The organism is Marinobacter nauticus, from assembly GCF_003634635.1.
Lineage (GTDB): Bacteria > Pseudomonadota > Gammaproteobacteria > Pseudomonadales > Oleiphilaceae > Marinobacter > Marinobacter nauticus.
The window spans coordinates 173,015-230,685 of record NZ_RBJB01000005.1 but is presented as its reverse complement, the minus strand read 5'-3'; the positions used below and the strand labels follow the sequence as shown (position 1 = coordinate 230,685).

Sequence of the window (57,671 nt, the reverse complement as noted above, 5' to 3'; positions counted from 1 at the left end):
CTCGTCCTCAACCGCATCCAGGTCTCCGGTACCGGCCTCGGCCATTTGCCAGGCTTCCTTCAGCTCATCGATCTCTTCGTGAAGTTTGTCGAACACCGGGCCGATATCCGGCCAGTCGAAGCCATGCCGGGCCGCACGCCGTTGCAGTTTTTCCGCCCGGGCCATGGCCGGCAGGGTGCGGGCAATACCGTCCAGACGGCTGGCCGGAGTATTCGCCACCGGTTTCTCAGCACGCTCCTCGGCCTTGATGCGCTCCCAGCTTTCCTTGATCCAGGCTTCGTCGGGTCGATTATCCGGATCGATACGGCTCTCCAGCGTGCCCCCCGGAAACACGTGGGGATGGCGCCGAACCAGCTTGCGAACCAAATGGTCAACAATGCCATCAAACTCAAAGTGGCCGGCTTCTTCTCCCATGCGGGCATAGAAGATGACCTGGAAAAGAAGATCTCCCAGTTCGTCTTTCAGATGTGGGAAATCCTCCTGCTCGATGGCATCAGCGACTTCGTAAGCTTCTTCAATCGTGTGGGGCACGATGCTGGCAAAGGTCTGTTTGGTGTCCCAGGGGCAACCGGTGTCCGGATCCCGGAGCCGGGCCATCAGGTGTTTCAGATCTTCGATGCTGTAACTCATCCGCGTTTCCGCCTTACGTCGATGATGTTCGGCAGGTTCCGAATCTGGGCCAGCAGCCGCGCCAACTGCTCCAGACTGGAGATTTCCACCGTCACCCGCATAGTGGCCGTGTTTTCGTCTTTGTTGGTCACGGTGTTGAGAGACAACACATCACTGCGGGACGAAGACAGCACCTGGGTGATGTCTCGCAGCAGACCGGATCGATCATAGGCCTCGATTTCGATATCCACTGGATAGACCGCCGCCGGCTGCCCGCCCCAGTTCACTTCAATGATGCGGTTCGGTTCAAATTCCCGCAGATTCAGGAACGTGAGGCAGTCCTGGCGATGCACGGTCACGCCGCGGCCCACGGTGATATAGCCTCCGATCGGGTCTCCGGGCAGCGGCTTGCAGCACTTGGCCACCTGAGTTTTCAGCTTGCCAACACCAAGTATCTGGATATCGGATTCAGTGTCGTAGGGCTTTTTCCGGTTCGGGGTCAGCTTAAGATCCAGCTGTTCAGATCGGGGCTCCAACAGTTGCTGAGCCACATTGGCCACATGAGTAGGCCGCAGATCTCCCGCCCCGATGGCGGCAAACATATCATCAATGCTGTGGTAGTTGACCTTGGCCGCCAGTTGTTCCAGCTCCACATCAAACAGCGACAGGCGCTTGAACTCGTCTTCCAGAATAGCGCGGCCGTCAATGACATTGCGGTCACGGTTCTGCTGTTTGAACCAGTGTGTAACCTTCGCCCGGGCCCTGGACGTCTGAATATAGCCCAGGCTCGGGTTGAGCCAGTCCCTGCTGGGAGCCGGATTGTTGGAAGTCAGAATAAATACCTGATCCCCGGTCTTGAGCGGGTAAGTCAGCGGAACGATGCGGCTGTTCACCCTGGCACCCCGGCAGGCATGACCAATTTCGGTATGCACCCGGTAGGCAAAATCCACCGGCGTGGCGCCCTGGGGCAGGTCTACCACATGGCCTTCCGGCGTAAACACATACACCCGGTCTGAGGCCACGTCTGATTTCAGATGATCCGCCAGTCCGGAAATGTCGCCCAGCTCCTCCTGCCACTCCAGAACCTGGCGCAACCAGTTGATCTTGGCGTCGTAGCCGGTGGATTTGTTCCTCGTATCGGTGCCCTTATACAGCCAGTGGGCACATACGCCCAGTTCCGCTTCTTCATGCATGGCATGGGTGCGAATCTGCACCTCCATGACCTTGCCTTCCGGGCCGATCACCGCCGTGTGCAGCGACTGATAACCGTTCTCCTTGGGGTTGGCAATGTAGTCATCGAACTCGTTGGGAATGTGGCGCCACAGGGTGTGAACAATCCCCAGCGCGCCATAGCAATCACGCACTTCCGGCACCAGAATGCGCACGGCACGGACATCGTATACCTGGGAAAAATCGATTCCCTTACGACGCATCTTCCGCCAGATACTGTAGATGTGCTTGGCCCGCCCGCTGAGCTCGGCCTTGATACCGGAAGCCTTGAGCTCGGTTTGCAGGGTATCAATCACCCGGCGGATGTAGCTTTCACGGTCCAGCCGTTTCTCATCCAGCAACTTGGCGATTTTCTTGTACGCGGAGCCATGCAAGTAGCGGAACGAGAGATCTTCCAGCTCCCATTTGATGTGGCCGATACCGAGCCTGTGCGCCAACGGAGCATAGATGTCGAAGACTTCCCGGGCCACGCGCATGCGTTTTTCTTCCGGCGCATCTTTCACTGCGCGGATAGCGCAGGTGCGCTCTGCCAGTTTGATGAGCGCCACCCGAACGTCATCAATCATGGTGACCAGCATCTTGCGGACATTGTCCAACTGGCCTTCGCTCTGCCCCAGGACATTGCCCTTGAGCGGATGATGGATGGACGAAATCGCAGCCATCTGCTGCACGCCGTTAATCAGCCCCGCCACTTCATCGCCGAATTCCTTGCGAACCTCTTCAAGCGGCACCCGTTCTTCACGCACCGCCCGATAGAGCACGGCGGCAACCAGGCTGGCCTGATCAAGATGCAGCTCTGCCAAAACCTGCGCCATTTCCAGACCGGTCCGGAAACTGCTGGCTCCGGGCGCCCACAAACGGTCTTCCCGGAACGCCTGAACGGCGATCTGGGCGGCTTTCTCACAAGCCCGCCGAAGCTGATCCGGATCCTCGAGATGAGTCTGTTCAGCGATGTGCTGCACGCAGCGGTCTATATCGACCTCGCCGTCACCGCTGATCGAATAGTCTTCCCGAACTTTTACCATGGCAGAGCTTTACCCATTTGTTTTTCGGTTATTCTCACGGCCATCCTGGCCGTTCCGTTGCATACCCCCGAAACCCGGTCAGTCTGCGCTACGCTCAAACAACGCAATGGACTCAACGTGGGTGGTATGGGGGAACATATCCATCACACCGGCCTGTACCAGCCGATAACCATTGCGCACCATCACCCCGGCATCCCGCGCCAGGGTAGCGGGGTTGCAGGACACGTAAACAATGCGGTTGGCACCGAAAGCAGTCAGATACTTACAAATCTCCTCCGCGCCTGAACGAGGTGGATCGATCAGAATCTTGTCAAAACCCTCTTTTGCCCAGGATTGCCCGGTGAAATCCCCGTGCAGATCTGCCCCGTGGAATTCCACATTGGAGAGATCGTTCAGGCGGGCGTTTTCACGGCCGCGAACCACCATGGCATCGTCGCCTTCCACACCCACAACCTGCCCGCCCTTGCGGGCCAGTGGCAGTGTAAAGTTGCCCAGGCCGCAGAACAGATCCAGCACCCGCTCTCCGGGCTGGACGTCCAGCCACTCGACCGCACGGTGTACCATATTGCGGTTGATGCCGGCGTTCACCTGGGTAAAGTCCATGGGATGGAAGGCCATGGTGAGGTCAAACTCATCCATACGATAGGTCAGGCGTTCATCGTCCCGCCCGCCGGATTCCGGCCAGATCCGGTGCACGGTGTCCGGGCCCTTGGGCTGCAGATAGATATGCAAGTCATGGGCCTGACCAAAGGCGATCAGCTTTTCCCGGTCGTCCGGCACCAGGTCATCCATGTTCCGGAACACCATGGCAGCCGTATCATCGCCACAGGCCACTTCTACCTGGGCAATCCGGTCAAATGCCGCCATGCCATGTAGCAACTCCCGAAGAGGCTCGATTCGCTCACCGATCCGGGGATCCAGTACCACGCAGCGGTCAATGTCGGTCAGAAAGCTATTGCGCTTCTCCCGGAAACCAACCAGCACCGACTCCCGGGCCTTCACATAACGTACGCCCAGCCGCGCCTTGCGACGATAGCCGAGGCTATCCGGAGAACGCATCGGAGCCACCCACTGCTCCGGTTCAATGCCCCCAAAGTGGGCAAAATGCTCGCGCAGGGTATTTTCCTTGAACCGTATCTGGGCATCGGCGCTCATGTGCTGAAGACTGCAACCACCGCAAAGATCGGCAAACTCACAGGGTGGCTGCTGGCGGTCAGGGGCTGCTTCCAGCACTTCGGTTGTGCGCAGCTCATCAAACCGGCTGCGGGTGCTGACCATTTTGGCCATCACGGTTTCGCCCGGCAGGGCTCCGTCAACAAACTGGGTTTTGCCATCAGCGCGGGCAATGCCCCGGCCATCGTGGCTCAGGGTCTCGATTTCACAACGCACGGGCTCCTTGGGCAGAACCTTGCGGCGACGCTTACTCATATAGAATTCTCTTGATTGGGGGCCACTCAGGCGCCGGGAAACACACCGGTGGAGAGGTAACGGTCTCCGCGGTCACAGATAATGGCCACGATCACGGCGTTTTCAACCTCACGGGACAATTTCAGGGCCGCTGCAATGGCGCCGCCGGAGGACACACCACAGAAAATGCCCTCTCGCTCGGCCAGTGCCCGCATGGTGTCCTCGGCTTCCTGCTGGCCAATATCCAGAACCAGGTCTACCCGGCTGGCATCGTAGATTTTCGGCAGGTAAGCCTCCGGCCAGCGGCGGATACCCGGAATCGAAGCCCCATCCTCTGGCTGCAGGCCGATAATTCGGATATCGGGATTGCGCTCTTTCAGGTAACGGGACACACCCATGATGGTACCGGTAGTACCCATGGAGCTGACAAAGTGCGTAACCCGCCCGGCGGTCTGCTCCCAGATTTCCGGGCCCGTGGTGTGATAGTGGGCCGAAGGGTTATCGGCATTGCTGAACTGGTCCAGAACCTTGCCCTTACCCTCGGCCTCCATTCGAATGGCCAGATCCCGGGCGCCTTCCATGCCCTGCTCACGGGAAACGTTCACCACCTGGGCGCCGTATGCACGCATGGAGGCCCGGCGCTCCTCACTCAGGTTATCAGGCATGATCAGCACCATCCGGTAGCCCTTGATGGCCGCGGCCATGGCCAGCGCGATACCGGTATTGCCGGAGGTGGCTTCAATCAGGGTGTCCCCGGGCTTGATCTCGCCCCGGCGTTCAGCCTCCTGGATCATGCTCAAAGCCGGCCGGTCTTTCACCGAACCTGCCGGGTTGTTCCCCTCCAGTTTTGCCAGGATGACGTTACTGGTGTCTCCCGGCAGACGCTGCAGACGCACCAGGGGAGTATGGCCGACATAATCTTCAATGGTGGGGAAAATCATATTGATACCCTGTGATACACTTTCGGATTCGAATCATACGCGTTATGGCCGCCTTGTCCCAATACAGCTTGTCGCTATATCCATGACCTGCGGCTATAACTGTCTGTTTCCGGGATAACGGCCACGGTTATATCATCGCCGTTCAGCTATGCTGACAAGGAAGTATCCACCAGCAGGCGTTCTCCGCCGGTGGACAAGGTAATTTTACAGGAACACGGTATGCGACGTTGGGGCATTCGCAAGAAAGTACTGGTGGTAACTCTGGTTCCCACCCTGCTCACCACGCTGTTGTTAGGGCTATTCTTTACCTACAGCTGGGTGAACAACATTGAGAACCTGCTGAAGGATCGCGGTGAGTCCCTGTCCCGACAGCTTGCCGCAGGCTCTGAATACGGCCTGTTCACGGCCAATCGCAGCCTGCTGAGCAGCCTCTCCAACGCCCTTCTTGAAGAACAGGATGTTCGCTCCATCACCTTCTATGGCAGCGATGGCCAGCGCATGCTTCATACTGGCCCAGGCAGCGCTGAAACCGTGGCGATGGCACCGCTGGAACCCAACCAGCCGATCCGGTTGACCCACGACAGCAGCACTCGTTTTGTCACGCCGGTTCACCTTCAGGATCTGATGATCGAGACCATGCTGGACCCGGACGCCCGCCAGTCTGCGGCGGAACGCCAGGCCCCGCTGGGCTGGGTTGCCGTAGAGATGTCCCACGTGCGCACGGAAAAGGAAACCTACAAGGCGCTGCTGATCTCGCTGCTGCTGGTGATCGGTGGTGTCCTGCTCAGTCTTGCCATCGCGCTGCGGCTGAGCCGTGCCTTCACCGACCCGGTATTCCAGCTCAACGAAGCCGTAGCCAAACTCAAGGAAGGCAAGCTCGACACCCGGGTTTACACCAGTGCCGGCCCGGAGTTCGAACAGCTGGAGTCGGGGCTCAATGATATGGCCTCGGAATTGAGCAAGGCCCAGGCCGAAATGCAACAGAACATTGACCAGGCCACCGAGGACCTGCGGGAGACCCTGGAGACCATTGAAATCCAGAATATCGAACTGGACTTTGCCCGCAAGGAAGCACTGGAAGCGAGCCGGATCAAATCCGAGTTCCTGGCCAACATGTCCCATGAAATCCGGACGCCGCTGAACGGCATCATCGGCTTCACCGAGCTGTTGCTGAAAAGCCCACTGCCCCGCCAGCAGCGCGACCACCTGAACACCATCCGCAAATCCTCGGAAATCCTGCTGACCATCATTAACGACATTCTGGATTTCTCCAAGATCGAAGCCGGCAAACTGATCCTGGACCGCGTGCCTTTCCAGCTCCGGGATATCGTTGAGGAGGTGATGGTCATGCTGGCACCGGCGGCCCACGCTAAAAACCTGGACCTTGTGCCACTGGTCTACAACGATGTACCGGACAACATCATGGGGGATCCGCTGCGAGTCAAGCAGGTGATCACCAACCTGGTAAACAATGCCATCAAGTTCACCCAGACCGGCGAAGTGGTATTACGGGCGAGTCTGGAAGACGAAGATACCGAGCATAACCGGGTCACACTGCGCCTGAGCATCACCGATTCCGGCGTTGGTCTGTCACGTGCCCAGCAGCAGTCACTGTTTAACGCCTTCAGCCAGGCCGATGCCTCCACTGCCCGCCAGTATGGCGGTACCGGTCTGGGGCTGGCCATCTCCAAACGGCTGGTGGAAGAAATGGGCGGCAAGATCGGCCTGGAAAGTGAGCTGGGCAAAGGTTCCACGTTCTGGTTTACCCTGACGCCGGAACTGTCCTCAACCGGTGACAGCTCCAGCCCCAAAGAGGCGCTCCGGGGCGAAAAGATCATCTATCTCGAACACCAGAAGACCACCGGGCTGGCGGTGGAGCACCTGTTAAGGGACTGGGGCGTGGCCGTTGAACGGGTTGCCTCACCCGGAGCACTGCAGGAACAGATAGAAGAGGCGCAACGGAGGCAGGAAGGCTACGCCGGCGCCATCATCGGCATTACCCGCCACCTGCTCAACTCCAGCCAGTACTGCAACCTAGTGCGTTCCCTGGAAGTGGAACGCGACTGCCGCACCCTGTTGCTGACGCCCACTCTGGAAACCCACGACACGCCGCTGTCGGGCCTGGCCAGCGGCCACCTGACCAAACCGGTCTGCCGGGACGCCCTCTACGATGAACTGCTGCTGCTGATCCATGGCATTCAGTCGGGCAACCGAAGCGCGCAGGAAGCCGCGCTACCATTGAGGCAGAACAGCGGCTCAGGCACGCCCCGCATTCTGGCGGTGGACGATAACGAAGCCAACCTGAAACTGGTAATGACCTTGCTCAATGACTGCCGCCTGGAAGCCGAAGGCGCCTCCAGCGGATTCGAGGCATTGACCAAGGTGCGTCAGAAGGCGTTTGACCTGGTGTTCATGGACCTGCAGATGCCGGGGATGGACGGCGTGGAAACCACGGCCCGCATCCGTGATCTGGACAGCGGCTCACACCACACCCCCATCATTGCCCTGACCGCCCACGCTCTGGCGGACGAACAGGAACGGCTGGCGCAACAAGGCTTCGACGGCTATATGCCCAAGCCGATCAGCAGCAGCCAACTGGTGGAACTGATTCGCGAATACACCGGCTACGACTGCACCAATAGCGCCGACCGCTTCCGGATTTCCGAAATACGGGATACCCGCCGGACACTGCGGCCGTCAAATCGCCGGATGCAGCAGGACTGCGTCAGTGTAGAGGAGAGCATTCAACTGGCGGCGGGCAAGGCCGATCTGGCGGAGGAGCTGTTCAGTATGTTGCTGGAGCAGTTACACACCGATATCGACCGGATTCAGGCGCTTTGGCAGACCGGTGGCAACGAGCCCCTGCTTGAGTGCGTGCATAAGCTTCACGGGGCCACCCGCTATTGCGGCGTTCCCGAACTGCGCACAGCCGCCAACCGGTTCGAGACCGCCCTGAAGTGCGAGGCTCCGGATCGAGAGCTGTTAAAAGATCAACTGATTTCGGCCATGGAGCGGCTGCAGATCTGGAGTGAGCAGACCGACTGGCAGCAACTGTTCCGGGAACAGCAGCGCCAGCCGGAAACCACCTGACTGTTGATCAGGCCCTGGCCCGGTCAAGAATCGCCTTCATGTCCCGGACCGCATCTTTCAGGCCGGTAAAGACGGCACGGGCGATGATCGCATGGCCGATGTTCAGTTCATTGATACCCGGGATAGCGGCCACCCGCTCGGTGTTGTGGTAATGCAGACCATGGCCGGCATTCACAATCAGCCCCTTCTTGCGGGCATAGGCCACGGCATCGGCAAGCACTTTGAATGAGGCTTCCACCGCTTCGGGTTCCCCGGCCTCGGCATATTCACCGGTATGCAACTCAACCACCGGCGCACCGCAGCGCACCGCCGCGTCGATCTGTACCGGGTCCGGATCGATAAACAACGAAACCTCGACGCCGATTTTTGCCAGACGATCACAGGCCTTGGCCACCCGCTCTTCCTGGCCATCCACATCCAGTCCGCCTTCAGTGGTGAGCTCCTCGCGTTTTTCCGGCACCAGGCAAACACATTCCGGGCGCACCTGCTCGGCGAACGCCAGCATGGCGTCGGTCACCGCCATTTCCAGATTCATTTTGGTCTGCAGTACTTCCCGCAACAGCAGCACATCCCGATCCTGGATATGCCGGCGATCCTCACGGGGGTGAATGGTGATGCCATCAGCACCGGCTTCTTCCGCCACCAACGCCGCCTGCACGGGGTCCGGGTAACGGGTGCCCCGGGCCTGACGCAGGGTGGCCACATGATCAATATTCACTCCAAGCAGGACTCGGGTATTCATGATTCTCTCCCAGATGACGGATTCGAATGACTGAACAGGGAACGGCTGTGCAGCGGCCGGCCCTGCAAAAGGTAATCCACCAGCACCCGCATGACGCGCTTGGCGGTTTTACGGGGTGCTTCACTCATGAAATCGCCGGCCGCCAGTGCCAGCAATGCCTCACCCGGCAATTGGCGCAATGGCAACTCCGGCGCGAGATTGGAAACGATGCCCTGGCCCGGATCGTAGCCATAGAGCTCGCCTGCCTGTACAGGCATACCTGTATCCGTGGTTTCGTCCCAGGCAAAATCGTAGCCCAGCGAGGCGGCAAATGCGCGCTCAAAATGCCTCAGCAACGGCTCCACATCATCCTGTGAAGACAGATCCGCCAGGGCCTGCAGCGTTTCAATGTAGCTGGCAAACAACGCGGGGGAGGGATCGGCCACCGGTAACACCCGCTGAACCAGTTCATTAATGTAGAAACCACTGTACAACGCGCGGGGTTGGCTGACCGCTGGCGCACTGCGCACTTCCAGCTGCACCAGGGTTTTCAGCTCACTTTTGCCGGTCCAGTCCACTAATAACGGCTGGAATGGCTGAAGCTGGGCCTTGAGCGGGCTCTTGGTGCTGTTGGCGCCTCGGGCAACCACACTCATGCGGCCGTGATTCAGAGTAAACAGATCCACCAGCAAGGCGGTTTCGCGCCAGGGTCGCCGATGGACCACATAAGCGGGCTCTTGCTGCACCGCGCCCTTCATGGCGGCCTCAGAAATCGCTCATGCCCAGGCTTTTCAGAGCCCTGTCGCTGTCAGCCCAGCCTCGCTTGACCTTGACCCAGAGCCGGAGCATCACCTTGGATTCGAACATCCGCTCCATATCAACCCGGGCTTCCTGACCGATACTACGCAGGCGCTCACCCTTATCGCCAATGATGATTTTCTTCTGGCCTTCCCGTTCGACCAGAATCAGTGCCGAAACATGCAGGGTATTGCCCTGGTGCTTGAACTCTTCAATCTCCACTGCCACGGAATACGGCAGTTCAGCGCCCAGTTGACGAGTGATTTTCTCCCGGACCATTTCGGCCGCCATAAAGCGTTCACTGCGGTCTGTGATCTGATCATCGGGGTAGAAGTGGACACTTTCGGGCAGGAAGCGGCCAACAGCCGATTCCAGCGGCTCCAGATTGGTCTCTTTCAGTGCCGAAAGAGGAATGATCTCGGCAAAGTCCCGCTTTTTGGACAGAGCCTCCAGATGGGGCAACAACAGCTCCCGCTTCTCCAGCTTGTCGACTTTGTTGACCGCCAGGATAACCGGGCACTTTACCCGCTTGAGCTTCTCCAGCACCATCTCATCGGCACTGGTCCACGCCAGCTGATCCACCACGAAGACCACCACATCCACGTCGATCAGGGCGGACGCCGCCGCCTTGTTCATATAGCGGTTCAGGGCCCGGGGCTCATCCTCATGCATGCCCGGTGTATCGACATAAATGGCCTGTACCGGGCCCTCGGTCTTGATGCCCAGAACCTGATGCCTGGTGGTCTGAGGCTTCCGTGAGGTGATGCTCAGCTTCTGGCCAAGGATGTGATTGAGCAGTGTGGACTTGCCCACATTCGGCCGGCCGACAATGGCGACGAAACCACAGCGGCTTTCCGGGTTTTCCGGGCGGGTAATATCAGTCATCAGGAATTCTCCACACCCAGTTGCTTGAGTGCATTTCGGGCGGCCTGCTGTTCAGCAACACGTCGACTACTGCCAGTGCCGGTGGTTTTACGGTCCAGCGAGGGCAAGGCGCAGGAGACATGGAAAGTCTGGTTGTGGGCCTCGCCGTCAACAGAAATCACTTCATAGCGCGGCAACGGAAATTGCCTGGACTGCAGGTACTCCTGCAACCGGGTTTTCGGATCTTTCTGGGTGTCCTGAATATCCAGGTTTGCCAAGCGCTGTTCAAACCAGCGTAACACCTGAGCCCGACAGGTATGAAAGTCGCTGTCCAGATAAATGGCCCCGATAATGGATTCCACGGCATCGGCGAGTATGGACTCACGGCGGAAACCACCACTTTTCAGCTCTCCCGAACCGAGCCTCAGATACTGGCCCAACTGAAATTCACGACCGATCTCGGCGAGGGTAACCCCCTTGACCATACGGGCCCGAAGCCGGCTCAACTGCCCTTCCCGGGCCTTCTCGAAATGAAGATACAGATACTCGGCGATCACCATGTTCACGATAGAATCGCCCAGAAACTCAAGACGTTCGTTATTCTGGTTGCCAAAACTGCGATGGGTCAGCGCCAGCAGAAGCCGCTCCGGTTCCTTGAACTGGTAGCCAATGCGGCGCTGAAGTTGGTCTAGGTCTGGTTGTGAACTCACTGGCCCTGAAACTCATACTCGTGCTGGAAGTGCACAACGGTGTCCACGTTCCGGAAGATGTTATTGCGAACCTCGTAATCCACCTTGATCACGACCAGTTCGCCATTTTTTTCAACGGAGATGTTCTTTGGATCAAAACCGTCAACGTTATTCACACTCAGGCGCTTGTTAATCAGGCTGCGCACCTGTGCCGGACCCATCTGTGACAGGCCGTCGGTACCATCCAGGCTTTCCAGAGCCTCCTGGATGGTAAAGTCATCCAGGTAGGCCGGCCCGATCTTGATCGCCAGAGTCAGCAGGCCACCAAAGAACAGAGCCATGATCATCATCGTCAAAGCGCCGCCCTGCTGCGTGTTCAGGCCTGCGGGATAGTGTCTTCTCATCGTCTTATACTCCGGAACCATCAGAATTATTGGATGCCACCCACCCGATCAAAAGATGGCAGACTTGTCAGTGATTTCCAGTGCATCCAGATGGCAAAGGCCTTGCCCACCACCATCTCATCCGGCACCGTGCCCCAGAAACGGCTGTCGTTACTGTTGTCGCGGTTATCGCCCATGACAAAGTAATGGCCTTCAGGAACAACCCATTCTCCCTCACCGGAACCGCTCACCCGCCCCATGGTCAGGTACAGATCATGTTCAACCTCACCCAACTGTTCCCGCCAGCGTTCCATGGGGGGCAAGCGCGCAACGAAATCCCGGGGAACCGGCTCATCATTGATGAACAGTTGCTTGTTGCGGTAACGAATATGATCGCCCGGCAGGCCGACAACCCGCTTGATGTAATTGGTGGTGCCATCCTCAGGATAGCGGAACACCATGACATCACCCCGCTCCGGATCGCCGATCTCAACAATCTTGGTACCGGCCACCGGCAGGCGCAGGCCATAGGCGTACTTGTTGACCAGGATAAAATCCCCCACTTCGAGGGTCGGCAACATGGAGCCTGAGGGGATCTGGAACGGCTCGATCAGGAACGACCGAAGCACCAGGACTACCGCCAGCACGGGGAAAAATGAGCGGCTGATATCCACCAGCCAGGGTTCCCGGTCCTCGAACTCATCGGCTGATTCGTCTACCTGGCCACCCTGCTCTGCGCCGGCAAGCCGACGCTTTCTCAGGAACGCGATGTCCGCCAGCCAGACCGCTCCGGTCACGAAAGTCAGAACCACCAGTACCAGTGGAAAATCAATGTCCATCCAGGTGCCTTTTTAGTTATCCACTTTCAATACAGCAAGAAACGCTTCCTGAGGCACCTCGACATTACCCAGCTGCTTCATGCGTTTTTTACCTTCCTTCTGCTTCTGAAGCAGTTTCTTTTTACGGCTGACGTCGCCACCGTAACACTTCGCCGTTACGTTCTTGCGCAGGGCCTTGACCGTTACCCGGGAGACCACCTGGGTACCAATGGCAGCCTGAATGGCAATATCAAACATCTGACGCGGGATAAGCTCTTTCATCTTCTCAATCAACTGGCGCCCTTTGCGGTGGGACAGATCCCGGTGCACAATCAGCGCCAGGGCGTCGACACGATCCCCGTTGATCAGCACATCCAGGCGAACCAGGTTGGCACTCTGGAAACGGACAAAGTGGTAATCCAGTGATGCAAAGCCACGGCTGGCCGATTTGATCCGGTCAAAGAAGTCCATCACCACTTCCGCCATCGGCAGCTCGTAGGTGAGCTGTACCTGTGTGGACATGAAGTGCATGTTCTTCTGCACACCGCGCTTTTCTTCACACAGGGCAATGACATTACCGAGGTGCTCCTGGGGTACCAGGATGTTGGCCTCGACAATGGGCTCACGCATTTCTTCGATGGAACCAATATCCGGAAGCCTTGAGGGGTTGTCCACCGACAGAGTCTCACCCTGCTTGGTGACCACTTCATAGATTACCGTCGGCGCCGTGGTAATCAGATCCAGGTCGTACTCTCGCTCCAGCCGCTCCTGGATAATCTCCATGTGCAGCATGCCCAGGAAACCACAGCGGAAACCGAAGCCCAGAGCATCCGAGTTCTCGGGCTCAAAGAACAGCGAGGCGTCGTTGAGGGTGAGCTTTTCCAGGGCATCCCGGAAATCGTCATAATCGTCGGCGCTGACCGGGAACAGACCGGCGTAAACCTGGGGTTTCACCTTCTTGAACCCCGGCAGCATCGGGGTTTCTTCCGCAAACTTCTGGTGCACGATGGTGTCACCCACCGGCGCACCGTGGATGTCTTTGATCCCCGCAACAACAAAACCGACGTCACCCGCTTCAAGCACATCGGTGTCGGTCGGCTTGGGATTGAAGACACCAACCTTGTCGGCGTTCCAGGCTTTCTTGGTGGACTTGATAACGATCTTGTCGCCTTTACGCAGTACACCTTCGGTCACCCGAACCAGTGACACCACGCCCAGGTAGTTATCAAACCAGGAATCAATAATCAGTGCCTGCAACGGCGCGCTGCGATCACCCTTGGGGGGCGGAATCTTTTTGATCAGATCCTCGAGTACATCCTCAACACCCAGTCCGCTTTTGGCACTGCAGCGCACGGCATCGGAAGCGTCAATGCCGATAATGTCTTCAATCTCCGCCGCAACCCGCTCGGGCTCGGCCTGGGGCAAATCCATCTTGTTCAGGACCGGCACCACCTCAAGGCCCTGTTCGATAGCGGTGTAGCAGTTGGCCACCGACTGGGCTTCCACACCCTGACCGGCATCCACCACCAGCAGCGCCCCTTCACAGGCGTACAGTGAGCGGGACACCTCGTAGGAGAAATCCACGTGGCCCGGGGTATCGATGAAATTCAGTTTGTAGGTTTCCCCATCCTTTGCCTTGTAGTTGAGCGTAACGCTCTGGGCCTTGATGGTGATCCCGCGTTCCCGCTCCAGATCCATGGAGTCCAGGACCTGTTCGGCCATTTCACGGTCTGTCAGGCCACCGCAGATCTGGATAAAACGATCCGCCAGCGTGGATTTGCCGTGGTCGATGTGGGCAATAATGGAAAAGTTACGGATTCGGCTCAGTTCAGTCACAGACAATGATTACTCATATAAGACGTAGGATTGAGCCCGGAGGGGCCGCTACCGGGATCCGGGAACGGCGTGATTTTACCGGTTACAGGCCGCCATTGCCATGATCAGGAAATAAGCGGCTTCTCGTACTGCCGGATCAGGAATCCGATCAGGGCATCTTCGTCCAGCGGATAGCTGAACAGATTGCCCTGGCACTGGGCGCAACCGGCGGATTTCAGGAACGTCAGCTGCTGTAGCGTTTCCACCCCTTCCGCCACCACCGTCAGGTGCAGCTTGTGAGCCAGGGCGATCACCGCCGACGCCACATCGGTGGCACTGACGTTGTAGGGAATGTCGCGAATGAAGCGATGATCAATCTTGATCACATCCAGCGGCAACTGCTGCAGCGCCACCAGTGAGCAGGAGCCGGTACCGAAATCATCCAGAATCAGGCACACGCCCAGGTCGTTCAGCGACACCAGCAGTTCCCGCAGCATTCTCGGGTCTTCATTGAGCAACTCCGCCGGCATTTCCAGCTCCAGCCGCTCGGGAGATACTCCCGTCTCGGTAATCACCCGCCGGATCATGTCCAGGAAGCCGGAGTCCGTCAGCTGCCGCACCGAGAAGTTCACCGCCATCTTCAGCGACTCGAAACCGGCCCGTTCCAGCGCCTGGACCTGGATACAGGCTTGCCGCAGCGCCAGCTCGCCCAGGCGGATGATCAACCCGGTTTCTTCCGCCAGAGTGATGAACTGCTGGGCCGAGACCAGGCCTTTTTCCGGATGATGCCAGCGCAGGAAAGCCTCCACACCGATCACCCGCTGAGTGGCCAGATCCACTTTTGGCTGGTAGTGCAGGACAAACCGGTCGCCATCGAGTGCCGTGGCCAGCTCTTCCTGTTGTAGCAGACGGCGAGCGGCCTGGATGTTCATGGCCGGCGTGAAGAACTGATAGGTATTGCGCCCCAGTTCCTTGGCGCGGTACATAGCCAGGTCGGCATACTTCATCAGCGCGCCTGCATCCTCACTGTCGTGAGGGATCATGGTGATACCGATGCTGACGGTCACACCTACCTCATGGTCGTTCAGTCGAATGCGCTGGCACAGGCGCCGCAAAATGTTTTCCGCCACTTTGCCGGCGGCTTCGGAGCCACTGATCCGGGACAACAACACCACAAATTCGTCGCCACCGAGCCGGGCCACAGAATCTTCCTCACGGACACAGCCTTCCAGCCATTGCGCGACCTGACGCAGAAGTTCGTCACCGGCATCGTGCCCCAGGGTATCGTTGATCCGCTTGAAACCGTCCAGATCAAGGAACATCAGGGCTGCCGCCTCGCCACTTCGGCGACTGCGACGAACCACGTGATTCAACCGATCCCGGAACAGCTGCCGGTTGGCGAGCCCGGTCAGTGGATCGTAGAACGCCAGCCGGTGCAGTTCGGACTGAGCCGCCTTGAGCTGGGTAAGATCGCGAAGGCTCAGAACCACACCGTTGACGCCAGGCACCGAGAGCATCGCGGTGAAGGTGCCTTCCATATCCCGCCACTGGCCATCTGCATCGCGCACCCGGGCACGCACCACTGGCATCTGTTTGCCCGGGGAGGCCATGGACTCTTCAAAGCCTCTTTGCAGGTGCGACCAGTCATCCATATGCACCAGCTTCTCGAATTCCAGGGCTTCCACCTTGTCCGGATCGAATCCCAGGATGTCACGACTGGAAGGGCTGGCATAGAGCGGGCGCCCACGACGATCCATGACCAGGGTGACGTTGGCTGCGCCCTCAGTGATGGCGCGATAACGGCCAGCGCTGACCTGGGCAATCAGCCGGGAACGAATCAGAGCCAGCACGAACAGCCAGAGCAGCAAACTGATGGCCAGGCCAGAGCCGAGAACAATAGGGGGGCGTGGGTCGGCGGCGAGATAATCAAACGCCGGCGTGGAACGGGTCTGCAGCAGCCATTCCCGGCCACCGTGTCTGATGGTCTGGCTCATTTCAAAGCTGAATTCGTTGTCCAGCGAACCGAGATTGGAGCCATACATCAGGGTATCTCGTGCCACCACCCCGCTGTCGTAGATGCGCACATCCAGAAATGGCGATATCAGGCCAACAATACCGTCGATCAGGTTGTTCATCCGGAAGGCACTGAACACGTAGCCGGCCAGCATCATGCGGCGCTCGGCCCGGATCTCCGGAATCTCGCCGCCCTGGAACACCGGGTAGTACATCAGAAAACCGGCCTGATCCTCGGCGACAGACTCCTGCACCAGCACAACCTTGCCGGTGACCGTCGGGATAGCGTCATCCCTGGCCTGTTCCATGGCAGTACGGTGGATGGGGTCACTGAAAGCGTCATAACCCAGCGCCTTGCGATTACGCTCGGTGCCCGGCTCCAGATAAACCATGGGATAGTAGTAGGGCCCGGTACCCAGGGGCTTGACCAGATAATTGTAAAGCCCCTCCGCCCGAACCGAGGCAATGTGATCGGCCATTTCGCGGACACCAATACGCTCCACGTAGCCGATACCCTCAATGCCAGGGTAATAACGATTGATATCGACGTTGTCGACGTACTCTTTCCACTGATCGCGTGTGACTTTACCGGTGACAGCAAACAGACCGGCACTGCCGGCAAGAACCTGTTCGTAATTGAGCAAGCGTTCTTCAATCGCGGTCTTAAGCTGCAGGGACTGAGTGCGGAATCGGGCCTCGGTGCGATCTTCAACCAGCCGGATGGAGACCTGCCAAAGCAATACCGTCGCAACCACAGACACCAGGAATACCACCCAGGCGATCCAGGAATTGCGCAGCTTCAGCAACTGACGGAGGGGAAGATCCTTTTTGGTCATCATCGTGTTCGGCCCATTCCATGACCCGGTTTATTGTCGAATCCGGCGAGTATAACAAAAGTGTTCTTGAACCCACAGTTTGGCCGGCCGTTGGCGCTGAGGTGTGGCCGACAGCTTGGTCGGTGCTGCTGACACCCTTGGCAATTCAGGCTGGCTTGAGGAGGTACAGACGGGAGCTACGGTCGCAAAGCGCCGTTCTTTGAATACACAATCCCATCGGTTCATTGCTTAATAATCCGCGTTTGCTGCGTCCGGCGGAGAACCGCCAGGTTTCAGGGATTCCGAAAGAAAATCCAGCAGCAGCCTTATCTTCGGCGACAGATGACGGTTATGGGGATACACCGCCCAGATACCGTCATCGTCTTCCTGATAACGGGTCAGCACCGGAATCAACAGCCTGGAATCCAGTGCGCTCTGAACGTAGTAATCCGGAAGCTGAACAATGCCAATCCCCTTGAGGGCGGCGTCAAGCAGGGCCCTGCCACTGTCGCAGCGGATGTTCCCCGTTACCCGCACGTTGCGCGGCTGGCCCAATTCCTGGAAGCGCCAGTAATCCAGGTTTCCCAGCAGGCAGTTGTGGTTCGCCAGTTCGGACAACGAGTGAGGCGTGCCGTGCGTGGCGAGATAATCGGGCGAGGCACACACGTATAGGGTTCGGGATGCGAGACGCCGGGCCATCAAGGTCGAATCCTGCAGCTTTCCCATGCGCACGGCAAGATCGTACCCCTCAGCGACCAGATCCAGTGTCTGGTTGGTAAGCTTCATGTCCACGTCGAGTTCGGGGTATCGCAAAACGAAGTCATTGACCAGCGGCGCAATTGATTTCTCTCCATAGGTCACCGGCGCAGTCAGCCTCAGCCTGCCTCGCGGGACCAGCTGCATGTTGGTAATAGAGCGTTCCGCCTGCTCCAGGGCATCAAGTACCTGCCGGCAGTGCTGGTAAAAGATCTGTCCGGCCTCGGTTACCGACACCCGGCGTGTGGTGCGGTAGAACAACCGCGTCGATAAGCGGGCCTCCAGGGCACTGACCTGACGGCTGACCTGTGCTGTCGACACGTCCAGTCGCTTCGCGGCACGCGTGAAACTCTCGGTTTCGGCAACCGCCACAAACTCGTTTACCCCTTCCCAGCGATACATGATTATCCCTTTTTGCTTTGCGTCAGCCGATTATTACACATACGTAAAGGTGATTTGATAAAAACAGCGATTATCAATCAGAGAACCATAAATACAATATGGCCTTCGTTTGGGCGCGGCGCCCTTCCTGAATGACCAATGGAGAACGTTATGGCTGAGATGATCAAATCAAAAGCAGCAATTGCCTGGGGCCCGGGTCAGCCACTGTCGGTTGAAGAGGTGGACGTGATGCCCCCGAAAGCAGGGGAAGTACGGGTAAAAGTGATCGCAACCGGTGTATGCCACACCGATGCATTCACCCTCTCGGGTGAGGATCCCGAGGGCAACTTTCCAGCCATCCTTGGCCATGAAGGCGGCGGCATTGTAGAGGCGATTGGTGAAGGCGTTACCAGTGTTGCCGTCGGCGATCACGTTATTCCCCTGTATACCCCCGAATGTGGCGAGTGCAAATTCTGCCTGTCCGGCAAAACCAACCTGTGCGGGAAAATCCGCGAAACCCAGGGCAAGGGGCTGATGCCCGATGGCACCAGCCGCTTCTACAAGGACGGCCAGCCCATCTATCACTACATGGGCTGCTCGACCTTCTCCGAGTACACCGTTCTGCCGGAGATTTCGCTGGCAAAGGTCAACAAGGAAGCCCCGCTGGAAGAAGTGTGCCTGCTGGGCTGCGGCGTAACCACCGGCATGGGCGCGGTCATGAACACCGCCAAAGTGGAAGAAGGCGCTACAGTGGCCATCTTCGGGCTCGGCGGCATCGGCCTCTCCGCGATTATTGGCGCGACCATGGCCAAGGCGAGCCGAATCATTGGCATCGATATCAATGACAGCAAATTCGACCTGGCACGACAGCTTGGCGCAACCGACTGCATCAATCCCAAAGACTATGACAAGCCGATTCAGGAAGTGATCGTTGAACTGACTGACGGTGGCGTGGACTATTCCTTCGAATGCATCGGCAACGTGGATGTCATGCGGTCCGCACTGGAATGTTGCCACAAGGGATGGGGCGAGTCGGTCATTATTGGCGTTGCCGGGGCAGGCCAGGAAATTTCCACCCGCCCGTTCCAGCTCGTTACCGGTCGCGTCTGGAGAGGATCCGCCTTCGGCGGGGTCAAAGGCCGTTCCGAGCTACCCGGCATTGTTGAACGCTACATGCAAGGGGAGTTCAAGCTGAATGATTTCATCACCCACACCATGGGCCTCGATGACATCAACGAAGCCTTTGAGTTGATGCACGAAGGCAAGAGCATTCGCAGCGTTATCCATTTCGACAAGTGATGGTGAGGGCGGCCCGCCGCTTCGGCGGGCCGCCCCGCAACGGAGTGTCCAATGACCCTTGAAAACCTGAGCAGTAACAAAAGTTTTGGTGGCTGGCACAAACAGTACAGCCATCCGTCCGAAAGCCTTGGCTGCGCCATGCGCTTCGCCATCTACCTGCCACCGCAGGTTGCCAACGGACAGAAAGTGCCGGTGCTTTACTGGCTTTCCGGCCTCACCTGCACAGACGAAAACTTCATGCAGAAAGCCGGCGCCCATCGCGCGGCTGCAGAACTGGGCATGGCCATCGTGGCACCGGATACCAGCCCCCGGGGCGATCACGTTGCCGACGATGAAAGCTACGATCTTGGCCAGGGGGCGGGCTTCTATGTAAACGCGACCGAAAGCCCATGGCATCCCCACTACCGCATGTACGACTATGCTCTCAATGAGCTGCCTGCACTGATCGAATCTGTTTTCCCGGTAACGAATCAACGCTCGATTGCGGGCCATTCAATGGGTGGTCATGGCGCCCTGGTTCTGGCTATGCGCAACCCGGCGCGGTACCAGTCCGTGTCGGCCTTCAGCCCGATCAGCAACCCGGTAAACTGCCCATGGGGCAAAAAGGCCTTTACTGCCTACCTGGGCAAAGACAGCTCGCGTTGGGCCGAATACGACGCCAGCCTGCTGATGCGGGATGCAACACAGTTCGTACCGGCACTGGTCGACCAGGGGGACGCGGATAACTTTCTGACTGATCAACTTCGGCCAGAGGCGCTTGCGGCCGCAGCCAGCACCAGCAATTACCCGCTGGAGCTCAATTTCCGGGAGGGCTACGACCACAGCTACTTCTTTATCTCGAGCTTTATCGAGCAGCATCTGCGATTTCATGGCCGGCATCTGGGGTGTGGCTCAAATTATTGATATCGAGACAGACTGGGCGTAGGTTTTTCAGAGCAGTGGGAAATTGGCTCATATTGCAGCGGGGGCTTGCCAGTGTTCGCTTTTGTTGAGTCTTGCCGGGGATGTGGACGTTCGCGAAGCGAATATTCAGACTAGGGGTGACGCCCGGCTCACGCGCCGGTTTGGAGCCGTGTAGCGGCGGAAAATCGGTCGCTGTGCAGCCGATTGTTATGTTTTCCTCAAAGTGCTAGATTGTGTATAGAGCTAGACATTTATACACATAGGTGCCATATGAGAACGAACATCGTCATTGACGACCAACTGATGGCCGAAGCCCTCAAAGCTTCCGGCTACGAAACCAAAAAAGAGGCCGTTGAGCAAGGCCTGAAACTTCTGGTCCAGCTTAGCAAGCAGCAGGAAATTCGAAAGCTGCGTGGCAAAATTAAGTGGGAAGGCGACCTGGATGAAATGCGGAGCGCCGGATGATACTGGTGGATACCAGCGTCTGGATCGACTATTTCAACGGAGTCAAGAACCCGCAGACTGACCTGTTGGATGCCTCAATAGTCCAAGGATCCGTCGCTATCGGCGACCTCATATTTCTGGAAATCCTGCAAGGCATCCGCAACGACAAACACTATCGTCAGACCAAACAGAGCCTGCTCTCGCTGGAACAGTATGAAATGTTTGGCAAAGACATGGCACTTGTTTGCGCGGACAATTATCGGGCACTCCGCAAAAAGGGCATCACAATCCGAAAAACTGCCGACGTCATCATCGCGACCTTCTGCATAGAGAAAGAGCTACCACTGCTGTTTCTAGATCGCGACTTTATCCCTTTCGTCGATCACCTTGGACTTGAGCCTGCTCTGAGAGAAACATAAAGCCGAAGCACAGCGGCGACCTTGGAGTGGCGACGAAAGAGCCACGTAAAGGGCGTCCGGCGGCCATCGGCCGCGAACTGCTGCGCCTTGTTATGCACGTTGAGCCACCTTGCGAGACGCCACGATGAAGATGATTAGCGGCAGCCACACCAAAATTGCCAGAATGGCCGCTTTCAAGCTATAGGGTGCAAACATTAACCCGTAGACCGCCCACGCTGGAAGGTTGAGCCAGGCCGACACAATGTCAGATACCCAAAACCCCTGACAGTGAAAACCAATCACCATTGCATCAGTAAGATAGCAACCAACAGATTCAGAGGTCAGCGCACCACGCCCGATGAACAATGCGACGAGGATATCTGCCAACACGGCCAAACCGATCAATGTCAGCGCTCCACCTGATAATTTTTTAGCGATTGACCAGTTCATCATCCTGCATAACGCTAAAGCGCACCGGCGCACTTTAGTGCGTCCGCGTGACGCGACTTGTTATGCATTTTCTAGTTTCCGGACTACCTTCCGGGCAAGCTCTTGGTACTCGATCGCCTCTTGATAATCCAGGTCTGTATCACTCATATGCACAGCTTGGTTTCGCAAAAATCTGAGGCTTTTTAGAGTTTCGATGGTGCTATTTCCTAAGCGCGCGTATTCAGGGTTTTCAGCGTGTCCCTGCCCAAGTCGAAATGGCTTTCTCTTATCAAACTCTAGGCCATGTTTTTCCGCATATACCTTGAGTGCTTTCTCGACTTGCAGCCAAGATTCAATGATGGCGCCTCTGGGTGAGTACTTCGCGAGCTCGCTCATCTCAGAGCCATCATCCAAAGGCTCGGCCAATGTCGAGTCGGAAGCAGCGGTTTCGAGAGCTACTTCTAATTCCCTTTCAAAATCAACTTCCGTGTCTTTGTGTTTGAGTCTTTTCACTTTGCGGAGGACGGCACCGATATCACTCCGAAGCAAAAAGACGATAAGTATGACCGTGACTGGCCAAGCCAAGCTATCTGTCATACCTAGGATAAACTCAAACGAATCCATCTAACTTCCCTGCATAACACCTTGCTCACCGGTAAATTAGGAGCGCAGCGAGTAATTTATCCGCGTGCAGCAACTTGTTAGAACTAAGTTGTGGTGAAAATATAATAAACATAATTTCCCAGGACACCTGCTCCAACGCTAACGATGAAGGAAAAAAACCATATGAAGTAACTTCTTTTCTCTCTCGCTATTAGTTTTTCTCTTCTTTGCTTAGCTTCTTTAGTCAGAACCACGAAACTTGGCTTTTCTCGTTCTGAGAGAAATATACACCAGACCGCCATCGCCATACCAAAAGCAAAAGAAATAATTCTGTACCCAAAGCCAACTTTCGTAATTCCATTTTCCGGGCGCAATGCCTCAAGGGTAAGGTCAACTTTTTCACCCAAATCCTGAATCGTTAAGGGTTTAGAATCAATCACTTCTTGATAGTTGTGAAATATGCTTTCCACTTGGGCTTTCTGAATATATTCGTTCATCCATTCAGGGAAGAGCATCCCGCCAAATAAAAATGCTAGTGATAATAGAGCAAAAGCTACCGATAAAAATGAATTATTAGGCTCCTCCTCCAAAACATGATCTATTTCTTGTTTCAAAAGGTTTTCAATGTCATCACCCCAAGTCCTTTCTGTATGGCTTATTCTATATGATATAACGCCCACCTTATGCTTTGAGGACATTATTCTCCTAACTGGATCTTCCGGCTTTGACGCTGCAGGAGCTTTAGAAGAGAGATAAACTCCAATTTCTTGCTTTTCAGGAATGTCCTTGTTGGGAAAACTTACAAGGTAAGTCCATGTTATTCGCACGGACTGGGAAGTAATCTTCTTTGTCTCAGAAAAATGCTGGAACGCTTCGACTGAATTTAAAGTTCTTTTAAGATTGTCTTCATAAAATATGATCGCTTTAAAATCCGTCAAGCTTGCATGATTTTGCTGCTTTATTCTCTGGTCAACTAATGCGTGCAAGTGCAAGAGCCATTCATGGTTAACATCAAATGTTCCGTAAAGCTCTCTTTCAATCGTTTGCGCCTGACCTAAAAGGCTTGAGATAAACCCACCAAGCTTTTCAGGTGAAACGGGAAGGTTTATATCCTGTCCGTCGTCTTTATCCTTTATTACCAAATCAAACGATGATCCCGTCATAACATTAAAACTCACGTCTTAAAGTGTTTGAGAAATTCTAACGCGGAGCGCACCGGCGCACTTTAGTGCGTCCGAGTGACGCGATTTGTTATACCTTTTCCCAGCTCAAACCCACGTCCGTAGAGCGAGCCTGGTACTGGTGTTTGAATTTAGATACTAGCGGGCTGGCTAACAGTGAATGAGCGGCATTCGGATTATGGAGTACCACCAATTCTTTGGTTGCCAAGAATGCTACCGCAATCGCACTGATATATTCCTTTCGATTGGTAAATAAGCCGGGGCGCCGGCTTACTTCTACAACTTGGCCATCCTTCTGCTTCATAAACTCCGCGGCTCCCATCATCGCAGACTGAACGTTCTGGATGAGGAGCAAATCTCTCACGGCGAAGTCTCTCTTGTCGCAGAGTACAACTACACACGGCTTGTCAGTAGCCCCATATCCTTTAAATTGAATAGATGCACTCTTCACACGATCTGCTATTCGGTCAGAGTTGGTGCTGTATATTTCGTGATGTCCTTCTAGAACCTTTTTCTCGTAAGGGTTTTCGACAAATTCTTTTACCTCCCAATAACTGGTCAAGCTTTCGACCCAAATCTCAAAGTCAGGTGTAGGCTCACCCAACTCAGGCAGTTTTCGATGCTCTATACCAAGGTCAGTAAGGATCTCGTCTACTAGGGTTTCCGACTCGTTCATAGGTTCACGTAGGTATAACGCCGTGCTCTGCGGCAAATTTGGAGCGCAGCGGAAAATTTGTCCGGCAGCAGCGCTTGGTTATGCGGCTTGGTGCTTCTAATTAAGAACAGACTTCGCTATCGTGCATGGCTGTAGTCCTACCCTTTTGGCAGAATCTTGCTCAAGATCGAATGCTTATTTTTTTCAATGCTCTCAGCTTGCCTATCCAATTCATTCAAGTGGCGAACCAAAAAATATCCCGATACTACGCTACCTGATATTACAAGCAATGAGCCAAAACCAAGTAGTCCCAGAGAGACTCCGTTATCCATAATTTCTCTATCAAGGAACCAGATCATATCAATGCCTTCGCCTACACAAGCGAGCAAAACCAATAGATATCCCAAGATTGAGCATTGCTTCCCAGGTGCTTTTTCCGCGAAAGCCTCTGCACTTGCATAAGCTTTTCCATAACCTTCAGAGACTGAGGCAGAAAGCACATTTGCGATCTCTAAGGCCTTAATAGCCTTATCAACTTCATTATTCTCCTCCATTCTACTCTCCCGCTCATTGTTTATTTTAATGGTGCCGCATAACGCAGAGGTAACGGGCGCGTTGGTGAAGGTGATGGTTGTGTGACAATTTGCGAAGCAAATGCACAAACAGCACCGGAGCCAAGGCGTCCCGTTGACCGTATTGTTATGAATTACCGTACTCGCCAATTATCTCGATCTTACCCACAATATTATCATTGAGTTCTTCAAGTTTCTCTGCGGGAACCCACCACTCTGTGTGCCTCTTAGCACCCACGGTTTTTATTGGGAAACGATCCATAAATTCTTTTTTCACCTCGAATTTAGATACGTAGCCCTTCCCAAAATCGGTAATGTTCCACTGAGTCAGCTCGATGGCGTATTCCTCACTGGTAACTGGGTAGAAAATTGGTTGTTCTGGTAATCTAGGTGGCCACCGCGTAAAACCGCTTTCCTCTACCAAATCCAATTCCTTTTGCCCGAGCGGGCGATAGCACGTTACTGTAGTCATTTAGTACTCGTTAAAAATTCATAACAGCTTATTGGTTTGAATTCTTATTAAACCGCAACGCCACGACCCCGTCCAAAACTGAGTCACGGCCCGGATAATCTCGACTTTTCAAACCCTTACCATCCGGCTCCCAAGTGCTTTTCCTGTCTTGCTTCTGTGAAAAGTTTGCAAGCAAGTTATTGTTGCACGTTTCTGCAAGTGAAATCCAAAAGGCCAAAAATTTCCGTCTCTAAATCAATGGGCTACTAGTGTGCTCTGTGAAAAGTGTGCGGCCTTATGCAAATCAAACCGCAGAATTTTTGGCATTCCCGAGACTTTTTCATTATAACTGTATACATATACAGCACTCAGCCACGGAGGGGCGACTGTGTCAAAATCACCGTTTCTGCAATCGGTTCGCACAGAAATCAGGACGAAGCAGTACAGCTATCGAACAGAGAAAACCTATCTCTACTGGGTCCGCCAGTTCATTCTGTTCAATGACAAGAAGCACCCTGAGGTGATGGGTAATCGCGAAATTGAGCGTTTCCTGAATCATCTCGCCGTAAATCGAGGGGTCAGCCCCGCCACCCAAAACCAGGCACTCTGCGCCATAATTTTCCTTTACAAGAATGTGCTGAAAAGGGAGATCGAAAACCTGCATTACAAGATGTCGAAGACTCCTCGGCGCATACTTTTCGCCACGCTTTTGCCACCGAGCTACTGAGATCGGGAAGTGATATCCGAACGGTCCAGGAAATCCTCGGCCACAGCGATATTCGGACGACTGAAATCTACACCCACATTATTGGCGATCGAAGAGCTGGAACAGTTAGTCCATTTGATCGTTTGCCGGGTTCTTGAGAAATGACCAAGCGCCCAACCAAGGCAGAAAGAGCCGGGGATCTCTGAGGCCATCCGAATGTTCGCTTTTGTTTAAAAAGCGGCTTAATCGTTAATGACAGAAATTCCGGGTCGACTTGGCGGGCACAAAGCATCGAATGGCTTTTATAGTGCTCGCCCAAAACGGACAAACTAAGGCTTGAAAACCAAAAGCCCCCGAACGTGTCCTGACACGCCGGGGGCCCAATCTTACTTGAAATGTGGTTATCGACTCAGGGCTTCATGACCAGATAGATTGCCCGACCCTGCCTTACAATCCGGACCGAAACCGCCCGGTTTTCCGGCAAGTCGCGGACCACCGACCGGAAGTCCTCCACCGAGCGAATCTGCTGGCGGTTGATCTCGGTAATGATGTCCCTGGCACGAATACCAGCCTCAAAAGCCGGGCCACGATCCACCCCAGCGACTACAACACCGCCTTCCACGCCGACGGAGCGAGCAGTCTCGGGGGCCAGTGGCTCAACGGACAACCAAAGCGGTGCGCCCGCGCTATTGTCGCGGCTACCGGTTGAGGGCTGGGCAGCGTCATCGCCGTCTTCCGGCAACTTGCCAATTTCCACGTCGAGGGTGATTTCATCACCACCGCGCAACACGGTCAGGCGCGCAGATTCACCTACCGGTGTGCGGCCAACCATGGGCGGCAGGTCAGAGGACAACTGAACATCCTCGCCATTATATTCCAGCACAATGTCACCGGCTTCAAGGCCACCCTGCTCCGCCGGTGAATCCGGCATCACTTCGGCAATCAGCGCGCCACGGGGACGGCGCAGCCCGAAACTCTCGGCCAGATCCCGGTTCACTTCCTGAATAAGCACGCCCAACCAACCCCGGGCCACGGCGCCTTTGTCGCGGAGCTGGCGGAAAACGTTCATGGCATCGTCAATGGGAATGGCGAACGACACCCCCATGAAGCCGCCGGAGCGGGTGTAAATCTGGGAGTTTATGCCCACCACTTCGCCTTCCAGGTTGAACAGCGGGCCACCGGAGTTACCGGGGTTAATGGCAACGTCGGTCTGGATAAACGGCACGTAGTTCTCGGATGGCAGCGAGCGGCCCAGAGCACTGACAATGCCCGCCGTCACCGTGTAGTCAAACCCGAATGGCGAGCCGATCGCGAAAACCCATTCGCCGACTTTCAGATCCCGGGAACGTCCAACGCTGACCACCGGCAGGTCTTCACCATTCTCGATTTTGAGAACCGCCATATCCGAGCGGGGATCGGTACCCACGATAGTGGCGGAAAACTCGCGGCGGTCATTCAGGCGCACAATCACTTCATCGGCACCCTCAACCACGTGATTGTTGGTCAGTACATAACCATCGGCTGACACAATAAAGCCGGAGCCCATGCTCCTGCGCGGCTGCTGCGGCCGAGGGGAACCACCAAAAGGAGACTGCGGGCCGCGGAAAAAATCCTGAAGGAAAGGCGGCAACTGCTCCAGTTGCCTTTCATCAAAAGGGAGCCCATGGAAGCCAGAGCTCTGGCTGCCCGGATCCGTCGTGGTACTGATATTCACCACCGCACTGGAGTTATCTTCTACCAGTTCAGTGAAATCCGGCAGGCCTCTGGCTGCGACGCCCTGGCTCCAGAATACCGACACCATGGCAGCCAGCATCAGCAGAACGCCCAGCATGGCACCGGGCCTGGCCAGGGAAGGCATACGGGCAGCTTCTATATTTTTTTCTGGCATGTAGAACCCCCTGATTTTACTTGCGTTTATAGAGCTATTCTGGGGCTGGGGCGTGAATTTTCAACTTAAAAAACGGTAGGGATCATGGACATGTCGAGGATGGAATTGTCTTTATCCTCAACAACCGCGGCTGGTAGCGATCACCGGCCCCGGCCTGCCAACGCTGCACCAGCCAGAACCCGACGCCCAGGCCTGCCACCGCTCCGGCGATGGCGCCCAGGTCTGACCCCGCGGCCCAGTTATGAGCCATCACACTGGCAAGCACCATCAGCACCAACGGCAAACCGTAAATAATCAGCGAGGCATTCAGCAGCGACTGTTCATCCAGCCCGATGACCACTTCATCCCCCACCCGGGCGCCCACGGAATTATCTACCAGCACCTGGTTCGCCCGGCCGCCGGATACCGCAGCCAGGGCTCGCTGCCCGCAGCCCGAGCGGGCCGAGCAACTCTGACAGGCACTGGTTCTTATCGTCTGAACCCAAACCTGATCACCCACCAGGGCCACGACTTTACCGGTTTCCGTGATCATGACCGGACAGCTCAGCTACGAAATCGTCATCCACTTCCACGGCATCTGCCACCTTTCGTGCAGTGCCCGGCGGAATTTCACCAACCACCGCTATCAGGAAGGGGCGATCAGAGACCATGACTTCGCGCATGTAGATGGTGGTTGCCCCGATACGGGAAGCGCCTGTCGGCATTTTCAGCCGCCCGACAGGCTCGACAAATACGGAAAACGCAGCCAGGCCATCGGAGAACGCCACGGCCTTGCCACTGCCCGAACGTGGTGCAGCCGCCGGCACAAAGCCCTCCGGCTGCCAGGACAGAGTCCAGCCATTCATCCGGCCAACCGATGACTCCTGTTTCCGGCCATCGTCCAGGGTACGGCTAATCTCACGACCACGGGTCTGAACCTCGAGTTCCTCGTCGGAAATATCGTCAGTGATCTCAAGATCGGTGAACTGAAAATGCTCCAGTACCTCACCGTTTACATCCCGCACCTGGCTCTTGACCAGTAGCCCCGTCTCTTTTTCCAGCCAGAGGCGGTGGCTGTAGCGATCATCATCCCGGGCCCCGAGCGCCACGATCACCACATCGTAGCCGGCGACCCGGTCTTCACCCGCCAGTTCAGGCAGATACCAGCGGCCAAACGGCATCAACTGACTGGTAAACGCTTCTGCGAACGGGCCGGAAGGAATCACCTCGTCCAGCCGGACCCTGCCCCGGTCAGGCAATACACAGACCACGTTCATGCCTTTACGGACGATTTCACCACTGCCGCCGTCCTGCATCACCAGGCGTTCCTCAACACGCCCGTTCCGGTAACGGTGGGCAATGCGCATGGAATGTACCTGATCGCCCCGGGCATAAACAAAGACCCCGCGGTACGAAGTCATGTTGAGTGCAGGGCCAAGCCGCTCCAGCCAGGCCATGGCCGCCGGAGCTTCACCGCTTTTCGTTGTCTCGCTGGCCAACTCGGCCCTCACCGGATTGATCAACAGGCACAGCAGAGCCACAAGAGCGGCAACCGCTCCGAATACCGACCTGCTGGATACCCGGTTATTCATAAATCCATGCTCCCGGCTCAATAGTTACCACTGGCGCTGACCAGGCGGGCGTAACCCACCGAGCCACGACCTGCACCCACGCTGTTGTGCTGGGCATGCTCAAGCAGGTACTGACGCATCTGGCGCAACTGGTCTTCGTCCAACCGCTGCAGTGCCACTTCCTCAACCGCCGCCGACAGCGTTACCGCAGAGGCTGAAGGCTCGGCACTGCCGCCGGCCAGTGCCTGAACAGATACTCCGGTGCGGGTATCCCAGCCGGCTCCGGCACCGAAGCCCACAATCAGCGCCATGAACACCATGGCGGCCACCGGCCAGCGCCAGACCGACACCCTGGGCACCTCCACCGGCGACCGGGCCTGTTCTGAGCGAGCATGGCCATCGAGCGCTTCCCTCACCGCGCCGGCAACATCAATACCATCGGCAGGACCGTGCTGCTCGTGCATCAGATCACGTATCTGCTGCCATCGCTGCCACTGGCCGCGCACGTCCTCCTGGTTGCCATGTGACAACAACCGACGAACCGATAGCTCATCGGCCTCGTCATCCATCATCGAAGACAGTGTTTCTCTGAGACGCTCATCCATAGGATGCAACCTCATTCACGTTACTGACTGATCAAGAAGCGGGCCAAGGTGGCGATCCACCGAGTCCCGCGCCCGGAAAATTCTTGAGCGCACGGTACCTATGGGGCACTCCAGTATCCGGGCAATATCTTCATAACTCAGGCCATCGTATTCCCTGAGCAGGAACGCCGACCGCAGTTCCTCCGGCAGGCTGGCAATGGCTTCCGCAAGAGCTTTCTGCAACTGCTCCCTCTGCAGCAACCGCTCCGGCGAGGCCGGGTCACGCAGTCGGCCGCCATCATCAAAGTTTTCCGCATCGGTGACATCCGCCGATCCCTGGGGCCGCCTGCCGCGGGCCTCAAGGAAATTCTTGGCGGTGTTTACGGCAATCCGGTACAACCAGGTGTAAAACGCGCTGTCGCCGCGAAAGCGATCAATCGCGCGGAAGGCTTTGACAAAGGTTTCCTGAGTCAGATCCATGACTTCCTGGCTGTCGTAGACATAGCGGCTGATAATAGACGCGACCCTGGACTGGTATTTCACCACCAGCAGATCGAAGGCCGCACGATCTCCGTTCCGGACCTTGCGAACCAACTGCAGATCCGTCTGGCTGTCGGACTGCTCACCGGGTTTCCAGTCATTTTCAGGCGTCATGGACGAAGCAACAGAAAGTCCTGTTTTGGGAGCCAGTGGTCTGGCCTCGATACGAGTGGCTTGTGTCATTGGGCTGTTCCAGCGTTCGTTCACTAACCCTTGATGCAGACCGCACCCGGCTGACAGGGTTATCCGTTAGCCCAAATAGACAGCAAGCGTAAAGTTTAGTTCAATACACGTCCACATTATGGCCCGCGACCACGACTCAATGCCACAGTCCTACGAATACGATGTTCTGATCATCGGCAGCGGCGCTGCCGGCCTTACCGTTGCGCTGAATCTTCCGGAGCACTTGCGGGTTTGCGTCATCAGCAAAGCCGATATCAGCTCTGGCGCCACCCTCTGGGCCCAGGGAGGCATCGCTGCGGTTCTGGACGATACCGATTCCGTGGAGAATCACATACAGGACACCCTCAACGCGGGCGGCGGTCTGTGCCACGAGGATGCGGTCCGCTTTACCGTGGAACACAGCAAGGAAAGCATCAAGTGGCTGATCGACTCCGGCGTGAAGTTCACCAGGCAGGACGATGGCGAGGACTACCACCTCACCCGCGAAGGCGGCCATAGCCATCGCCGGATTATCCACGCCGCCGATGCCACCGGCCACGCGGTTTCCACCACCCTGGCGAGCCAGGCCCAGGCCAGGCCGAATATTCACCTGAAAGCCGGCCGGGTGGCTGTGGACCTGATTACCAACCGCAAGCTTGCGCTTCCCGGCAACCGCTGCGTCGGCGCCTACATCCTGAATCTCGAAGACAATCATGTGGAACTGTTTCGAGCCAGGTTCACCGTCATCGCCACCGGCGGCGCCTCCAAGGCGTATCGCTACACGACCAATCCGGACGGCGCTTCCGGAGATGGAATTGCCATGGCCTGGCGAGCCGGTTGCCGTGTTGCCAACATGGAGTTCAATCAGTTCCACCCCACCTGCCTGTACCACCCGCACGCCAAGTCCTTCCTGATTACCGAGGCGGTTCGGGGCGAAGGTGGCGTGCTCCGGCTGCCGGACGGCAGTCGGTTCATGGACCGGTTTGATGAACGGGCGGAACTGGCTCCCCGGGACATTGTTGCCAGGGCCATTGACCATGAGATGAAGCGCCTGGGCGCAGACCACCTGTTCCTGGATATCAGCCATAAGCCGGCCGACTTCATCAAACAGCACTTCCCGACCATTTACGAAAAGTGCCTGAGCTTCGGGATCGACATTACCCGCGAACCGATTCCCGTGGTGCCTGCTGCCCATTATACCTGCGGCGGAATTGTCAGTGATGAACGGGCGCGTACCGACATCAACCAACTCTATGTCGTTGGCGAAGCCGCCTTCACCGGCCTGCACGGCGCCAACCGCATGGCCAGCAACTCGTTGCTGGAATGTCTGGTCTATGGCCGGGCCGCGGCTCAGGACATCACCCGCAGGGAGGCTGACATTCCACCACCACCGTCAGCCCCGGACTGGGACGAAAGCCAGGTGCGGGACTCCGACGAAGACGTCATCATCTCCCATAACTGGGACGAACTTCGGCACTTTATGTGGGACTATGTCGGCATCGTCCGAACCACCAAACGCCTGCAGCGGGCGAAACACCGGGTTGACCTGCTGTCCCGTGAAATCGGCGAGTTTTACAGTAACTACCGGGTCTCCAATGACCTGATCGAACTGCGCAACCTGGTCACAGTCTCCGACCTCATCATCTGCTCGGCACTGCAACGCAAGGAAAGCCGTGGCCTGCATTACACACTGGATTATCCGGGCCTGCTGAATGACGCCCAGGATACCGTGCTGGTGCCGACGACTTACCGCACCCTGTCTCCCTGAGACCGGGCCTTACTCCGTTTCCAAAGGCAGAATCCGTTATGTCCGAAACCAATACTTCTCAGGATCACACCGAATTTCATCGCCTGTGGTGGCACAGCCGCCGCGGCATGCTGGAACTGGACGTTCTGCTGCTCCCGTTCCTTGAAGAGGTATACCGGGATCTTTCAGCGGAAGACCAGGCCCGTTACCGCAAGCTGTTAAGTTGCGAGGATACGGACATGTTCGAGTGGTTCATGCAGCGCAGCAAGCCGGAGGACCCGGATCTTCGTCACATCGTTGACATGATCCTGAACCGTGTCCAACCCGATTGAACTGAACCTGTCGCCCTCCAGGGCCGCGGGTATTTGCGCCAGCCTGCCCTGGCTGGCGCTGTCTGCTGTACTACTGGCAATCGGCCTGTCCATCACCCCGCTGGCACTGGTGTTGTTACCGGCTTCCCTGCTTCTGGGCTGGCAGGACTTCCGGCGTTGTGGCCGGCTCCGTGGAGCCAATGCCATTATCAGCCTGACCACTGACGACCGGCATCTTCGATGCCAGCTGGCCAATGGCCAGGAAGTTACCGCCCGAGTTTGCGGCTGCAGCTCGCTCGGTGCATTCTTTCTGATCTTGAAAGTAGAGTCCGTTGTCACCAGATCAGACACCATGACCGCGATCCTGCTCAGTCCATCCCGGCTATGTCGTGGCAATGTTTCCGAACAGGCATTCCGTCGGCTGCGCATGTGGCTCCTTGCAGGGCCAGCAGCTATTTCACGGTGAACCCCCGATTCCATCCGGAGTTTTCGATGACCAACGCCAATACCGAAACGCCAGCCAATCCCACTTACGAGGGTTGGGCTCATCTGACCGACCGGGTTCTGGCCAGAATCAGCGGGCCGGGTACCGACAAGTTTGTCCAGGGCCAGTTCAGCCAGAGTGTGGACGAAGTCACTGCCGGACAGTCGCTCAGGGCAGCAGCCTGCACCCCGAAGGGCAGGGCCTACTGCATTACCCGACTGGTCCGGGATGGCGAAGACTTGCTGCTCAGCCTCGAGCGGGAGACCGCAGAAGACACCGTTCAGCACCTGAACAAGTACCTGATGCTGTTCCGGGGCACATCGCTTGCCGTTCTTGACGCAGGCCGGATCACCGGTCTGCTGGGGATCGAGACCGCCCGACAGGTTGCCGGCGCGGCCACAGACGAACTGACCCGCCCCGGTCAGGTGTTAAGTACCGATAACGGGTACCTGATTCGTGTCGAAGATGACAGCAACCACCTCGCTCGCTTCGAACTCTGGCAAACCGATGCCCAGCCTTCGTTGCCGCCCACCTCCGAACTTTCCATGCCGACCTGGCAGGCCTCGGAGATCAGCGCCGGCGTACCCTGGCTGACCGAGGCAACCCGGGAAGCCTATGTTCCCCAGATGCTCAACCTTCAGCATCTGCAAGGCATTCACTTCAAGAAAGGCTGTTACACCGGACAGGAAGTGATTGCGCGGATGCATTTCCTCGGCCAGTTAAAGAAAAGCCTGTTCCGGGTCGCTTTCTCCGGTACTGATGCCGCCCCGGCACCCGGTACCCGCCTGATCGCCGATGGCAGTGCCGTGGGCGAGGTGGTTAACTCAGTACTGACTGGCGAGCAGCAGGGGGAAATGCTGGCGGTGATCCGACATGACGCGGCCAGCAAGCATCTGGGCGTAGACGGTCATGAGGGCCTGCAACTTGAGGTGCGGCCGATACCCTATCCGGTCCCTGAACGAGAGAAAGCCGAACAGCCGGATACATAAGTTGACAGGAAATACCGGAAAAATTTGCTATAAATTAAAACACATACCGGTTTTATCCCCGTACGTGGGATGCCTCCAGACAAGTGGAACCTAACTGACCATGGCCAATATTGTTGAAACCATCAAGTCTGACCTGACGGCTGCCATTGAAAACGACAAGCTGGTACTTCCAACCCTGCCTGAGGTAGCGCTTCAGGTGCGGGAGATTGCCGAGTCCGAAGACTCTGCCATTGCCGATCTGGTGAAGGTCATCAGCAACGATACGGCGCTCTCGGCGCGTATCATCCGGGTGTGCAACAGCCCGCTGTTTCGCGGCAGTCGCGCCATCGAAAACCTGAACATGGCGGTCAGCCGGCTGGGTATGGCTTACACCAGTAATCTGGCCATGGGGCTGGCGATGGAACAGATGTTCCAGGCCACGTCAGACATGATCGACAAGCGCCTGCGTGCCACCTGGCAGACCAGCACCGAAGTGGCGGGCGTGTGCCATGTTCTGGCGCAACATTACACCCGCCTGAAGGCGGATCAGGCAACGCTGGCTGGCCTGGTGCACCTGATCGGTATTCTGCCGATTCTGCGTTATGTGGAGGATCAGGATATCCAGATCAGCAGCATCATGCTGGACAATGTGATTGATGAGCTGCACCCGCGTATTGGCTCTATGATTTTGAAAAAATGGGATTTTCCGAAGGAACTGCAGAATGTGCCTCTGGAATACGCCAACTTCCAGCGTGAGGTGCCGGCAGCAGATTATGCCGATCTGGTGATGGTGGCCAACCTGCAGCTGGTTGCCGGGAGTGATCATCCCTGGAACGAGATGGACTGGACGAAGATTTCTGCGTTCGATCGGCTGGGACTGGATCCGAATATCGATATGAGCGAGGAAGAGGATCTGAATGCGCAGATGGAAGCAGCTATGGCGCTGCTTCAATAGGTTCCGGTTATCTTCGGGAGTCTGCCGACCGCCTTCAGTGCGTCACTGTTTATATTTGGCAATCAACGCAGCTTTGCTTGGCAATGCCCAATCAACGGGGGGCCTGCCCTGCCCCCTCAGCCATTCGTTAGCCTTCGAGAAATGCCGGCAACCAAAGAATCCACGGTAGGCACTGAGCGGTGACGGGTGTGGGCCATCCAGAACCAGGTGGCGGTTCCGGTCAATGTGCTGGCCCTTTTTCTTGGCGTAGCTGCCCCACAACAGGAAGACCACGTTGTCGCGCTCCCGGTTGATGACTTCGATCACCTTGTCGGTAAACCTCTCCCACCCCTTGCCTTGATGGGCGCCGGCATTGCTCTGCTCGACCGTGAGGACACTGTTGAGTAGCAGCACGCCCTGCTCTGCCCAGGGCTGCAGGCAGCCGTGATCCGGTGGCGCAATGCCCAGGTCGGTTTCGATTTCCTTGAAGATATTAACCAGGGACGGTGGTGGCGGAACCTGAGGGCGCACGGAAAAGCACAAACCATGGGCCTGGCCGGGGCCGTGGTAGGGGTCCTGGCCAAGAATCACTACGTTTACGTTCGCCAGCGGTGTGCTGTTGAGGGCATTGAAGCAGTGGGTGCTGGGGGGATACAGAACCTTGCCGGCCTGTTCCTCGGAGGCGAGGAATTCGGCCAGTTGCCGCATGTAGGGCTGGCGGAACTCGTCCACCAGCCACTGGTCCCAGCCGCGGCCGGGCTTCAGTTGTTGAGCCAGTGCCTCGGCAGGGTGCATGGGCTTACTCGCTTTCCGGTTTCTGTTCGGCCTTGTGTTCCGGGCGCATGGCCGGGAACAGGATGACGTCTCGGATGGATGGCGAGTTGGTCAGCAGCATGGCCAGGCGGTCGATGCCGATACCTTCACCAGCGGTCGGCGGCAAACCGTATTCGAGGGCCATGACATAGTCGTCATCGTAGAACATGGCTTCGTCGTCGCCGGCGTCTTTCTCAGCCACCTGGGCCTGGAAGCGTTCGGCCTGGTCTTCGGCATCGTTAAGCTCAGAGAAGCCATTGGCAATCTCCCGACCGCCCACGAAGAACTCAAAGCGCTCGGTCACAAACGGATCGCTGTCTTTGCAGCGGGCCAGAGGCGACACTTCTTTCGGGTACTCGGTGATGAACGTCGGCTGGGCGAGGCGATGCTCGGCGGTGGCTTCGAAAATTTCGATCTGCACCTTGCCCAGGCCCCAGATGTCTTTCACGTGGATACCCAGGTTCTTGGCCACTTCTCGAGCCTGTGCGTCGTCAGCCAGTTGCTCACGGGTGATGTCCGGGTTGTAGCGCAGGATGGCGTCGACCACAGTGAGGCGCTCGAACGGCTTGCCGAAATCGTATTCGATGGTCTCTTCGCTACCGTCTTTCAGTACCCGTGTGTTGATTACAGTGGTGGTACCCAGCACCTTCTGGGTGATGGTACGCAGCATGTCTTCGGTCAGGTCCATCAGGTCGTTGTAATCGGCGTAGGCCTGGTAGAACTCGACCATGGTAAACTCGGGGTTGTGCCGGGTAGACAGGCCTTCGTTGCGGAAGTTTCGGTTGATTTCGAACACACGTTCAAAGCCGCCGACCACCAGGCGCTTGAGGAACAGTTCCGGAGCAATGCGCAGATACATGTCGATGCCCAGAGCGTTGTGATGGGTCACGAACGGACGGGCGGTGGCGCCACCCGGAATAACCTGCAGCATGGGGGTTTCCACCTCCATGAAATCACGCTCGGCGAAGTACTGGCGCATGGCGTTGATGATCTTCGACCGGGCATGGAACACGCGGCGGCTGTCCTCGTTCACCATCAGGTCCACGTACCGGTGCCGATAGCGGGCTTCGGTGTCGGTCAGCCCCTTGTGCTTCTCCGGTAGCGGGCGTAGTGACTTGGTCAGCAGTACGTATTCGTCCATGGTCACATACAGGTCGCCCTTGCCGGATTTCGACAGGGTGCCACGCACGCCCACGATGTCGCCCATATCCCAGTGCTTGGTGTCTTTCTGGACGTCCTTGGAGGCATAGATCTGGATGCGGCCGGTCATGTCCTGGACCACCTTGAACGCCTTGCGGTCGAGCATCATGCGGCCGGCAATGGCCACCTTGATGCCCAGACCTTCCAGCTCTTCCTTGGATTTATCACCGTACTTCGCCTGCAGTTCGGCGGCGGTGGCATCGCGACGGAAGTCATTCGGGAACGGATTGCCCTGCTCGCGCAGCGCAGCCAGTTTGGCGCGGCGCTCGGCAATCAGCTTGTTATCCTCATGCTGTGCGGCGTTCTGGGTCTGTTCAGTCATCTTGGCTCACTAAAGAAGTCGGAATGGTCCGGTTTGGTTTGGATGGCGCCGTCTACAGCGCCATCTTCAGACTGGCTTCAATAAACTTGTCGATGTCACCATCCAACACCGACTGGGTGTTGCTGGTTTCCACCTTGGTGCGCAGGTCTTTGATACGGCTGTCGTCCAGCACGTAGGAACGGATCTGGCTACCCCAGCCGATGTCAGACTTGGAGTCTTCGGCTTTCTGTTTCTCTTCGTTACGCTTCTGCATTTCCAGTTCAAAGAGCTTGGCCTTGAGCTGCTTCATGGCCTGGTCTTTGTTCTGGTGCTGGCTTCGGCCGGCCTGACAGGCCACCACGATGCCCGTGGGGTTGTGGGTCAGTCGCACTGCGGATTCGGTCCGGTTAACGTGCTGACCACCGGCGCCGGAAGCGCGATACACATCGACCCGCAGATCCGCCGGGTTGATCTCGATTTCGAAGCTGTCGTCCACTTCCGGTGATACAAACACGGAAGAGAAAGAGGTATGGCGACGGTTGCCGGAATCAAACGGGGATTTCCTCACCAGGCGGTGTACGCCGGTTTCTGTGCGTAGCCAGCCGTAGGCGTAGTCGCCCTGGATGTGGATGGTGGCACTCTTGATGCCGGCCACTTCACCTTCCTGCAGTTCAACGATTTCGGCCTTGAAGCCACGACGCTCGGCCCAGCGCAGGTACATACGCAACAGCATGTTGCCCCAGTCCTGGGCTTCAGTACCGCCGGAGCCGGCCTGGATATCCAGGTAGGCGTTGTTGGCGTCCATTTCGCCGGAGAACATGCGGCGGAATTCGAGCTTCTCGAGTTCTTTATCAAGGTTTTCGAGATCGGCTTCGATTTCCTGGACGGTGCCTTCGTCGTCCTCTTCCACAGCCATGTCGAGCAGGCTTTCTGCATCGGCCAGGCCGTTGGTGAGGTTGTCGATGGTTTTAACGATCAGTTCAAGGTCTGAGCGCTCTTTGCCCAATGCCTGGGCCCGCTCGGGATCGTCCCAGACGGTGGGTTGTTCGAGTTCGCGTTCGACTTCGGTCAGGCGTTCACTTCGCTGATCGTAGTCAAAGATACCCCCTCAGCGCTTCAGTGCGCTCGCGAAGCTCTTTGATCTTCGTCACTATGGGATTAATTTCCATGAAACCTTGTCTCGCTTTGGAAAATGGTGCGATAAAAACAGAGGGCGGATTCTACCGGAATTTGCGGGTTAAATCAGCAAGCCTAATCAGCCTAAAGGTTCCAGGTAATCCACCAGAAGCTGCAAATTGGTCCGTCCCCGGAACGTATTGGCATCCGGCTTATAAACCACCCGCGCGCCACTCCGGGTAAAGTCCGGCACTTCCGGCCCGGTGTTGAAGGCAATGCCATCAATAATGCCCCCGCCTTCAACCGGCTGCAGCACCAGTTTCAGGTGGTTCTCGCCGACAATTCGCTGGCTCACTACCCGGAATTCGCCATCAAACACCGGCTCCGGGAAATGCTGCCCCCAGGGGCCGGCGCGTTTGAGCAGGTAGGCGGTGTCCAGGTTCAGCTCTTCCGGGGCCAGGGGGCCGTCAGTGGTGATGGCGGCTTCCAGGTCTTCCGGTTTCAGGGTATCGCGCACGGCCTGGTCGAAGGCGTTGCTGAACCGTTCGAGGTCGTCCCGGGCAATGGTCATGCCGGCGGCCATGGCGTGGCCGCCGTATTTTTTCATCAGGCCCGGATTCTTCGCATCGACCACAGCCAGGGCATCTCGAATATGCAGGCCGGGGATGGATCGGGCAGAGCCTTTCAGGTGTTCGCCGTCGTCGTCGGGTGCAAAAGCAATGGTGGGGCGATGGGTCTGTTCGCGGATTCTGGCGGCCAGGATGCCGATCACGCCCTGGTGCCAGTCCTGGTCGAACAGGGCCAGCCCCCAGGGCAGGCCGTCAATATCGAGGGACATGGAGGCCAACAGGTCCTGGGCCTGGGCTTTCATGTCTTTTTCAATGGTGCGGCGTTCGCGGTTGAAGTTGTCCAGTTCCCGGGCCAGACGCAGCGCTTCGTCGCGACTGTCGGCGAGCAGGCAGGCGATGCCGATACTCATGTCGTCCAGCCTGCCGGCAGCGTTCAGGCGTGGGCCAACCACAAAGCCCAGATCGGTGGCGCTGATTTCGGTGTAGTCGCGGCCGGCTACTTCCAGCAGGGCCAGGATGCCCGGTCGGGCTTCGCCTTTGCGGATGCGGCGGATGCCCTGCTCCACAAAGATGCGGTTGTTATGGTCCAGCGGCACCACGTCGGCCACGGTACCCAAGGCCACCAGGTCCAGCAGGCTGCCCAGATTCGGCTCCGGGTCCGGCAGCAGGTTGTTGTCTCGCAGGTACTTACGCAGCGCCGTGAGCACGTAGAACATCACGCCCACTCCGGCCGCATTTTTGCTCAGGAACGGGCAACCGGGTTGATTGGGGTTCACAATGGCATCGGCATCTGGCAGCTCTTCTCCGGCCAGGTGGTGGTCGGTGATAACCACTTTGATGCCCAACTCCCGGGCAGCACGCACGCCTTCGATGGCGGAGATGCCGTTATCGACGGTCACCAGGAGGTCCGGCAAATCCCCCTCTTCCTGCAACCGGTGGATGATGCCGGGTGTCAGGCCGTAGCCATCAGAGAATCGGCTGGGCACCCGGAAATCGATAGCGGCCACGCCGAGCATAGACAAACCCAGCATGGCCACCGAGGTACTGGTGGCGCCATCGGCGTCGAAGTCCCCCAGCACCATCACCCGCTGCTTCTGCACGATGGCCTCTGCCAGCAGTTCAACTGCGCGATCAATACCACGCAGCTGCATGGGCGAAGCCAGGTGTTTCAGGGTGTACTGGAGCTGGTCGTCGGATTGCACACCGCGGGCGGCGTACAGACGGCGAAGGATGGGAGGCAGATTTTGCCCCCAGCCCGTCACATCGGACGGCTGGGGGCGACGCAGGATCTTTTTAGGAGTCATGCCGGATCAGGCGTTCTTCCAATGCTTGGCGATAAAGCCCTGCACCTCGGACACATCGTTATCCAGCACGGTGTAACGCTCTTCCCGCTCGAACAGGTCGGCCATATGGGCCGGCAGTTGCGGCTTGACGCTCAGGCCGGTTTCGGCGATGGCATCCGGGAACTTGGCCGGGTGCGCGGTACCCAGTGTGATCATGGGCACGGCAGAGTCGCGGCGGCAGTTGCGGGCAGCGCGAACGCCAATGGCAGTGTGTGGGTCCAGCAGGTATTCGTTCTGCTCGTAGACGTCACGAATGGTGTCGCAGGTGGTCTTGTCGTCCACCGCATCGCTGTCGAACAGCTTGCGGGCGTGCTTCCAGCGGTAGTCTTCAATGCTGACCGGGCCCTTGGCTGCATTTTCCAGCAAGGTTTTGACCGCCGCTCCGTCACGGCCGTGCAGATCAAACAGCAGGCGTTCGAAGTTGCTGGATACCATGATGTCCATGCTCGGCGACAGGGTATGCTCCAGCTGGTGCTGCTCATACTTGTTGCCGCTCATGAAGCGATGCAGGATATCGTTACGGTTGGTGGCAATCACCAGTTGGCTGATGGGCAGACCCATCTTCTTGGCCAGGTAGCCGGCAAAAATGTCACCAAAGTTGCCTGTGGGCACAGAGAACGCCATGCTGCGGTCCGGACCACCCAGGGCCAGGGATGCCTGGAAGTAGTAGACAATCTGGGCCATGATCCGGGCCCAGTTAATGGAATTCACCGCCGCCAGCTGGGTTTTACCGCCCAGGAAGGACTGGTTGCCGAAGCTCTCCTTCACCATGCGCTGGCAGTCGTCGAAATTGCCTTTGACTGCGATGTTATGGATGTTGTCACCCTGCACCGTGGTCATCTGCCGACGCTGTACTTCCGACACCCGCTGGTGCGGGTGCAGGATAAAGATATCCACATGCTCGCAACGGCGACAGCCTTCGATAGCGGCAGAGCCGGTATCACCGGAGGTGGCCCCCATGATCACAACGTGCTGATTACGCTTCTCGAGAACGTAGTCCAGCAGGCGGCCCAGCAGCTGCAGGGCGAAGTCCTTGAACGCCAGCGTGGGGCCGCGGAACAGTTCCATCACCCACTCGTTGGTGTCCAGCTGCACCAGCGGCGCGACCGCCTGATGACTGAACACGCTGTAGGTTTCATCCAGCATCTTGCGGAAGTCGTCCGCCGGGATGGCATCCTCTACGAACGGATACATCACTTTGTAGGCCAGCTCCGCATAGGGAAGCCCGCGCCAGCTACGAATTTCTTCCAGGCTGAAGTGCGGCAACGATTCCGGCACATAGAGGCCACCATCGGTGGCCAGTCCGGTCAGAAGAACGTCTTCAAAGCCCAGTGCGGGAGCTTCGCCCCGTGTACTGATGTATCTCACGTGCGTACCTGTCAGTTAAAGTTTTCTGCGCGAATACGGACAACCTTGCCATCGATGTCGGCGAGGGATTCCATCTCGTCAATGGCCAGGTTCATCTGGCGCTCCTGAACCGTGTGGGTCAGGATGATGACCGGAATCCGGCCATCCTTGAATTCGGATTCTTTCTGCATGATCGACTCGATGTTGATGCCGTGCTCACTCAGAATCGCAGCAATCTTGGCCAACACACCCGGATGGTCAAAGGCCTGGATTCGCAGGTAGTAAGCCGACTGGACATCTTCCATTGGCAGCACCGGCAGGTCTTCCAGGGCGTCCGGCGTAAATCCGAGGTAGGGAATGCGCTGCTGGCTGTTGCTGGCCACCGCACGGGCGACGTCCACGATGTCTGCGATGACCGCAGATGCTGTAGCCTCATCCCCGGCACCAGGACCGTAATACATGGTCTGGCCAACAGCATCGCCATCCACCAGGACTGCGTTAAGAACGCCATCAACCTGAGCAATCAGATGACTCTGTGGCACCAGCGTCGGATGCACCCGCAGTTCAATACCATCTTCACGACGACGGGCGATGCCCAGGTGCTTCACCCGGTACCCCAGCAACTCTGCGTGGGAAATATCATATGGAGTAATACCGGAAATGCCCTCGGTAAAACCTTTCTCAAACTGAAGGGGAACGCCGAACCCGGACGCCGCCAGGATGGTCAGTTTGTGAGCGGCATCAATACCTTCCACATCGAACGTCGGGTCCGCTTCCGCGTAGCCCAGCGCCTGCGCTTCTTTGAGGACTTCACCAAATTCCCGGCCCGCGCGCATTTCGGTGAGAATGTAATTGCCGGTGCCATTGATAATGCCGGCAATGGTGTCAATGCGGTTGGCGGCCAGGCCCTCACGCACAGACTTGATTACCGGAATGCCGCCGGCAACGCCGGCTTCGTAGGCAACCACAACGCCGGCCTTCTCCGCTGCGTCAAAAATCTCATTACCGTGCACGGCAATCAGGGCCTTGTTGGCAGTCACCACATGCTTGCCGTTGGCAATGGCCGCCAGCACCAGCTCTTTGGCCGCATCGTAGCCACCAATCAGCTCCACCACGATATCAATCGAAGGATCGTTCACCACGTCATAAATGTCGGTACTGAACGGGACATTGCCCAGATCAAGGTCATCGCGGCTATGGCGGCTCGCCACCCGGGCAATCCGGATGTTGCAGCCGGCACGACCCGCAATAATCTCGGCGTTGCGAGTCAGGACATTGAATGTACCGCCGCCTACGGTTCCCAGTCCGCAAATTCCGACATTGACGTCTTTCAAGCTCTCACCTCTGATCCCGATGGGGGTGCTGATGGATTGCAATAAGGGGGCATAGTATACCGATTCAGGGCCGGCTGAATAAGCCCTGAATCGGTCACGCTTTCAACAAAGATGACGACTGGCGACGAACACCGACAGGTTCACAGAATACCGAGACCCTCGGCCAGATTTCGGGCCGGCACATAACCCCGAACCATATTGCCGTCTTCCAGCAAAATAGCCGGCGTGCCGGTCACCCCAACCTGACCGCCGAGACGATACTGCTCTGCCACCGGGTTCTCACAACTCTTCTGCTCTACCGAACGCCCGGCCTTGGCGGCATCCATAGCGGCCTGCTGATCGTCAGCGCACCAGACCGAGATATATTTATTGAAGGAGGCCGTACCTGGCCCGGAACGGGGAAACGCGTAGTAATTGACGGTAATACCGTACTCATTCAACTGGGGCACTTCATCGTGCAACTTCCGGCAATAGGGGCAATCGATATCGGTAAACACATTAACGACCGCCTTCTCTTTACCCTTGGCCGGATACGAAATCACGCCCTTGCCACCATAATCCGCCATCAGGTCCTTACGGGAACCCGCACGGGATTCTTCAGTAACGTTGGCAATGCCGTTTTCGGTGATTTTCAGCAGATCGCCCGTCAGCAGATAGGTGCCGTCTTCCGTGGTGTAGATGGTGTCGCCGTTGTTGCTCTGAACTTCGTACAACCCTTTTGCCTCAGATTCGCGAACAGAGTTTACCTTGAGACCGGGAACCGCCTCGGTCAGCCGCTGGGCAATGCGGTCTTCGGCTTCGCCTGCCTGGGAGGCTGGCGCCCCGACCAGGGTCAGCGCCAGTCCAACGGACACTGCTACTGATTTGATGTTCATGAGCTTGAAACTACCTCTGTCGGTTTGTGTGGTGTCTGCGACACCGGAAAATCGGATTAGTTCAGCCTCCGGAGCGGCCGCAGTCAACCCCTGGGGTGATGGGCCTGATGAAGATCCTGCAATCTTTGCCGCGCAACATGGGTGTAGATCTGGGTGGTCGACAGATCTGAATGCCCCAACAGCATCTGCACCACCCGAAGATCCGCCCCGTGATTGAGCAAATGGGTGGCAAATGCATGCCTGAGCGTATGAGGAGAAAGGTGCTTGGTGATTCCGCAGCGAATCGCATAATGCCGGATTCGATACCAGAAGGCCTGCCGGGTCATGGCGGTGCCACGATTACCCGGAAACAGGGCATCACTGGTTTTGCCTCGCAGCAGCTCGCCCCGGGCCTGCCGCATATACTGCAATAACCAGTCCACAGCTTCCTCACCCAGCGGCACCAAACGCTCCTTGCCGCCCTTGCCCTGAATGCGAACCACGCCCTGCCTCAGGTTGACCTGGTCCACCGTCAGCCCCGTCAACTCCGAAACCCGAAGTCCGCAGCCATAGAGAATCTCCAGCATGGCCCGATCCCGCAATTCTACTGGCTGCTCCGGGTCCGGCTCAGTCAGCAGCGACTCCACGTCGGCCTCGGTCAGGGTATCCGGCAAGCGCCGGGGCAACCTAGGGCTGTCAATCCGCAACGTTGGGTCTTCGGCAATAATGCCTTCACGCAACAGAAAACGATAAAAGCGCCTTACGCCAGACAGACGGCGGGCCGCCGTGCTGGTTTTCAGGCCGTCGGACAAGCCCCGGGACATCCAGGCCAAAAGGTCTGTGCGTCGTGCGCTGCGCAGGGTTGGCGCCCCAGCTTGCTGCTCCAGCCACCCGGACAAACGGTACAGATCACTGGCATAGGCCTGCCGGGTTTTCTCGCCAAGGCCATCCTCAAGCCAGACCGCATCACTGAAACGCTCTATCAACTGCTCATCTTCTGGCCTTGGCACAGCACCCTCTTCGATTCCGGAGTCATCGCAGGCATTAAACCATAAAAAAAGCAGCCCCTTGAGGCTGCTTTTTTGGTACTGAACAGACGAATCTGAATCAGTTAAGCTTTTCCTTGATACGAGCTGCCTTACCAGACAGGTCGCGCAGGTAGTAAAGCTTGGCCTGACGCACGTCACCACGACGCTTCACACTGACGCTGTCGATCAGCTTGGAGTAGGTCTGGAAAGTACGCTCAACGCCCACGCCGTAAGAGATCTTACGAACGGTGAAGGAAGAGTTCATGCCACGGTTACGCTTGCCGATAACCACGCCTTCAAACGCCTGCAGACGCTCACGGTTACCTTCAGTTACGCGAACCTGTACAACCACGGTATCGCCCGGCGCGAACGCGGGGATTTCCTTGGTCATCTGTTCTGCTTCAAGTTGACTGATGATGTTGTTCTTGCCGCTCATCGTAATGCTCCTGATACCCAATCTTTCAATGCCCTGATGACTCAGAGGCACCCGGTTCGTTCAAAATTTCTTCCAGCAACTGACGCTCTTCTTCCGTAAGTTCCCGCTTTTCCAGCAGGTCGGGGCGCCGCTCACTGGTTCGCCTCAACGATTCTTTCAATCGCCAACGCCGGATCTGTTCATGGTGACCGCCCAACAGAACTTCCGGCACCGCCTGACCTTCGTAAACCTCGGGCCGGGTGTAGTGCGGACAATCCAGCAATCCGTCGGCAAAGGAATCCTGCTCTGCCGACTGCGCATGACCCAGCGCTCCGGGGATGAGGCGTGTTACCGCATCAATTACAGCCATCGCTGCCAGCTCGCCACCCGAGAGAACGAAATCCCCAAGGGATACCTCCCGGTCGACCTCTGCCGCAATCAGGCGCTCATCCACACCTTCATAACGACCGGCAACGAGAATCAGCTGCTGCTCGGCGGCGAGTGACTCCACCACCGACTGATCCAGCCTTTCACCCTGCGGCGAAAGATAGACCACACAGGCCTTGCCGGGTGCCGATGCCCTGGCCGCCTGGATTGCGTCCCGCAGAGGCTGAATTTTCATCAGCATCCCCGGGCCACCACCATAAGGCCGGTCATCCACCGTGCGATGACGATCGTGGGTGTAATCCCGAGGATTCCAGCTCTGAAAGGTCAACAGACCTTCACGCAATGCCCTCCCGGTAATCCCGTAATCCGTCACCGCAGAAAACATATCCGGGAACAGACTGACTGCGCCAATCCACACCCGTCAGAACTCCGGATCCCAGTCAACCACCATGCGAGAGCCTTTGAGATCCACCTGCTGAACCACTTGATCCGGCAGATAGGGAATCAGACGCTCGCGCTGGTCAATAGAGCCCGCCGTAGCGTGCACCACCAGGACATCATTGGAGCCTGTCTCCAGAAGGTGATGCACCTTACCCAGGCACTCACCTTCTACCGTGAAGACATCCAGACCTTCCAGCTGATGCCAGTAGAACTCCCCTTCGGGCAGTTCCGGCAGTTGCTCGGTGGGAACCCGGATCTCCGCTCCGCAATATGTGCGGGCTACTTCACGATCATCAATACCTTTAAGCCTGACGACGATCCCCTGCCCCTGGCGGCGACCTTCCTCAAGCCTGATCGGAATACGCTTGCCGTCCAGGAGCAGAGTCCAGTCACGGTAGTTCAGTATTCCGTCTTTCGGGTCTGTGTAAGAGAAGACCTTAAGCCAACCCTTTACCCCGAACACCGAGGTGATCCGGCCGATCACAGTTTCCTGCGAATTCTGCGTCATGCCTTTACAACCCCGGTACCAACAATGCTATTACTGAGCAGCCTTCAGCAGCTGAGCAACACGCTCACTGGCCTGTGCACCCTGGCCCAGCCAGAAATCAACGCGCTCACGATTAACACGCAGACGCTCTTCCTGACCACGGGCAATCGGGTTGAAGAAACCAACACGCTCAATGAAACGGCCGTCACGGGAGTTACGGCTGTCAGTGACTGTCAGATGGTAGAACGGGCGCTTCTTGGAGCCGCCACGAGCCAAACGGATTGTTACCATTTCGACCAATATCCTGTTCTGTTGTACGAACTTTGTACGATTCCCGACACACCGTTTCACGGCTGACGGGAAGACCCATACTCGAAAGGGGCGCTATTCTATGCGAAAAAAGCGCCAATGAAAACAGGGAAACCACCGGTTTCCCCATTTTATATGTAAGGCTTTTTACATACGGCCAAATGGAGGCATGCCACCACCGCCGCCGGGCGGCATCATACCACCCATACCGCGCATCAGGTTAGCCACCCCGCCCTTCTTGCCAAACTTTTTCATCATCTTCTGCATCTGCTTGTGCTGCTTGAGCAGACGGTTCACGTCCTGGATCTGGGTGCCGGAACCGGCGGCAATCCGACGCTTGCGAGAGTTATTGATAACGTCCGGATAGCGGCGCTCTTTTGGCGTCATGGAGCAGATAATGGCTTCCATCTGACCAACCGACTTGTCGTTAACCTGAGCCTGCGCCATCTGGGCCATCTGCCCCATGCCCGGCAACTTGTCCAACAGCCCGCCGATACCGCCCATATTCTTCATTTGCTGGAGCTGGTCGCGAAAGTCTTCCAGATCAAAACCTTTACCTTTCTTGATCTTCTTGGTGAGCTTCTCGGCTTTCTTCCGGTCCAGCTTGCGCTCAGCTTCCTCAATCAGGGAGAGCACATCCCCCATGCCAAGGATGCGGGAGGCAACACGATCAGGATAGAAAGGCTCCAGAGCGTCTGACTTTTCACCAATACCCAGGAACTTGATGGGCTTGCCGGTGATGTGACGCACGGACAACGCCGCACCGCCACGGGCATCGCCGTCGGTCTTGGTCAGCACCACGCCGGTCAGCGGTAACGCGTCGTTAAATGCCTTGGCGGTATTGGCCGCGTCCTGGCCAGTCATGGCATCAACCACAAACAGGGTTTCAACCGGATTCACCGCCTTATGCAGGCGACCGATTTCACCCATCATCTGCTCATCCACGTGCAGACGACCCGCGGTATCCAGGATAACCACATCAATGTGCTTGCGGCGGGCAGCCTCGATGGCACCATTGGCAATATCCACCGGATCCTGCTCGGTGGTGCTGGGGAAGAATTCAACGCCCACTTCACCGGCAAGCGTTTCCAGCTGACGGATGGCCGCCGGCCGATAAATATCGGCACTGACCACCAGCACGGACTTTTTCTCACGCTCTTTCAGGAAACGGGACAGCTTGGCCACCGTGGTGGTTTTACCCGCACCCTGGAGGCCCGCCATCATAATGACCGCGGGCGGACGCGTGGCGAGGTTCAGGGATTCATTGCCCTCCCCCATGACCCGTTCCAACTCCTGCTGGACAACCTTAACGAAGACCTGGCCCGGGGTCAGGCTCCGCTGAACTTCCTGGCCGATCGCACGCTCACGAACCCCTTCAATAAAGGCCTTGACCACCGGCAGGGCGACATCAGCCTCCAGCAGGGCCATCCTCACTTCACGGAGCGTGTCCTTGATATTGTCGTCAGTCAGGCGCGCCTGGCCCGAGATCTTGCGCAAGCTACCGGATAGCCGGTCCTGGAGATTCTCAAACATGTTGCTCTTCCGTACCCCGGAGAATTTGTTCACACAGATCAAGAAGCCAGGTCGGCCTGCTTGATTCCTGTTGCATAATCACGACATTATACCCAGACTACGGAGCCTCTGAACAACTCCGCGCCGATTTCACTTCATCAGGCAACACGATTAAGGATGTCATGGGAACGCTGATTCTCGCGGTTACCGCACTTTTCCTCTATAGCGTTGGAACCGCGCTTCAGGCCCTCCATTTACGTGGCAAGGTCCACAGTAACCTGGCGGTTACGACACTGATTGGCGTGCTTGCCCTGATCGGCCATGGCCTGCTCATTGCCCAGACCGTACACCTGGACGGCGGCTTCGACTTCAGTTTCTTCAAGAGCTCCGTTCTGATCTCCTGGCTCATTGTCTTTCTGCTTCTGGGACTAAATCTGAGCAAACCCGTACAAAGCCTGTTCATTGCGGCCTATCCGATTGCAGCACTGACCATTGTCATGGCGCTGATTACCCACACACCGTCTCGTCTGGTGTCCGAAGAAAGCTACGGCATGCTGTCTCACATTGCCCTGTCAGTCACGGCATACAGCCTGTTTACCCTGGCAGCCATACAGGCGGTTTTACTGTACGTACAGAACCGGCAGCTCAAGCGCAACTACAACAGCTTGCTGGTAAGGAACCTGCCACCGCTGCAAACCATGGAGTCATTGTTGTTTGAAATGGTCTGGGCGGGCGTTGTGCTGCTGGTACTCGCCATTGTCACTGGCGCTGTTTTCATTGAAGACCTTTTTGCTCAGGATCTGGCCCACAAAACCATTTTTTCCCTGCTGTCCCTGCTGGTTTTTGTCGGACTGTTGGTAGGCCGCTACACCAAAGGCTGGCGCGGCATCACCGCCAGTCGCTGGACACTGGCAGGCTGCGCACTGCTGATGCTGGCCTTCTACGGCAGCAAGTTTGTTCTCGAGCTGGTTTTCCACCGGGGCGTCTGAGACCCGACCCCCCTTACTGACCTAACCCGCTTGACACCTGTTACCTTCAAATCCTATTTTCGCAACTTATCCTCAATATAAGGGCTGCTCTCTTGAACGAAACATCGCTCACCGCGCTGTTTATTCTACTTGTCGGACTGATCATCCTCTCTGCGTTTTTCTCCAGCTCTGAAACCGGCATGATGTCCCTGAACCGCTACCGCCTGAAACACATAGCGAACACCGGCCACAAAGGGGCCCAGCGAGCGCAAGGCCTGCTTAACCGAACCGACCAGTTGATCGGCGTTATCCTGATCGGCAACAACTTCGTGAACATTCTTGCGTCATCGATCGCCACGGTCATCGCGATTCGCCTCTGGGGCGACGCCGGTATCGCAATTGCCACCTTACTGCTGACGATCGTTATCCTCATTTTTGCCGAGGTCACCCCGAAAACTCTCGCAGCCCTGTTCCCTGAAAAAATTGCCTTCCCGGCCAGTCATATTCTTGGGCCGTTGCTGAAACTTCTGTACCCGCTGGTATGGACGGTCAACCTGTTTACCACCGGCATTCTTCGCGTTCTGGGCGTCTCCTCGGCCCAGGCCTCGGAAGATCATCTCAGCCGTGAAGAACTCAGAACCGTGGTGAACGAGGCCGGCGCACTGATTCCGGCCCGGCACAAAGACATGCTGGTCAGCATCCTGGATCTGGAGAATGTCACCGTCAATGACATCATGGTGCCCCGAAACGAAGTCGTCGGCATCGACCTGGAAGACGACACAGACACTATCCTGCGCCAGCTCAGAAGCAGCCAACACACGCGGCTGCCTATCTTCAAGGGTGACATCAACAACATTCAGGGCATTCTGCACCTTCGCAGCGCGGCCAGGCTGCTGCAGGAGGCAGACATCAACAAGGCGATGATCATGCAGCTGTGCCAGGAACCCTACTTCATTCCGGAGAGCACTGCGCTCAATACCCAACTACTGAACTTCCAGAAAGGCAAACGCCGGTTCGGCATTGTGGTGGATGAATACGGCGATGTACTGGGCCTGGCTACGCTTGAGGATATTCTTGAGGAAATCGTCGGGGAATTTACCACCGATTATGCCGCCACCTCGCCCGACATCATTCCCCAGGACAACGGCACCTTTATCATCGATGGCAGTGCCGCCGTGCGGACGATCAACAAGACCCTGGGCTGGCATCTGCCAACCGATGGCCCGAAAACCCTGAACGGACTTATCACCGAAACTCTGGAAAATATTCCGGACACCAACGTGTGTCTGAAAGTTGGCGGTCATCGTATTGAAGTCCTGCAAATCAAGGACAACGTGGTTAAAGCCGCCATTGTCCACCCCAAACGCAAGAAAAAGCGTGGCCGGAGTTTATGAACCTGATCGCAGGTTAGCGTTTATTCATGTTAATGCAGATCAAAATGCGCTAAATTTATCCAATAATCAGAACAGACAAGAATCAGGCTCGGTCATGTATCCGGTTGAGGCGTAAACAGGAGTCGGCCATGAACAAGCAGTCCGGCATACATTACCTCCGCGAGCACAGGGAAGCGGCAAGCACCCGACCGGTTCCTGCGGAGGTAGCCCGCATCCGCGACACCGTTGTTGCGGGGCTGGGTGATTTGTTGCAGGGGGCTTTCGATGCCGTCGATGATTCACTCTTCGAACTGGCCAACAATGCCCGCAGCAACAATGAACAAAACCGCTACTTCGAAGCCATGCGCGAGATTCGCATCAAGCGCAAGGGCGTAGAGCGTCATTTTCAGAATACGGTTGCCCAGTTCTTTGCCAACCCGCCCCATGCCGGCCAGCTTCCGTCAACCGAAGCCAGCCCGCAGGCCAGTGCCGACACTCTTTCGCTGGTTGGCAATGACGATCTGGAAGAACAGGTTGCCTTCAACGCCATGACCACCAAGGCCAAGGCGCACTTCCAAGGCCCTTTACTGCAATTGCAGGCCCGTTTTACCGAGATCTATCCGGACGCCACCGAGCAGGAGCCGGTCAACCCGATGGCACCGGAGCACCTGTGCAGCGCTTTTACCGAAGCGATTCAGGCCCTCGATATCCAGATTCGCGAACGGCTCATCCTGCTCAAGCAATTTGACCGTTACGTGATCTCCAACCTGGGCATGCTCCTGGATGAAGCCAATCGCATTCTGATCCAGGCCGGCGTTATCCCGAACTTCCGTTATCACGGCAAGAAGAACCAGAGCCAGAAGCCATCTGCAACAGCAGACAGCTCTGCCGAAAGCCCCAGCGAGACGACTGCCGGCTACGATCAACGCCCGGAAGACACCGTACTGTTTGACCAGATCCGTCAGATGCTGGCTCTGCAAAGGTCCAATGCCGGCATGCCCCCACGCAGCGCCGATCCCTCTCTGAGAGTGGTCGGAGGCCGGGAACTGGCCGATATGCTCAACGCCATTCCGCTTCAGCAAAACTGGCCGGAAACCGACGACCTTAGCACGGGTGAGCCCGTAACCGTCGACCTGCGCCAGGTCGTTCAGCAACTGCTGGCTAAGGCCGACGCTCAAGATGGTCGCCAGCCCGCACTGAATGAAGTGGATGAAGATCTGATCAATCTGGTCTCCATGCTGTTCGAGTTCATCCTTGATGACTACAACCTGTCCGCCCCGGTTCAGGTGCTGATCAGTCGCCTACAGATTCCGATTCTGAAGGTTGTGATCAAGGACAAGAGTTTCTTCAGCAAGGCAACCCACCCGGCCCGCAAGCTGCTCAACTCCCTCGCCCGCGCGGGCATTGGCTGGAGCAGCAGCGATGAGAAAACCCGAGACAAGCTGTACGGTCAGATACACAACGTGGTGCAACGAATCCTCAATGAATTCGATGGCAACATTCAGTTGTTCGAAACCCTGAACGAAGAATTTGAGCAATTCCTGGAGCGAGAAAACCGTAAGGCCTCCCTGGTGGAACAGAGAACACGAGAATCGGAACGTGGTCGCATCAAATCCCAGAAGGCCCAGGAAGAGGTGGACCGGCTGTTACGGGAAAAAGTATCCCGTTACCGGCTTCCGGACTCGGTCAGCGATATTCTGATGAATGGCTGGAGCCGGGTTATGTTCCTGGCCTACCTGAAGGACGACACCGAACATCGCTGGCACGAAACAGCACGGGTCGTGGATGACCTGATCTGGTGCCTGCACCCCCATGAAGAAGATGAAGAGCGTGACCAGTGGGTTCGGGTTGTGCCCGGTCTGTTGAAATCACTGCGGGCAGGACTTGAGGAAGTCTCCTACAACGCCACCCGGCTTGATCAGATGATGGGGCACCTGAAGCATGAGCTGGCTGAGGCCTTCCGGACCAACGCCGCCATCGAAGCTCGTCAGGATGCACCGTCGGATGCCGAAGACGAAGCCCCGACCGTGCACCAGACCGCCGTTGAACGGCAACAGGAACTGGAAGATGCTGCGATTGCCGAATATGTGGCCAAGCTCGACACTATCGAAATTGGCAACTGGGTGGAGTTCCGCCTGGTCAACGGCACCAGCTTCCGCTGCAAGCTCTCAGCCATTATTGATGAAGCGGACTGCTTTGTGTTCGTCAACCGTATGGGCCTGAAAGTCATTGAGAAAACCCGTGTTGAGCTGGCTCATGAGATGCGCCGTGGCCGCCTGACGCTGCTCGAACAGGGTGCCTTGATTGACCGGGCCCTGAATGCCGTCGTGGGCAACCTGCGCACAAAAACCGCCTGATATAGATGCCGGACACGGGTTTTCGTTCACCCTCAATGCCGGCATCCTATCGGCTCCTGCTAGCGGTTTCCCTGGCCATACTGGCTCACACTCTGGTACTGGCCGGGCTTCCATCGCCTCTGAAGGAGGCCCGGGAACTGACTCACCGGCTGGTTTTTACGCTGACAACCCCGGCGGCCGTCCCGACACCAGAGAGCGTGGCAAGTCCGGAACCGCCAAAGCCCAGGCACTCCGAGTTCGAGATCCCGCCGGCCGAGCCGGTGGTAACCTCGACAGAATCTACCTTCAGTGCTCCGCCCGAATCGCAAACCGTCACTGCGACACAGCCAGATTCCCCGAAGCGGACAACCGAAAGCACCCAAACCCGGGCAACATCCTTCGAATCCCCTGCATCAGTTGCTACACCTGCATTGACTGCACGTGCAAGCGAGGCCGTAGAAACGCCGGAGCCAGTAACGCAAAAGACTGAGACTCCCGATGAAAGAGACCCTTTTGTCGCAAAACTCTCAAGTCATTTGTCGGAATATCTCTTCCGAGAGACGATTAGGGTGCCTGTAGACTCGGAGGGATCAAAGACATGGATAGCAGAAATAGAACTCAGATTAATGGGAAATGGCGCGGTGACGGGCGCGAAAATCGTTAAATCAACGGACCTAAAGGATGTAGACGCCGCAATATACCGGGCGGCTTTAGAGGCAAGCCCCTATCCCGCTCCAGAGAGCGGGATAGGAGGTCGTTTTACGATAAAGCTTAAATACCGTTACGAGTAGCAGGTTGATCAGGCTTCGGCCTGACCCGCAGCATCCTTGACCATCTTGGCCAGCTCGCCACTTTCTGACATTTCCAGAACTATGTCGCAACCACCCACCAGCTCACCGTTGATGTAGAGCTGCGGATAGGTTGGCCAGCTGGAATAGACTTTCAGGGCCTCACGCAGTTCCTGATTGTCGAGAATATTCACAAACGCAAAGCGCTCACCGCACGCCATCAGAGCCTGAACAGTACGTGCCGAGAAACCGCACTGCGGAGCTTGCGGGGTGCCCTTCATGTAAAGAATAACCGGGTTCTCTTCAAGTTGGCTCTTGATGGTTTCATTGATGTCCATGAACTCATTCCTCTGGTTGGGAGTCAGCTTTGCCGCCAAACGGCCTTTGCGCTTATTGTACACGGGTGCCTCAGGCCTCAACAAACCGTCCGTTTTGACCCAGAACAACAGCACCGCGCCCGGCGTTGTTTTCAGGGTAGCGACGGGCTAGACTTGTTGGCTTTTCCGAACGGGCAGTTTGCTTGAAACAGGGGCCTTTCATGGCAGCAAGACATTTTCTGACACTGAACGACATGACCACGGCGGAACTGGAAGATCTGCTCGATCATGCTTCCAAATTACGCAAAGAGTGGCGTTCAGGCCAGACCAGGGACACCCTTAAAAACCGGGTGCTGGCAATGATCTTCGAAAAATCGTCCACCCGGACCCGGGTTTCCTTCGAAGCCGGCATGACCCAGCTCGGGGGTAGCGCCATGTTCCTCTCGCCCAAGGATACACAGCTTGGCCGCGGCGAACCGATCGAGGATTCTGCCATTGTGATCTCCAGCATGGTCGACGCGGTGATGATCCGTACCTTTGCCCACGAAACGGTCGAGCGCTTTGCCACTGCCTCCAGCAAGCCCGTGATCAACGCTCTCACCGACGAATTCCACCCCTGCCAGCTGCTGGCCGACATGCAGACCTATCGGGAGCTTCGCGGCAGCATCCGTGGTGCCACCGTGGCCTGGATTGGTGACGGCAACAATATGTGCCACTCGTACATAAACGCTGCAGAGCGTTTCGATTTCCACCTGAACGTTGCCTGCCCAGAGGGTTACGAACCGGATCAACAGCTGATCGAACAGCATGCTGACAGGGTGACCGTTGTGCGCGCGCCAGAAGAGGCAGCACGGGGCGCCCAACTGCTGGTCACCGATGTCTGGGCATCCATGGGCCAGGAAGACGAGCAGAAAGCCCGGGAAAAAGCCTTCCGCAGCTATCAGATCAACCCGGCTCTGATGGCTCAGGCCGACAAAGACGCCCTTTTCATGCACTGCCTGCCCGCCCACCGGGGTGAAGAGATTTCGGCAGACATGATGGACCACGAAAGCTCGGCAGTCTGGCATGAGGCGGAAAACCGGCTGCATGCCCAGAAAGCCTTGCTGGAATTCCTGATTCTCAATCGTCTGGACTGATCCATGCCCGAAGCCCTGGTGCCCCCCGCAGACTGGCTGCTGGAAGTAAACAATCTGTCCTGTGGCTACGGCGGTGATTCCGTCGTCAAGGACGTCAGCTTTGCCCTCAGCCACGGTGATATTGGCTGCCTGCTGGGCCCCAGCGGCTGTGGCAAGAGCACCATTCTCCGGGCGCTGGCTGGCTTCCTGCCGATTTCCCGAGGTGAAATCCGCCTGCAGTCACAGGCCATCAGCCTGCCCGGGCGAGCACTGCAACCGGAAAAGCGCAAGATTGGCATGGTGTTCCAGGACTATGCCCTTTTTCCGCACCTGAGCATTGCCGATAACGTCGGCTTCGGTCTGAAGTCATTAAGCAAAGCGGAACGTCGACAAAAGGTCATGGAGTTGCTGAACCTGGTGCACCTCCAGGACCTTGCAGACAACTATCCCCACGAGCTGTCCGGCGGCCAGCAACAACGGGTGGCCCTGGCCCGGGCACTGGCACCAGAGCCAACACTGATCCTGCTGGATGAGCCTTTCTCCAACCTGGACACAGATCTGCGCCGCCGGCTGAGCCTGGATGTGCGGGAAATCCTCAAGACCCTCGGCATCAGTGCCATCCTGGTTACCCATGATCAGCAGGAAGCCTTTGCCATGTGTGATCAGGTGGCGGTTCTCCGGGACGGGCAGATTCAACAGTGGGATGTGCCCTACAACCTCTACCATGAGCCGGCGAACCGGTTCGTGGCCAGTTTTGTCGGGCAAGGTGGGTTTATTCCCGGCAAGGCCCTGGGCCCTGACACCATAGAATCGGAACTGGGCGTCATCCATGGCAACCGGGCCTACAAATGGCAACCAGGCACCCTGCTGGACGTCCTGATCCGGCCGGACGACATTGTTTTCGATGAAGACTCAGAGCTGAAGCCAAAGGTGGTGGAAAAAACCTTTGCCGGAACCTCCACGCTCTATCGTTTCCGGTGTTCAGAAGACACTGAATTTGAGGCCCTGTTCCGGAGCCACCTGGACTTTAACCTGGGTGAGCAGGTACCGGTCCGGGTGGAGGCTGATCACCTGATCGCCTTCGAACGCACCGGCCACTGAACCTCAGTGATTACAGACTCGCTCAACAGCATCCAGCCAGCCGGCATAGAGTGATTCCCGCAGCCCCGGCGCCATATCCGGCCGGAACTGGTGCTCGCATTCCCAAAGCGACGTAATCTGCTCCAGGCTATCGAAAACCCCGGTCTGCAAACCCGCAAGATATGCGGCCCCCAGCGCCGTGGTTTCGGTCACGCTCGGCCGGTCAACCGGCACATTGAGAATGTCCGATAAAAACTGCATCACCCAGTCGTTCACAGCCATGCCTCCGTCGACTCGCAGCGATTCCAGTCGAGCGCCATCGTTGCGAATGGCGCGCACCAGGTCTTTGGTCTGATAGCACACCGATTGCAAACCCGCCGTGACAATCTCGGCAATGCCGGTATCCCGGGTCAGCCCCAGGATTGCACCCCGGGCGTTCGGGTCCCAGTGCGGGGCTCCCAGGCCGGTGAACGCGGGCACCAGATACACCGGATTATTCACACCGACCCTCGCCGCATGCTCCGCCGATTCCCGGGCATGGGAAATCAACCGAAGCCCATCCCTGAGCCACTGCATGGCGGCACCGGCAACAAAAATACTGCCTTCAATGGCATAGCAGGGTTTGCCGTTGAGGCGGTAGGCTACCGTCGTCAATAACCGGTTTTCAGAGCGCAGGGCCTGCTGGCCGGTGTTGAGCATCAGGAAACAGCCTGTGCCATAGGTACTCTTGGCCATTCCCGGCTCAAAACAGGCCTGGCCGATCAAAGCGGCATGCTGATCACCGGCAATACCGGCAATCATCACCGAAGCGCCCAGACATTCGGGTTCCGTCAACCCGTACTCAGCTGCACTGTCGAATACCTCCGGCAACAGAACAGCAGGCACCCGAAACAGCTTGAGCAGCTGCGGGTCCCATTGCTGTGTATGGATATTGAACAGTGCAGTGCGGGACGCATTGGTGGCATCGGTACGATGGTGCTTGCCGCCGGTCAGATTCCAGAGCAACCAGGTATCAATGGTGCCAAAGGCCAACTCACCGGCTTCCGCGCGCTGGCGGGCACCGTCAACGTTGTC

55 protein-coding genes and 1 pseudogene (2 of these 56 running past the window's edge) are annotated in these 57,671 nt (G+C 57.0%); 17 read left to right on the top strand and 39 right to left on the bottom strand.

Translation table 11 applies throughout. From position 1 onward, the window contains the following. From mazG to cysM, 4 genes are all read right to left on the bottom strand, one after another. Nucleotides 1-630: the 5' portion of a nucleoside triphosphate pyrophosphohydrolase gene (gene mazG, locus C7436_RS16065; protein ID WP_121208441.1), read on the bottom strand. It extends 210 nt beyond the left edge of the window; only the first 630 of its 840 coding nucleotides appear in the window; it begins with the start codon at nucleotides 628-630; its stop codon lies beyond the left edge, outside the window. Continuing rightward, nucleotides 627-2,864 carry a GTP diphosphokinase gene (gene relA / locus C7436_RS16060; protein ID WP_114433638.1) on the bottom strand — a complete coding sequence of 746 codons (2,238 nt, stop codon included), beginning with the start codon at nucleotides 2,862-2,864 and terminating at the stop codon, nucleotides 627-629. The genes mazG and relA overlap by 4 nt, the downstream gene beginning before the upstream one ends. Before the next feature lie 78 nt (nucleotides 2,865-2,942). Then, on the bottom strand, nucleotides 2,943-4,292 hold the full coding sequence (rlmD, locus tag C7436_RS16055; protein WP_014420778.1) for a 23S rRNA (uracil(1939)-C(5))-methyltransferase RlmD: 1,350 nt from the start codon (nucleotides 4,290-4,292) through the stop codon (nucleotides 2,943-2,945). Nucleotides 4,293-4,318: 26 nt separating this feature from the next. Then, complete coding sequence (gene cysM / locus C7436_RS16050) at nucleotides 4,319-5,212, bottom strand: cysteine synthase CysM (protein WP_121208440.1); 894 nt, start codon at nucleotides 5,210-5,212, stop codon at nucleotides 4,319-4,321. Nucleotides 5,213-5,431: 219 nt separating this feature from the next. Between cysM and C7436_RS16045 the strand changes: the two genes are divergently transcribed. After that, nucleotides 5,432-8,302 carry an ATP-binding protein gene (locus C7436_RS16045; protein WP_121208439.1) on the top strand — a complete coding sequence of 957 codons (2,871 nt, stop codon included), beginning with the start codon at nucleotides 5,432-5,434 and terminating at the stop codon, nucleotides 8,300-8,302. A 7-nt stretch (nucleotides 8,303-8,309) separates the two neighbouring features. On the opposite strand, the gene pdxJ is transcribed toward C7436_RS16045, so the two are convergent. The 9 genes from pdxJ to C7436_RS16000 form a co-directional block, all read right to left on the bottom strand. Then, nucleotides 8,310-9,044, bottom strand: a complete 735-nt coding sequence (gene pdxJ, locus C7436_RS16040) for a pyridoxine 5'-phosphate synthase (RefSeq protein ID WP_121208438.1) — start codon at nucleotides 9,042-9,044, stop codon at nucleotides 8,310-8,312. Next, nucleotides 9,041-9,781 (bottom strand): DNA repair protein RecO, encoded by a 741-nt coding sequence (recO, locus tag C7436_RS16035; RefSeq protein WP_023007926.1) that lies wholly within the window; start codon nucleotides 9,779-9,781, stop codon nucleotides 9,041-9,043. Before recO ends, pdxJ begins: the two co-directional genes overlap by 4 nt. A 7-nt stretch (nucleotides 9,782-9,788) precedes the next feature. Beyond that, the gene (era, locus tag C7436_RS16030; protein ID WP_121208437.1) at nucleotides 9,789-10,706 is read right to left on the bottom strand and encodes a GTPase Era; all 918 of its coding nucleotides are present in this window, start codon (nucleotides 10,704-10,706) and stop codon (nucleotides 9,789-9,791) included. Next, nucleotides 10,706-11,395: a ribonuclease III gene (rnc, locus tag C7436_RS16025; RefSeq protein ID WP_011785712.1), complete on the bottom strand. Its 690-nt coding sequence runs from the start codon at nucleotides 11,393-11,395 to the stop codon at nucleotides 10,706-10,708. The genes era and rnc overlap by 1 nt, the downstream gene beginning before the upstream one ends. After that, nucleotides 11,392-11,778: a DUF4845 domain-containing protein gene (locus C7436_RS16020; RefSeq protein WP_023007925.1), complete on the bottom strand. Its 387-nt coding sequence runs from the start codon at nucleotides 11,776-11,778 to the stop codon at nucleotides 11,392-11,394. The genes rnc and C7436_RS16020 overlap by 4 nt, the downstream gene beginning before the upstream one ends. Nucleotides 11,779-11,804: 26 nt before the next feature. Next, nucleotides 11,805-12,596: a signal peptidase I gene (gene lepB, locus C7436_RS16015; RefSeq protein WP_023007924.1), complete on the bottom strand. Its 792-nt coding sequence runs from the start codon at nucleotides 12,594-12,596 to the stop codon at nucleotides 11,805-11,807. Between the two features lie 12 nt (nucleotides 12,597-12,608). Continuing rightward, a complete protein-coding gene (gene lepA, locus C7436_RS16010) occupies nucleotides 12,609-14,411 on the bottom strand; it encodes a translation elongation factor 4 (protein ID WP_011785715.1) in 1,803 nt (600 codons plus the stop codon). 104 nt (nucleotides 14,412-14,515) lie between these two features. Next, nucleotides 14,516-17,242 carry a bifunctional diguanylate cyclase/phosphodiesterase gene (locus C7436_RS16005; protein ID WP_011785716.1) on the bottom strand — a complete coding sequence of 909 codons (2,727 nt, stop codon included), beginning with the start codon at nucleotides 17,240-17,242 and terminating at the stop codon, nucleotides 14,516-14,518. A 225-nt stretch (nucleotides 17,243-17,467) separates the two neighbouring features. Next, nucleotides 17,468-18,376, bottom strand: a complete 909-nt coding sequence (locus C7436_RS16000) for a LysR substrate-binding domain-containing protein (RefSeq protein WP_121208436.1) — start codon at nucleotides 18,374-18,376, stop codon at nucleotides 17,468-17,470. 159 nt (nucleotides 18,377-18,535) lie between these two features. Here C7436_RS16000 and C7436_RS15995 point away from each other — a divergent pair, with 159 nt between their 5' ends. The 4 genes from C7436_RS15995 (at nucleotide 18,536) to vapC (ending at nucleotide 21,420) form a co-directional block, all read left to right on the top strand. After that, nucleotides 18,536-19,654 carry an S-(hydroxymethyl)glutathione dehydrogenase/class III alcohol dehydrogenase gene (locus C7436_RS15995; RefSeq protein WP_228198165.1) on the top strand — a complete coding sequence of 373 codons (1,119 nt, stop codon included), beginning with the start codon at nucleotides 18,536-18,538 and terminating at the stop codon, nucleotides 19,652-19,654. A gap of 51 nt (nucleotides 19,655-19,705) precedes the next feature. After that, nucleotides 19,706-20,557 (top strand): S-formylglutathione hydrolase, encoded by an 852-nt coding sequence (gene fghA / locus C7436_RS15990; protein WP_121208434.1) that lies wholly within the window; start codon nucleotides 19,706-19,708, stop codon nucleotides 20,555-20,557. Nucleotides 20,558-20,827: 270 nt separating this feature from the next. Continuing rightward, nucleotides 20,828-21,022 (top strand): type II toxin-antitoxin system VapB family antitoxin, encoded by a 195-nt coding sequence (locus C7436_RS15985; RefSeq protein ID WP_011785720.1) that lies wholly within the window; start codon nucleotides 20,828-20,830, stop codon nucleotides 21,020-21,022. Continuing rightward, a complete protein-coding gene (gene vapC / locus C7436_RS15980; protein WP_011785721.1) occupies nucleotides 21,019-21,420 on the top strand; it encodes a type II toxin-antitoxin system VapC family toxin in 402 nt (133 codons plus the stop codon). Before C7436_RS15985 ends, vapC begins: the two co-directional genes overlap by 4 nt. 90 nt (nucleotides 21,421-21,510) lie before the next feature. Here the strand turns inward: vapC and C7436_RS15975 are convergent, their stop codons facing one another. From C7436_RS15975 to C7436_RS15950, 6 genes are all read right to left on the bottom strand, one after another. Next, nucleotides 21,511-21,849 (bottom strand): hypothetical protein, encoded by a 339-nt coding sequence (locus C7436_RS15975; RefSeq protein ID WP_121208433.1) that lies wholly within the window; start codon nucleotides 21,847-21,849, stop codon nucleotides 21,511-21,513. Between the two features lie 60 nt (nucleotides 21,850-21,909). Beyond that, on the bottom strand, nucleotides 21,910-22,452 hold the full coding sequence (locus C7436_RS15970) for a hypothetical protein (RefSeq protein WP_121208432.1): 543 nt from the start codon (nucleotides 22,450-22,452) through the stop codon (nucleotides 21,910-21,912). A gap of 83 nt (nucleotides 22,453-22,535) precedes the next feature. Then, nucleotides 22,536-23,594 carry a hypothetical protein gene (locus C7436_RS15965; protein ID WP_121208431.1) on the bottom strand — a complete coding sequence of 353 codons (1,059 nt, stop codon included), beginning with the start codon at nucleotides 23,592-23,594 and terminating at the stop codon, nucleotides 22,536-22,538. Nucleotides 23,595-23,682: 88 nt separating this feature from the next. Beyond that, complete coding sequence (locus C7436_RS15960; RefSeq protein ID WP_121208430.1) at nucleotides 23,683-24,288, bottom strand: class-II aminoacyl-tRNA synthetase family protein; 606 nt, start codon at nucleotides 24,286-24,288, stop codon at nucleotides 23,683-23,685. A gap of 137 nt (nucleotides 24,289-24,425) precedes the next feature. After that, complete coding sequence (locus tag C7436_RS15955; RefSeq protein ID WP_121208429.1) at nucleotides 24,426-24,821, bottom strand: hypothetical protein; 396 nt, start codon at nucleotides 24,819-24,821, stop codon at nucleotides 24,426-24,428. A 145-nt stretch (nucleotides 24,822-24,966) separates the two neighbouring features. After that, nucleotides 24,967-25,311, bottom strand: a complete 345-nt coding sequence (locus tag C7436_RS15950; RefSeq protein ID WP_031210109.1) for a hypothetical protein — start codon at nucleotides 25,309-25,311, stop codon at nucleotides 24,967-24,969. Between the two features lie 367 nt (nucleotides 25,312-25,678). Between C7436_RS15950 and C7436_RS15945 the strand changes: the two genes are divergently transcribed. Then, entirely contained in the window at nucleotides 25,679-26,017 is a 339-nt protein-coding gene (locus C7436_RS15945; RefSeq protein ID WP_023008835.1) for a site-specific integrase, read from the top strand. Then, nucleotides 25,981-26,154 (top strand): annotated as a pseudogene (locus C7436_RS19120) (tyrosine-type recombinase/integrase); the annotation flags it as partial. The gene C7436_RS15945 and the pseudogene C7436_RS19120, both read left to right, overlap by 37 nt. Before the next feature lie 251 nt (nucleotides 26,155-26,405). Here the strand turns inward: C7436_RS19120 and C7436_RS15940 are convergent. The 5 genes from C7436_RS15940 to rpoE form a co-directional block, all read right to left on the bottom strand. Further along, complete coding sequence (locus C7436_RS15940) at nucleotides 26,406-27,854, bottom strand: DegQ family serine endoprotease (RefSeq protein ID WP_211329887.1); 1,449 nt, start codon at nucleotides 27,852-27,854, stop codon at nucleotides 26,406-26,408. Nucleotides 27,855-27,966: 112 nt separating this feature from the next. Further along, the gene (locus tag C7436_RS15935) at nucleotides 27,967-28,416 is read right to left on the bottom strand and encodes a SoxR reducing system RseC family protein (protein WP_011785725.1); all 450 of its coding nucleotides are present in this window, start codon (nucleotides 28,414-28,416) and stop codon (nucleotides 27,967-27,969) included. Then, on the bottom strand, nucleotides 28,397-29,455 hold the full coding sequence (locus C7436_RS15930; RefSeq protein ID WP_121208428.1) for a MucB/RseB C-terminal domain-containing protein: 1,059 nt from the start codon (nucleotides 29,453-29,455) through the stop codon (nucleotides 28,397-28,399). The genes C7436_RS15935 and C7436_RS15930 overlap by 20 nt, the downstream gene beginning before the upstream one ends. 17 nt (nucleotides 29,456-29,472) lie before the next feature. Further along, the gene (locus C7436_RS15925; RefSeq protein WP_022991046.1) at nucleotides 29,473-30,039 is read right to left on the bottom strand and encodes a sigma-E factor negative regulatory protein; all 567 of its coding nucleotides are present in this window, start codon (nucleotides 30,037-30,039) and stop codon (nucleotides 29,473-29,475) included. 15 nt (nucleotides 30,040-30,054) lie between these two features. Further along, a complete protein-coding gene (rpoE, locus tag C7436_RS15920) occupies nucleotides 30,055-30,672 on the bottom strand; it encodes an RNA polymerase sigma factor RpoE (RefSeq protein ID WP_011785728.1) in 618 nt (205 codons plus the stop codon). 208 nt (nucleotides 30,673-30,880) lie between these two features. Between rpoE and nadB the strand changes: the two genes are divergently transcribed. The 5 genes from nadB (at nucleotide 30,881) to C7436_RS15895 (ending at nucleotide 35,185) form a co-directional block, all read left to right on the top strand. Next, entirely contained in the window at nucleotides 30,881-32,488 is a 1,608-nt protein-coding gene (gene nadB / locus C7436_RS15915; protein WP_211329881.1) for an L-aspartate oxidase, read from the top strand. A gap of 38 nt (nucleotides 32,489-32,526) precedes the next feature. Then, nucleotides 32,527-32,799 carry an FAD assembly factor SdhE gene (locus C7436_RS15910; protein WP_011785730.1) on the top strand — a complete coding sequence of 91 codons (273 nt, stop codon included), beginning with the start codon at nucleotides 32,527-32,529 and terminating at the stop codon, nucleotides 32,797-32,799. Beyond that, nucleotides 32,783-33,244: a hypothetical protein gene (locus tag C7436_RS15905; protein WP_121208426.1), complete on the top strand. Its 462-nt coding sequence runs from the start codon at nucleotides 32,783-32,785 to the stop codon at nucleotides 33,242-33,244. Before C7436_RS15910 ends, C7436_RS15905 begins: the two co-directional genes overlap by 17 nt. Nucleotides 33,245-33,270: 26 nt before the next feature. Further along, on the top strand, nucleotides 33,271-34,251 hold the full coding sequence (ygfZ, locus tag C7436_RS15900; protein WP_023008841.1) for a CAF17-like 4Fe-4S cluster assembly/insertion protein YgfZ: 981 nt from the start codon (nucleotides 33,271-33,273) through the stop codon (nucleotides 34,249-34,251). Nucleotides 34,252-34,351: 100 nt separating this feature from the next. After that, nucleotides 34,352-35,185, top strand: a complete 834-nt coding sequence (locus C7436_RS15895) for an HDOD domain-containing protein (RefSeq protein WP_011785733.1) — start codon at nucleotides 34,352-34,354, stop codon at nucleotides 35,183-35,185. Between the two features lie 42 nt (nucleotides 35,186-35,227). Here C7436_RS15895 and ung read toward each other — a convergent pair whose 3' ends face one another. The 13 genes from ung to ffh form a co-directional block, all read right to left on the bottom strand. After that, on the bottom strand, nucleotides 35,228-35,959 hold the full coding sequence (gene ung, locus C7436_RS15890) for a uracil-DNA glycosylase (RefSeq protein ID WP_121208425.1): 732 nt from the start codon (nucleotides 35,957-35,959) through the stop codon (nucleotides 35,228-35,230). 4 nt (nucleotides 35,960-35,963) lie between these two features. Beyond that, a complete protein-coding gene (gene lysS / locus C7436_RS15885) occupies nucleotides 35,964-37,499 on the bottom strand; it encodes a lysine--tRNA ligase (RefSeq protein WP_121208424.1) in 1,536 nt (511 codons plus the stop codon). 52 nt (nucleotides 37,500-37,551) lie between these two features. Then, nucleotides 37,552-38,647 (bottom strand): peptide chain release factor 2 gene (prfB, locus tag C7436_RS15880; RefSeq protein ID WP_113879872.1). Its coding sequence is split into 2 segments (ribosomal slippage): nucleotides 37,552-38,574 and nucleotides 38,576-38,647, totalling 1,095 coding nucleotides; the frame shifts between segments, so codons are not numbered across the junction. Between the two features lie 86 nt (nucleotides 38,648-38,733). Further along, on the bottom strand, nucleotides 38,734-40,467 hold the full coding sequence (gene recJ / locus C7436_RS15875; protein WP_121208423.1) for a single-stranded-DNA-specific exonuclease RecJ: 1,734 nt from the start codon (nucleotides 40,465-40,467) through the stop codon (nucleotides 38,734-38,736). A gap of 6 nt (nucleotides 40,468-40,473) precedes the next feature. Continuing rightward, nucleotides 40,474-41,874, bottom strand: coding sequence for a threonine synthase (gene thrC, locus C7436_RS15870; protein ID WP_121208422.1), 1,401 nt, complete (start codon nucleotides 41,872-41,874; stop codon nucleotides 40,474-40,476). Between the two features lie 11 nt (nucleotides 41,875-41,885). Beyond that, nucleotides 41,886-43,187 (bottom strand): homoserine dehydrogenase, encoded by a 1,302-nt coding sequence (locus tag C7436_RS15865; RefSeq protein WP_014420744.1) that lies wholly within the window; start codon nucleotides 43,185-43,187, stop codon nucleotides 41,886-41,888. 140 nt (nucleotides 43,188-43,327) lie between these two features. Next, complete coding sequence (locus tag C7436_RS15860) at nucleotides 43,328-44,062, bottom strand: DsbC family protein (RefSeq protein WP_121208421.1); 735 nt, start codon at nucleotides 44,060-44,062, stop codon at nucleotides 43,328-43,330. Between the two features lie 83 nt (nucleotides 44,063-44,145). Continuing rightward, complete coding sequence (gene xerD, locus C7436_RS15855) at nucleotides 44,146-45,051, bottom strand: site-specific tyrosine recombinase XerD (protein WP_121208420.1); 906 nt, start codon at nucleotides 45,049-45,051, stop codon at nucleotides 44,146-44,148. Nucleotides 45,052-45,148: 97 nt separating this feature from the next. Continuing rightward, the gene (gene rplS, locus C7436_RS15850) at nucleotides 45,149-45,505 is read right to left on the bottom strand and encodes a 50S ribosomal protein L19 (protein WP_011785742.1); all 357 of its coding nucleotides are present in this window, start codon (nucleotides 45,503-45,505) and stop codon (nucleotides 45,149-45,151) included. 25 nt (nucleotides 45,506-45,530) lie between these two features. Continuing rightward, a complete protein-coding gene (trmD, locus tag C7436_RS15845) occupies nucleotides 45,531-46,289 on the bottom strand; it encodes a tRNA (guanosine(37)-N1)-methyltransferase TrmD (protein ID WP_121208419.1) in 759 nt (252 codons plus the stop codon). A 3-nt stretch (nucleotides 46,290-46,292) separates the two neighbouring features. Further along, on the bottom strand, nucleotides 46,293-46,820 hold the full coding sequence (gene rimM, locus C7436_RS15840) for a ribosome maturation factor RimM (RefSeq protein ID WP_011785744.1): 528 nt from the start codon (nucleotides 46,818-46,820) through the stop codon (nucleotides 46,293-46,295). Between the two features lie 30 nt (nucleotides 46,821-46,850). Next, complete coding sequence (gene rpsP, locus C7436_RS15835) at nucleotides 46,851-47,090, bottom strand: 30S ribosomal protein S16 (RefSeq protein WP_011785745.1); 240 nt, start codon at nucleotides 47,088-47,090, stop codon at nucleotides 46,851-46,853. A 165-nt stretch (nucleotides 47,091-47,255) separates the two neighbouring features. Then, the gene (ffh, locus tag C7436_RS15830; protein ID WP_014420740.1) at nucleotides 47,256-48,641 is read right to left on the bottom strand and encodes a signal recognition particle protein; all 1,386 of its coding nucleotides are present in this window, start codon (nucleotides 48,639-48,641) and stop codon (nucleotides 47,256-47,258) included. Between the two features lie 161 nt (nucleotides 48,642-48,802). On the opposite strand from ffh, the gene C7436_RS15825 reads away from it, so the two are divergent. The 3 genes from C7436_RS15825 to C7436_RS15815 all read left to right on the top strand — a co-directional run bounded on the left by C7436_RS15825 (nucleotide 48,803) and on the right by C7436_RS15815 (nucleotide 53,318). Further along, entirely contained in the window at nucleotides 48,803-49,609 is an 807-nt protein-coding gene (locus tag C7436_RS15825) for a cytochrome C assembly family protein (protein WP_014420738.1), read from the top strand. A 92-nt stretch (nucleotides 49,610-49,701) separates the two neighbouring features. Next, nucleotides 49,702-50,982, top strand: a complete 1,281-nt coding sequence (locus C7436_RS15820; RefSeq protein ID WP_121208418.1) for an HlyC/CorC family transporter — start codon at nucleotides 49,702-49,704, stop codon at nucleotides 50,980-50,982. A 128-nt stretch (nucleotides 50,983-51,110) separates the two neighbouring features. Then, nucleotides 51,111-53,318: a DUF1631 domain-containing protein gene (locus C7436_RS15815; RefSeq protein ID WP_121208417.1), complete on the top strand. Its 2,208-nt coding sequence runs from the start codon at nucleotides 51,111-51,113 to the stop codon at nucleotides 53,316-53,318. A gap of 778 nt (nucleotides 53,319-54,096) precedes the next feature. On the opposite strand, the gene grxD is transcribed toward C7436_RS15815, so the two are convergent. Beyond that, nucleotides 54,097-54,423, bottom strand: a complete 327-nt coding sequence (grxD, locus tag C7436_RS15805) for a Grx4 family monothiol glutaredoxin (protein WP_014420735.1) — start codon at nucleotides 54,421-54,423, stop codon at nucleotides 54,097-54,099. A 200-nt stretch (nucleotides 54,424-54,623) separates the two neighbouring features. Here grxD and argF point away from each other — a divergent pair, with 200 nt between their 5' ends. Together argF and C7436_RS15795 are read left to right on the top strand one after the other, a co-directional pair. Next, a complete protein-coding gene (argF, locus tag C7436_RS15800) occupies nucleotides 54,624-55,538 on the top strand; it encodes an ornithine carbamoyltransferase (RefSeq protein ID WP_023008850.1) in 915 nt (304 codons plus the stop codon). 3 nt (nucleotides 55,539-55,541) lie between these two features. Next, the gene (locus C7436_RS15795) at nucleotides 55,542-56,618 is read left to right on the top strand and encodes an ABC transporter ATP-binding protein (protein WP_011785781.1); all 1,077 of its coding nucleotides are present in this window, start codon (nucleotides 55,542-55,544) and stop codon (nucleotides 56,616-56,618) included. 3 nt (nucleotides 56,619-56,621) lie between these two features. Here the strand turns inward: C7436_RS15795 and glpK are convergent, their stop codons facing one another. After that, on the bottom strand, nucleotides 56,622-57,671 hold the 3' portion of the coding sequence (gene glpK, locus C7436_RS15790) for a glycerol kinase GlpK (RefSeq protein ID WP_121208415.1). The gene runs 432 nt beyond the window's last position; the window shows 1,050 of its 1,482 coding nt (coding positions 433-1,482); the start codon falls outside the window, past its right edge; the stop codon is at nucleotides 56,622-56,624.

Coding starts and splice junctions, on each gene's coding strand:
- relA (WP_114433638.1), bottom strand. CDS start 2,864: ATGGTAAAAGTTCGGGAAGACTATTCGATCAGCGGTGACGGCGAGGTC.
- rlmD (WP_014420778.1), bottom strand. CDS start 4,292: ATGAGTAAGCGTCGCCGCAAGGTTCTGCCCAAGGAGCCCGTGCGTTGT.
- cysM (WP_121208440.1), bottom strand. CDS start 5,212: ATGATTTTCCCCACCATTGAAGATTATGTCGGCCATACTCCCCTGGTG.
- C7436_RS16045 (WP_121208439.1), top strand. CDS start 5,432: ATGCGACGTTGGGGCATTCGCAAGAAAGTACTGGTGGTAACTCTGGTT.
- pdxJ (WP_121208438.1), bottom strand. CDS start 9,044: ATGAATACCCGAGTCCTGCTTGGAGTGAATATTGATCATGTGGCCACC.
- recO (WP_023007926.1), bottom strand. CDS start 9,781: ATGAAGGGCGCGGTGCAGCAAGAGCCCGCTTATGTGGTCCATCGGCGA.
- era (WP_121208437.1), bottom strand. CDS start 10,706: ATGACTGATATTACCCGCCCGGAAAACCCGGAAAGCCGCTGTGGTTTC.
- C7436_RS16020 (WP_023007925.1), bottom strand. CDS start 11,778: ATGAGAAGACACTATCCCGCAGGCCTGAACACGCAGCAGGGCGGCGCT.
- lepB (WP_023007924.1), bottom strand. CDS start 12,596: ATGGACATTGATTTTCCACTGGTACTGGTGGTTCTGACTTTCGTGACC.
- C7436_RS16005 (WP_011785716.1), bottom strand. CDS start 17,242: ATGATGACCAAAAAGGATCTTCCCCTCCGTCAGTTGCTGAAGCTGCGC.
- C7436_RS16000 (WP_121208436.1), bottom strand. CDS start 18,376: ATGTATCGCTGGGAAGGGGTAAACGAGTTTGTGGCGGTTGCCGAAACC.
- C7436_RS15995 (WP_228198165.1), top strand. CDS start 18,536: ATGATCAAATCAAAAGCAGCAATTGCCTGGGGCCCGGGTCAGCCACTG.
- fghA (WP_121208434.1), top strand. CDS start 19,706: ATGACCCTTGAAAACCTGAGCAGTAACAAAAGTTTTGGTGGCTGGCAC.
- C7436_RS15985 (WP_011785720.1), top strand. CDS start 20,828: ATGAGAACGAACATCGTCATTGACGACCAACTGATGGCCGAAGCCCTC.
- vapC (WP_011785721.1), top strand. CDS start 21,019: ATGATACTGGTGGATACCAGCGTCTGGATCGACTATTTCAACGGAGTC.
- C7436_RS15975 (WP_121208433.1), bottom strand. CDS start 21,849: ATGAACTGGTCAATCGCTAAAAAATTATCAGGTGGAGCGCTGACATTG.
- C7436_RS15970 (WP_121208432.1), bottom strand. CDS start 22,452: ATGGATTCGTTTGAGTTTATCCTAGGTATGACAGATAGCTTGGCTTGG.
- C7436_RS15965 (WP_121208431.1), bottom strand. CDS start 23,594: ATGACGGGATCATCGTTTGATTTGGTAATAAAGGATAAAGACGACGGA.
- C7436_RS15960 (WP_121208430.1), bottom strand. CDS start 24,288: ATGAACGAGTCGGAAACCCTAGTAGACGAGATCCTTACTGACCTTGGT.
- C7436_RS15955 (WP_121208429.1), bottom strand. CDS start 24,821: ATGGAGGAGAATAATGAAGTTGATAAGGCTATTAAGGCCTTAGAGATC.
- C7436_RS15950 (WP_031210109.1), bottom strand. CDS start 25,311: ATGACTACAGTAACGTGCTATCGCCCGCTCGGGCAAAAGGAATTGGAT.
- C7436_RS15940 (WP_211329887.1), bottom strand. CDS start 27,854: ATGCCTTCCCTGGCCAGGCCCGGTGCCATGCTGGGCGTTCTGCTGATG.
- C7436_RS15935 (WP_011785725.1), bottom strand. CDS start 28,416: ATGATCACGGAAACCGGTAAAGTCGTGGCCCTGGTGGGTGATCAGGTT.
- C7436_RS15930 (WP_121208428.1), bottom strand. CDS start 29,455: ATGAATAACCGGGTATCCAGCAGGTCGGTATTCGGAGCGGTTGCCGCT.
- C7436_RS15925 (WP_022991046.1), bottom strand. CDS start 30,039: ATGGATGAGCGTCTCAGAGAAACACTGTCTTCGATGATGGATGACGAG.
- rpoE (WP_011785728.1), bottom strand. CDS start 30,672: ATGACGCCTGAAAATGACTGGAAACCCGGTGAGCAGTCCGACAGCCAG.
- nadB (WP_211329881.1), top strand. CDS start 30,881: ATGCCACAGTCCTACGAATACGATGTTCTGATCATCGGCAGCGGCGCT.
- C7436_RS15910 (WP_011785730.1), top strand. CDS start 32,527: ATGTCCGAAACCAATACTTCTCAGGATCACACCGAATTTCATCGCCTG.
- ygfZ (WP_023008841.1), top strand. CDS start 33,271: ATGACCAACGCCAATACCGAAACGCCAGCCAATCCCACTTACGAGGGT.
- C7436_RS15895 (WP_011785733.1), top strand. CDS start 34,352: ATGGCCAATATTGTTGAAACCATCAAGTCTGACCTGACGGCTGCCATT.
- ung (WP_121208425.1), bottom strand. CDS start 35,959: ATGCACCCTGCCGAGGCACTGGCTCAACAACTGAAGCCCGGCCGCGGC.
- lysS (WP_121208424.1), bottom strand. CDS start 37,499: ATGACTGAACAGACCCAGAACGCCGCACAGCATGAGGATAACAAGCTG.
- recJ (WP_121208423.1), bottom strand. CDS start 40,467: ATGACTCCTAAAAAGATCCTGCGTCGCCCCCAGCCGTCCGATGTGACG.
- C7436_RS15860 (WP_121208421.1), bottom strand. CDS start 44,062: ATGAACATCAAATCAGTAGCAGTGTCCGTTGGACTGGCGCTGACCCTG.
- rplS (WP_011785742.1), bottom strand. CDS start 45,505: ATGAGCGGCAAGAACAACATCATCAGTCAACTTGAAGCAGAACAGATG.
- rimM (WP_011785744.1), bottom strand. CDS start 46,820: ATGACGCAGAATTCGCAGGAAACTGTGATCGGCCGGATCACCTCGGTG.
- rpsP (WP_011785745.1), bottom strand. CDS start 47,090: ATGGTAACAATCCGTTTGGCTCGTGGCGGCTCCAAGAAGCGCCCGTTC.
- ffh (WP_014420740.1), bottom strand. CDS start 48,641: ATGTTTGAGAATCTCCAGGACCGGCTATCCGGTAGCTTGCGCAAGATC.
- C7436_RS15825 (WP_014420738.1), top strand. CDS start 48,803: ATGGGAACGCTGATTCTCGCGGTTACCGCACTTTTCCTCTATAGCGTT.
- C7436_RS15815 (WP_121208417.1), top strand. CDS start 51,111: ATGAACAAGCAGTCCGGCATACATTACCTCCGCGAGCACAGGGAAGCG.
- grxD (WP_014420735.1), bottom strand. CDS start 54,423: ATGGACATCAATGAAACCATCAAGAGCCAACTTGAAGAGAACCCGGTT.
- argF (WP_023008850.1), top strand. CDS start 54,624: ATGGCAGCAAGACATTTTCTGACACTGAACGACATGACCACGGCGGAA.
- C7436_RS15795 (WP_011785781.1), top strand. CDS start 55,542: ATGCCCGAAGCCCTGGTGCCCCCCGCAGACTGGCTGCTGGAAGTAAAC.